This is a genomic window from Anaerosphaera aminiphila DSM 21120 (assembly GCF_900129925.1).
GTDB classification, from domain to species: domain Bacteria; phylum Bacillota; class Clostridia; order Tissierellales; family Peptoniphilaceae; genus Anaerosphaera; species Anaerosphaera aminiphila.
The window spans coordinates 1-57,671 of the sequence record NZ_FQXI01000008.1 but is presented as its reverse complement, the minus strand read 5'-3'; the positions used below and the strand labels follow the sequence as shown (position 1 = coordinate 57,671).

At 32.6% G+C, this 57,671-nt stretch carries 51 protein-coding genes, 1 tRNA gene and 1 rRNA gene (1 of these 53 running past the window's edge); 30 read left to right on the top strand and 23 right to left on the bottom strand.

Translation table 11 applies throughout. The annotated features are described in order from the left end of the window. Both BUB47_RS06305 and BUB47_RS06300 read right to left on the bottom strand, forming a co-directional pair. A protein-coding gene (locus BUB47_RS06305) for an ABC transporter ATP-binding protein (protein ID WP_073184809.1) crosses the window boundary here: on the bottom strand, positions 1–722 show its beginning. Its footprint begins 1,177 nt before the window's first position; only the first 722 of its 1,899 coding nucleotides appear in the window; the start codon lies at positions 720–722; the stop codon falls past the left edge of the window. Beyond that, positions 709–2,451, bottom strand: a complete 1,743-nt coding sequence (locus BUB47_RS06300; protein ID WP_073184807.1) for an ABC transporter ATP-binding protein — start codon at positions 2,449–2,451, stop codon at positions 709–711. Before BUB47_RS06300 ends, BUB47_RS06305 begins: the two co-directional genes overlap by 14 nt. A 222-nt stretch (positions 2,452–2,673) precedes the next feature. Here BUB47_RS06300 and BUB47_RS06295 point away from each other — a divergent pair, with 222 nt between their 5' ends. Further along, positions 2,674–3,201: a phosphatase PAP2 family protein gene (locus BUB47_RS06295; protein WP_073184805.1), complete on the top strand. Its 528-nt coding sequence runs from the start codon at positions 2,674–2,676 to the stop codon at positions 3,199–3,201. A 7-nt stretch (positions 3,202–3,208) separates the two neighbouring features. On the opposite strand, the gene BUB47_RS06290 is transcribed toward BUB47_RS06295, so the two are convergent. Further along, positions 3,209–3,661, bottom strand: a complete 453-nt coding sequence (locus BUB47_RS06290) for a nucleoside deaminase (RefSeq protein WP_073184804.1) — start codon at positions 3,659–3,661, stop codon at positions 3,209–3,211. Positions 3,662–4,589: 928 nt separating this feature from the next. Between BUB47_RS06290 and rpoN the strand changes: the two genes are divergently transcribed. The 12 genes from rpoN (at position 4,590) to BUB47_RS06230 (ending at position 16,110) form a co-directional block, all read left to right on the top strand. After that, complete coding sequence (gene rpoN, locus BUB47_RS06285; RefSeq protein WP_073184802.1) at positions 4,590–5,921, top strand: RNA polymerase factor sigma-54; 1,332 nt, start codon at positions 4,590–4,592, stop codon at positions 5,919–5,921. Continuing rightward, the gene (locus tag BUB47_RS06280) at positions 5,911–6,480 is read left to right on the top strand and encodes a glycoside hydrolase family 73 protein (RefSeq protein ID WP_073184800.1); all 570 of its coding nucleotides are present in this window, start codon (positions 5,911–5,913) and stop codon (positions 6,478–6,480) included. The genes rpoN and BUB47_RS06280 overlap by 11 nt, the downstream gene beginning before the upstream one ends. Before the next feature lie 135 nt (positions 6,481–6,615). Next, positions 6,616–6,936: a hypothetical protein gene (locus tag BUB47_RS06275; RefSeq protein ID WP_073184798.1), complete on the top strand. Its 321-nt coding sequence runs from the start codon at positions 6,616–6,618 to the stop codon at positions 6,934–6,936. Between the two features lies 1 nt (position 6,937). Next, on the top strand, positions 6,938–7,972 hold the full coding sequence (locus BUB47_RS06270) for a V-type ATPase subunit (RefSeq protein WP_234945643.1): 1,035 nt from the start codon (positions 6,938–6,940) through the stop codon (positions 7,970–7,972). Beyond that, positions 7,973–9,922, top strand: a complete 1,950-nt coding sequence (locus BUB47_RS06265) for a V-type ATP synthase subunit I (protein WP_073184795.1) — start codon at positions 7,973–7,975, stop codon at positions 9,920–9,922. Between the two features lies 1 nt (position 9,923). Then, entirely contained in the window at positions 9,924–10,346 is a 423-nt protein-coding gene (locus tag BUB47_RS06260) for an ATP synthase subunit C (RefSeq protein WP_073184793.1), read from the top strand. Further along, a complete protein-coding gene (locus BUB47_RS06255) occupies positions 10,346–10,654 on the top strand; it encodes a V-type ATP synthase subunit F (RefSeq protein ID WP_073184791.1) in 309 nt (102 codons plus the stop codon). Before BUB47_RS06260 ends, BUB47_RS06255 begins: the two co-directional genes overlap by 1 nt. A 12-nt stretch (positions 10,655–10,666) precedes the next feature. Then, positions 10,667–11,293 carry a V-type ATP synthase subunit E gene (locus BUB47_RS06250; RefSeq protein WP_073184789.1) on the top strand — a complete coding sequence of 209 codons (627 nt, stop codon included), beginning with the start codon at positions 10,667–10,669 and terminating at the stop codon, positions 11,291–11,293. Continuing rightward, positions 11,290–13,068, top strand: coding sequence for a V-type ATP synthase subunit A (locus tag BUB47_RS06245; RefSeq protein ID WP_073184787.1), 1,779 nt, complete (start codon positions 11,290–11,292; stop codon positions 13,066–13,068). Before BUB47_RS06250 ends, BUB47_RS06245 begins: the two co-directional genes overlap by 4 nt. Beyond that, positions 13,065–14,459, top strand: a complete 1,395-nt coding sequence (locus BUB47_RS06240; protein ID WP_073184785.1) for a V-type ATP synthase subunit B — start codon at positions 13,065–13,067, stop codon at positions 14,457–14,459. Before BUB47_RS06245 ends, BUB47_RS06240 begins: the two co-directional genes overlap by 4 nt. Then, on the top strand, positions 14,449–15,078 hold the full coding sequence (locus BUB47_RS06235) for a V-type ATP synthase subunit D (RefSeq protein ID WP_073184784.1): 630 nt from the start codon (positions 14,449–14,451) through the stop codon (positions 15,076–15,078). The genes BUB47_RS06240 and BUB47_RS06235 overlap by 11 nt, the downstream gene beginning before the upstream one ends. Before the next feature lie 87 nt (positions 15,079–15,165). Next, positions 15,166–16,110 (top strand): magnesium transporter CorA family protein, encoded by a 945-nt coding sequence (locus BUB47_RS06230; RefSeq protein ID WP_073184782.1) that lies wholly within the window; start codon positions 15,166–15,168, stop codon positions 16,108–16,110. 48 nt (positions 16,111–16,158) lie between these two features. Here the strand turns inward: BUB47_RS06230 and BUB47_RS06225 are convergent, their stop codons facing one another. After that, complete coding sequence (locus tag BUB47_RS06225) at positions 16,159–17,775, bottom strand: alkaline phosphatase (RefSeq protein ID WP_073184780.1); 1,617 nt, start codon at positions 17,773–17,775, stop codon at positions 16,159–16,161. A 153-nt stretch (positions 17,776–17,928) separates the two neighbouring features. Between BUB47_RS06225 and BUB47_RS06220 the strand changes: the two genes are divergently transcribed. From BUB47_RS06220 to nifJ, 9 genes are all read left to right on the top strand, one after another. Then, positions 17,929–18,261, top strand: a complete 333-nt coding sequence (locus BUB47_RS06220; protein ID WP_073184778.1) for a PadR family transcriptional regulator — start codon at positions 17,929–17,931, stop codon at positions 18,259–18,261. Next, the gene (locus BUB47_RS06215; protein WP_073184777.1) at positions 18,254–19,327 is read left to right on the top strand and encodes a permease prefix domain 1-containing protein; all 1,074 of its coding nucleotides are present in this window, start codon (positions 18,254–18,256) and stop codon (positions 19,325–19,327) included. The genes BUB47_RS06220 and BUB47_RS06215 overlap by 8 nt, the downstream gene beginning before the upstream one ends. A gap of 239 nt (positions 19,328–19,566) precedes the next feature. Beyond that, complete coding sequence (locus tag BUB47_RS06210; protein ID WP_073184775.1) at positions 19,567–19,884, top strand: hypothetical protein; 318 nt, start codon at positions 19,567–19,569, stop codon at positions 19,882–19,884. A 61-nt stretch (positions 19,885–19,945) separates the two neighbouring features. Then, positions 19,946–20,449: a dihydrofolate reductase gene (locus BUB47_RS06205; RefSeq protein ID WP_073184858.1), complete on the top strand. Its 504-nt coding sequence runs from the start codon at positions 19,946–19,948 to the stop codon at positions 20,447–20,449. A gap of 622 nt (positions 20,450–21,071) precedes the next feature. Next, positions 21,072–22,622: a sigma 54-interacting transcriptional regulator gene (locus BUB47_RS06200; protein ID WP_200779487.1), complete on the top strand. Its 1,551-nt coding sequence runs from the start codon at positions 21,072–21,074 to the stop codon at positions 22,620–22,622. A gap of 28 nt (positions 22,623–22,650) precedes the next feature. Continuing rightward, positions 22,651–24,021, top strand: a complete 1,371-nt coding sequence (locus tag BUB47_RS06195; protein WP_073184771.1) for a Na+/H+ antiporter NhaC family protein — start codon at positions 22,651–22,653, stop codon at positions 24,019–24,021. A 66-nt stretch (positions 24,022–24,087) separates the two neighbouring features. Continuing rightward, complete coding sequence (gene megL / locus BUB47_RS06190; protein ID WP_073184769.1) at positions 24,088–25,281, top strand: methionine gamma-lyase; 1,194 nt, start codon at positions 24,088–24,090, stop codon at positions 25,279–25,281. Positions 25,282–25,369: 88 nt separating this feature from the next. Next, positions 25,370–26,026, top strand: a complete 657-nt coding sequence (locus tag BUB47_RS06185; protein ID WP_073184767.1) for an aspartate/glutamate racemase family protein — start codon at positions 25,370–25,372, stop codon at positions 26,024–26,026. 24 nt (positions 26,027–26,050) lie between these two features. Then, on the top strand, positions 26,051–29,551 hold the full coding sequence (nifJ, locus tag BUB47_RS06180) for a pyruvate:ferredoxin (flavodoxin) oxidoreductase (RefSeq protein ID WP_073184765.1): 3,501 nt from the start codon (positions 26,051–26,053) through the stop codon (positions 29,549–29,551). A gap of 47 nt (positions 29,552–29,598) precedes the next feature. Here nifJ and BUB47_RS06175 read toward each other — a convergent pair whose 3' ends face one another. Then, positions 29,599–31,188 (bottom strand): hypothetical protein, encoded by a 1,590-nt coding sequence (locus BUB47_RS06175; protein ID WP_073184763.1) that lies wholly within the window; start codon positions 31,186–31,188, stop codon positions 29,599–29,601. 151 nt (positions 31,189–31,339) lie between these two features. On the opposite strand from BUB47_RS06175, the gene BUB47_RS06170 reads away from it, so the two are divergent. After that, positions 31,340–32,281: an NAD(P)-dependent oxidoreductase gene (locus tag BUB47_RS06170; protein ID WP_073184762.1), complete on the top strand. Its 942-nt coding sequence runs from the start codon at positions 31,340–31,342 to the stop codon at positions 32,279–32,281. Positions 32,282–32,406: 125 nt separating this feature from the next. Here the strand turns inward: BUB47_RS06170 and BUB47_RS06165 are convergent, their stop codons facing one another. Beyond that, on the bottom strand, positions 32,407–33,480 hold the full coding sequence (locus BUB47_RS06165) for a pyridoxal phosphate-dependent aminotransferase (RefSeq protein ID WP_073184760.1): 1,074 nt from the start codon (positions 33,478–33,480) through the stop codon (positions 32,407–32,409). Positions 33,481–33,637: 157 nt separating this feature from the next. On the opposite strand from BUB47_RS06165, the gene BUB47_RS06160 reads away from it, so the two are divergent. Next, positions 33,638–34,651, top strand: a complete 1,014-nt coding sequence (locus BUB47_RS06160; RefSeq protein WP_073184758.1) for a threonine aldolase family protein — start codon at positions 33,638–33,640, stop codon at positions 34,649–34,651. 49 nt (positions 34,652–34,700) lie between these two features. Here BUB47_RS06160 and BUB47_RS06155 read toward each other — a convergent pair whose 3' ends face one another. The 8 genes from BUB47_RS06155 to BUB47_RS06120 form a co-directional block, all read right to left on the bottom strand. After that, on the bottom strand, positions 34,701–35,591 hold the full coding sequence (locus BUB47_RS06155; RefSeq protein ID WP_073184757.1) for an alpha/beta fold hydrolase: 891 nt from the start codon (positions 35,589–35,591) through the stop codon (positions 34,701–34,703). Further along, the gene (locus BUB47_RS06150) at positions 35,588–35,890 is read right to left on the bottom strand and encodes a hypothetical protein (protein WP_073184755.1); all 303 of its coding nucleotides are present in this window, start codon (positions 35,888–35,890) and stop codon (positions 35,588–35,590) included. Before BUB47_RS06150 ends, BUB47_RS06155 begins: the two co-directional genes overlap by 4 nt. 12 nt (positions 35,891–35,902) lie before the next feature. Next, positions 35,903–36,646: a 5'/3'-nucleotidase SurE gene (gene surE / locus BUB47_RS06145; RefSeq protein WP_073184753.1), complete on the bottom strand. Its 744-nt coding sequence runs from the start codon at positions 36,644–36,646 to the stop codon at positions 35,903–35,905. Positions 36,647–36,654: 8 nt separating this feature from the next. Next, a complete protein-coding gene (locus BUB47_RS06140; protein ID WP_073184751.1) occupies positions 36,655–37,440 on the bottom strand; it encodes an MBL fold metallo-hydrolase in 786 nt (261 codons plus the stop codon). Between the two features lie 73 nt (positions 37,441–37,513). Continuing rightward, complete coding sequence (locus tag BUB47_RS06135; RefSeq protein ID WP_073184749.1) at positions 37,514–38,359, bottom strand: two-component system regulatory protein YycI; 846 nt, start codon at positions 38,357–38,359, stop codon at positions 37,514–37,516. 1 nt (position 38,360) lies between these two features. Then, a complete protein-coding gene (locus tag BUB47_RS06130) occupies positions 38,361–39,722 on the bottom strand; it encodes a hypothetical protein (protein ID WP_073184747.1) in 1,362 nt (453 codons plus the stop codon). Between the two features lie 8 nt (positions 39,723–39,730). Beyond that, on the bottom strand, positions 39,731–41,512 hold the full coding sequence (locus tag BUB47_RS10230; RefSeq protein ID WP_073184745.1) for an ATP-binding protein: 1,782 nt from the start codon (positions 41,510–41,512) through the stop codon (positions 39,731–39,733). Between the two features lie 2 nt (positions 41,513–41,514). Further along, on the bottom strand, positions 41,515–42,204 hold the full coding sequence (locus BUB47_RS06120; RefSeq protein ID WP_073184743.1) for a response regulator: 690 nt from the start codon (positions 42,202–42,204) through the stop codon (positions 41,515–41,517). 166 nt (positions 42,205–42,370) lie between these two features. On the opposite strand from BUB47_RS06120, the gene BUB47_RS06115 reads away from it, so the two are divergent. Beyond that, the gene (locus BUB47_RS06115; RefSeq protein ID WP_073184742.1) at positions 42,371–43,213 is read left to right on the top strand and encodes a deoxyribonuclease IV; all 843 of its coding nucleotides are present in this window, start codon (positions 42,371–42,373) and stop codon (positions 43,211–43,213) included. Position 43,214: 1 nt separating this feature from the next. Further along, positions 43,215–43,952 (top strand): heparan-alpha-glucosaminide N-acetyltransferase domain-containing protein, encoded by a 738-nt coding sequence (locus BUB47_RS06110; RefSeq protein WP_083529092.1) that lies wholly within the window; start codon positions 43,215–43,217, stop codon positions 43,950–43,952. Between the two features lie 159 nt (positions 43,953–44,111). On the opposite strand, the gene BUB47_RS06105 is transcribed toward BUB47_RS06110, so the two are convergent. The 4 genes from BUB47_RS06105 to sdaAB form a co-directional block, all read right to left on the bottom strand. Beyond that, entirely contained in the window at positions 44,112–44,513 is a 402-nt protein-coding gene (locus BUB47_RS06105; protein ID WP_073184740.1) for a pyridoxamine 5'-phosphate oxidase family protein, read from the bottom strand. 318 nt (positions 44,514–44,831) lie between these two features. Further along, entirely contained in the window at positions 44,832–46,055 is a 1,224-nt protein-coding gene (locus BUB47_RS06100) for a dicarboxylate/amino acid:cation symporter (protein ID WP_073184738.1), read from the bottom strand. 17 nt (positions 46,056–46,072) lie between these two features. Next, positions 46,073–46,948 (bottom strand): L-serine ammonia-lyase, iron-sulfur-dependent, subunit alpha, encoded by an 876-nt coding sequence (gene sdaAA / locus BUB47_RS06095; RefSeq protein ID WP_073184736.1) that lies wholly within the window; start codon positions 46,946–46,948, stop codon positions 46,073–46,075. 2 nt (positions 46,949–46,950) lie between these two features. Then, positions 46,951–47,619: an L-serine ammonia-lyase, iron-sulfur-dependent subunit beta gene (gene sdaAB / locus BUB47_RS06090; protein ID WP_073184735.1), complete on the bottom strand. Its 669-nt coding sequence runs from the start codon at positions 47,617–47,619 to the stop codon at positions 46,951–46,953. Between the two features lie 285 nt (positions 47,620–47,904). Here sdaAB and BUB47_RS06085 point away from each other — a divergent pair, with 285 nt between their 5' ends. After that, positions 47,905–49,449 (top strand): AbgT family transporter, encoded by a 1,545-nt coding sequence (locus tag BUB47_RS06085; protein WP_073184733.1) that lies wholly within the window; start codon positions 47,905–47,907, stop codon positions 49,447–49,449. Positions 49,450–49,590: 141 nt separating this feature from the next. On the opposite strand, the gene BUB47_RS06080 is transcribed toward BUB47_RS06085, so the two are convergent. The 5 genes from BUB47_RS06080 to hutI all read right to left on the bottom strand — a co-directional run bounded on the left by BUB47_RS06080 (position 49,591) and on the right by hutI (position 53,811). Beyond that, the gene (locus BUB47_RS06080; RefSeq protein ID WP_073184731.1) at positions 49,591–50,991 is read right to left on the bottom strand and encodes an aldehyde dehydrogenase family protein; all 1,401 of its coding nucleotides are present in this window, start codon (positions 50,989–50,991) and stop codon (positions 49,591–49,593) included. Between the two features lie 138 nt (positions 50,992–51,129). After that, entirely contained in the window at positions 51,130–51,834 is a 705-nt protein-coding gene (locus BUB47_RS06075; protein ID WP_073184730.1) for a pirin family protein, read from the bottom strand. Between the two features lie 199 nt (positions 51,835–52,033). Continuing rightward, positions 52,034–52,210: a Clp protease gene (locus BUB47_RS09915; protein ID WP_143270618.1), complete on the bottom strand. Its 177-nt coding sequence runs from the start codon at positions 52,208–52,210 to the stop codon at positions 52,034–52,036. 152 nt (positions 52,211–52,362) lie between these two features. Beyond that, a tRNA-Arg gene (locus BUB47_RS06070) sits at positions 52,363–52,439 on the bottom strand. 106 nt (positions 52,440–52,545) lie between these two features. Then, on the bottom strand, positions 52,546–53,811 hold the full coding sequence (gene hutI, locus BUB47_RS06065) for an imidazolonepropionase (RefSeq protein WP_073184728.1): 1,266 nt from the start codon (positions 53,809–53,811) through the stop codon (positions 52,546–52,548). A 272-nt stretch (positions 53,812–54,083) separates the two neighbouring features. Here hutI and BUB47_RS06060 point away from each other — a divergent pair, with 272 nt between their 5' ends. From BUB47_RS06060 to BUB47_RS06050, 3 genes are all read left to right on the top strand, one after another. Continuing rightward, positions 54,084–56,114: a urocanate hydratase gene (locus BUB47_RS06060; protein ID WP_073184726.1), complete on the top strand. Its 2,031-nt coding sequence runs from the start codon at positions 54,084–54,086 to the stop codon at positions 56,112–56,114. A gap of 153 nt (positions 56,115–56,267) precedes the next feature. Beyond that, positions 56,268–57,161, top strand: a complete 894-nt coding sequence (locus tag BUB47_RS06055; protein ID WP_073184724.1) for a DegV family protein — start codon at positions 56,268–56,270, stop codon at positions 57,159–57,161. A 308-nt stretch (positions 57,162–57,469) separates the two neighbouring features. Further along, positions 57,470–57,671 (top strand): 16S ribosomal RNA (locus tag BUB47_RS06050); the annotation flags it as partial.

The window sequence follows — 57,671 nt, the reverse complement described above, 5'->3', positions numbered from 1 at the left end:
ATATTATTTTCATGGTTAAATACTTTAATAACTTTTTGTCCGTCTATCATCTCTTCAATGTATCCATTTTCTTTACCTAGAGATTCCTGTTGTCTTAAGAAGTATTTAGAAGATCTTCCACCGATTTTATTCATTACTAATAAAACTAATAAAAATGAAAAGCCTGCAACTATACTTAAAACTACTGAAGAGTAAAGCATTGCAGAAATAACTGCAATAAATGTCAATACTGAAGAAAACACTTGTGGTATTGAACTGGTAACCATTTGTTCAAGTATTTGTACGTCATTTGTGAAATGACTCATAATATTTCCATGTGAGTGAGTGTCAAAATATCCAATAGGAAGTTTTTGTAAGTGTTCAAATAGTCCATCTCTAAAATCTCTAAGAACATCTTCAGATATATCTACCATTATTCTAGTATAGAAGAATGATGCTGCAACTCCCAGTGCATAAATCATTGCAAATGTAATGATTATACTCACTAAAGGTGCAAAGTCAGGAGTATCTTGAAGTAGCATTGGAGTTATATAGTCATCAATTAATATCTTTACAAAGAAAGAAGTAACTACACCTATACAGGAAGAAATAGCAACAAATATAGCAACGATAAGGAGCTTAACAGGATGTTTTTTAAATATAACTGCTAAAAGTCTCTTTATTGTAGATAAGTTTTCAGGAGATGTGATTTTATTTTCACTGCTTTTTTTATTCTGCTTCATCAAAATCCGCCTCCTTATCCTGACTTATAGCAATTTCTCTATAAATATCATTTGAATCTATAAGTTCCTCATGAGTTCCAATTCCGTTAATTTCACCTTTATCTAAGACTATTATATAGTCACAGTCGGAAATAGATTTAATTCTCTGAGAAATAGTTATTCTAGTTAAATCTGGAAGTTTTTCATTTAAGTTGTTTACTATTAGTCGCTCTGTAGTGTTATCAAGAGCAGATGTAGAGTCATCTAAAACTAATATCTTAGGTTTTTTTAGAAGAGCCCTTGCAATACAAAGTCTTTGCTTTTGACCACCTGAGAAGTTTGTTCCACCTCTCTCAACTCTTCTGTCATATCCTTCAGGAACTTGGGTAATAAAATCATCTGCTTGAGCAATTTTAGCTGCTTCAATCACTTCTTCAAGTGTTGCATTTTCATTGCCCCATCTTAAATTTTCTATTACAGTTCCCGAGAAAAGTTGATTTTTTTGTAATACTACAGCTACATCATCTCTAAGAGAAATTAAGTTGTAGTCTCTTACATCTCTGCCGCCAACTTCAACACTTCCGCTAAATACGTCGTAAAGTCTTGGAATTAAACTTACAAGTGTACTCTTGGATGACCCGGTTGAACCAATAATCCCCACATTGTCTCCTGGATTAATTTTTAAATTAATATTCTTCAGGGCCAGCTTATCTGCTTTTTTACTGTAAGAAAAACATACATCTTTAAATTCAATGCTGCCATCTCTTATATCAGTAACACCAGATAAGTTTTCATCAAGAGAAGTTTCTCTATTTAAAACTTCTACAATTCTCACACCACTGGTTCTAGCAACTGTCATTTGAATAATCAACATAGAAATCATCATAAGTGAGATTTGAATTTGATATGCATAAGTTACTAAGCTAAGTAGTTGTCCGGTTTTAAGGCTATGGTCTACTACGATATACTTTGCTCCAAACCAACCAAGTAGCAATACTACAAAGTAAATTGAAGCTTGCATTAATGGATCAGAAAGAGCGGTTAACTTACCCGCCTTAACATAATTTTTGTAAAGTGATGTTGAAACTGTTTTAAATTTTCTTGTCTCATGATCTTCTTTTACAAAACTCTTTACAACTCTTATTCCAAGTAGGTTTTCAGAAACAACTGTATTTAACCTGTCCATAGTTCTAAAAACTCTATTAAATATAGGAAAGACTTTTACAATTATAAACATTATTCCAATACCTAGTATGGGAAAGATTGTAAGAAATACAAGTGCAAGTTTCGGATGAAGACTAAAGCTCATAATAAAGGAAAAAATAAGCATTAAAGGAGACCTAAAGGCAAGTCTAATAGACATTTGAAAAGCTACTTGAATGTTTTGAACATCAGTTGTAAGTCTTGTAACTAGTGATCCTGTGGAGAAAGAATCAATGTCCTCAAAGGCAAAACTTTGAATTTTTTCAAACATCTCATGCCTGAGATTTTTAGCAAGTCCTGCAGAGGACTTCGTTGCAAAAGATCCGGATAAAATCCCTGTTACAAGTGCAATAAATACACATATAAACAAATAGATTCCCAAGTGAATGATATTTTCTTTTGAAGATGTGTAAATGCCAGTGTCTACTATTTGTCCCATTAAAAAAGGTATGGCAATATCCATTGCTACTTCCATCACTACAAAAATGGGAGATAGGAGTGCATATTTTTTGTATTCTTTTACATTTGATAAAATTTTTCGTATCATATTAACCCCCCAATTATACAAAATAAATACATACTATATATATTAACTCATTTAAAATTTTTTGGGAAGTGGTTGAGGTTGCTTTTACACATATTTTTATAAATGTTTTAAAAGTGGAATGATAGTATTTTACAAAAATGTAAGATATTATTTATCTATTTGTAAGATTAATATAGTATTATATAGACACTGGAATTTTAATTACTAGATTAGAGGTGTGAAATGAATTTGGAAATAGAAATTTTGAAGTATATAAGTGGGTTACATATGCCACTGTTAGATAAAATTATGATTTTTATTACAAGTCTTGGAAATAGTGGACTTGTATTTATAGCGATTGGAATAATTTTAATGCTTAGGAAAAAAAGTAGAAGAGAGGGAATCAATATTCTTTTGGCACTTGGAATTTGCTTTATCTTTGGAAATGTAATAATGAAACCTTTAATTGCAAGAGCAAGACCATTTACTATAAGTGAAGTTGAACTTTTAATAAAAGCTCCAACGGATTTTTCCTTTCCCTCAGGGCATACCTACTCTGCCTTTGCAGCTGCAATGAGTTCTTATTTTTACAATAAAAAAAGGAGTATAGCACTTTTTATCTTTGCAATTGTAATGGGTTTTTCGAGGTTATATTTATATGTACACTATCCTACAGATGTCTTTGTAGGTGCGCTTTTTGGAATTGGATGTGCTATTTTAGCAAAGTATATTTTAGATACATTTACTAAAAAGACAGGTATTGCAATTTAAAAGTAAATTACTTTTTTTCTCTAATACTTGAAAAGAATGAAGAGAGTATTTTAGAGCACTCTTCTTCTAAGATATTAAATTCAACTTCAGTTTTGTGGTTAAAGTCGTGAGATAGTAAATTTAAGTTACTTCCACAACATCCAAAGCGAGGATTTTTAGCGCCGATATAGACTTTTTTTAGTCTAAAGTTTATTATTGCCCCGGCACACATTGCACAGGGTTCTAATGTGACGAACATTTCACAGTCTTCAAGGTGGTAGGTTTCAAGGTGCTTGGCTGCATTTTTTAATGCCATAATTTCAGCGTGTTCAGAAGCATCTTTTAAAAGTTCTTTTCTATTATATCCACTTCCCACTATTTCATTATTTAAAACTACTACAGCACCAATGGGCACATCGTTATTTTTATAGGAAATTTCAGCAAGCTTTAAAGCTTCACTCATAAATTTTTCTCTATTCATAGTATCACCAAGTTAATTTTAACAAATAACTATAAAAAATCAAAATAATTTAAAAATTTTTGATTTTTTGTGTTTTAAATAGAAAGTGCAGGGTATATTAGTAATACCAAGTAATATACTTGGTGTGAAATTTGACAATTTCATCTAACTAAGAAGTAAGAGTGCCAATAGGGCGTTTATATAGATGTTAGTTTTAGTTTAGTAATAGATAAAAGAATTGCTAATTTAAGAATGACAGCTATGTTGGTAAGTTATATGACTTTGGAGTTCTCCAAACTTAGAGTTGAGTTTGGGAAAGAGAATGAAAGAGAAGTGAACTTACAAAAATAAGAAAAGTAAATCGTGGATTTAGAAGAATGTATGGATTGTGTATTAGAAGTACTATGAAACTAAAGAAACAAAGTACTAGAGAAACAAGTTAATAAAATTAAGTAAAAGATAACTTTATTAAAGAAACAAGAAACGAAGTAATAAGAATTAAGAAACAAATTAACAAATTAAATAAAATTAGGTCAAAGATAATTTTATTAAAGAAACAAGAATTAAGAAACAAAAATTAAGAAACAAAATTAATAAAAATTAAGAAACAAAATTAATAAAAATTAAGAAACAAAATTAATAAAGTTTAAGTAAAAAAATTTATTAAGGTAACAAAGAGTATTAAAAGCAACAAAAAAAGTATTGAAGAAACAAATCTAACGTAACAGATTAAATTTAAAAATTAATATTGTTAAAGTTAAAAAAACAGTAAAGGCAAAAGGTAGAATAGTGACAGAACCAAAAGATTTAAGTTGGATGAAATTGTCAATAAATTAAGAGAATGAATTAATTGTAATTTATTATATTCATTCTCTTTTTTGTTGTCTAAAACTTGAATTGTCTTAAAAATATAGAACCGGCGATGTGATATAATAGAGATGGTGATAATATGGATTTAAATTTAAAATTAAATCAGTCTCAACAGCTAAATCTTACAACAGAACTTATTCAAGCTATTGGAATAATGGAATTGAATTTAGTGGAATTGGAAGATTTTTTAATGAGAGAATCTGAAGAAAATATATATGTAGATTATAAGCCAAAATCGGAAGACGATAGGGTAGTAAAATTTTTAAAAGAAAACAGAAAAGATAGAGAAGACTTTTACGAAGCTCCTGTTGATGAAGAAAATTCCTATGAAAAGTACGTCTCATCAGAAGTTTTACTAGTTGATATTTTAATGGAACAGTTAAACACTTTAAAATTAACTGAAAGTGAGAGGATAATCGGAACATTTTTAGTTGAAAATATTGATGATGATGGTTATTTAAAACTCAACTTAAATGAAGCTGCAGATATGTTAAATGTAGATGTACACGATGTATTTTACATACTTAAAAAAATTTGGACCTTTGAACCCAGGGGGATTGGCGCCAGAAATTTAAAAGAGTGTTTAATTTTGCAAACTGAAGAAAACGGAAAAGTACTAAGGGCAATTATTGAAAATCACTTAGAGGACATATCTAAAAATAGAATAAATAAAATAGCAAAGAGTTTAAACATATCTATAGAGGATACTCTCTACTACATAGAAGAAGTTAAAAAGTTAAATCCGAAACCGGGTTCAGGCTACGTTACCTCTTCAGAGCCAACACCGTATATAAGACCTGAAATATTTGTAAATATAGTCGATGGTGAACTGGTTGTGGAAATTGAAGAGTCAAGTAGTTCAAATGTGACTATTAACAAATACTATTTAAATATGCTGGAAACAGACATAGATGAAGATACCAGGAATTATTTAAATACTAAGCTCTCCAGAACTATGTTTTTATTAAAATCCATTGAACAGAGAAGAGAGAATATTTCAAAAGTATCTAATGAACTTGTAAATAGACAAAAAGACTTTTTTTTAAAGGATTCATCTCTCAAGCCAATGACATTAAAAGACATAGCAGATACTCTAGGTATTTCAGAGTCTACAGTTTCAAGAGTTACAAAAAATAAGTACTTACAGTGTAAAAAGGGAGTGTTTCCCCTAAAGTATTTTTTCTCCACATCTATAGGAACAAAAGATGGAAAAGTTTCAAGAGATTACATAGAGAAGATAATAATAGACATAATAGATGAAGAGGATAAGTCAAAGCCCCTATCAGATCAAAGTATTACAGATATAGTAAATAAAAAGGGCATAAACATTAACAGAAGGACAGTTGCAAAGTATAGAAGTGAGTTAAATATTGCATCTGCAAGCTTTAGAAGGAGATTCGATGGTATCTAAGAAAAAGAAAAATAACACTGGATGTGGTTGCCTATTTTTTGGGGGTTTAATACTTTTAATTTTGCTCTTCATATTTGTTTCAATAGAAAATAGAGTGGACTATAGGACAGAATATATTGAAAATACAAAGTATTTGGCAACAGATATTTCAAAAAAATACAATTTATTTCCAAGTGTGGTACTTGCTCAATCAGCACTAGAGAGTAATTTTGGAACCTCGGGGCTGTCTTCTGAATATAAAAATTACTTTGGAATAAAGGCGGGTAAAAAAGATAATTCCGTAAATTTAGACACAGCTGAATTTATAGATGGAAAAGAAGTAACCATGAATGAGGGATTTAGAAAATACAACACAAAAGAAGAGAGTTTTAACGACTATGCAAGACTTATTACAGAGGCAAAGAGATATGAGAGAGTAAGAAGAGCCTCAAGTTATAGGGAGGCTGCCACTGCACTTTATGAGTGTGGCTATGCTACAGATCCAAATTATTCAGAAAAAATAATATCTATTATTGAAGACTATGGGCTGGAAGATTTGGACTTAGAAGTATTAAATTAATGTTCTTGTAAAAAACAATTTACAACTGTGGATTGTGGAAATAATTTTTTCAAAGGAGTATAATGTTTTATTATTGAGTTCTGAAAGAGATTTTTAAAATTAAGTAGTTTTCAGAAAGCTGAAAGAAGGGATAATTTGAAAAGTCAAATTAACAAAGTACTTGAAATTGATGAAAAGACTCAAAAATTAGTAAAAGACACAGAAAAAAAGATTGAAAAAGTAAGAGAAGAGTTTAGAAAAAGGGCAACAGATATGGAAAACTTTGCCTTAGAAGATGCTAAGAAGACAGCTCAAGAGGAGTTTGACAAAATTATTGAAGAAGCTAAGAGTATAGCAACTAAAAAAGAAGATGATGATAAGGAAAAACTTAAGGAAATAGATGAACTATACAACAAAAATGAAAAAAAATTAATAGATAGGGCTTTTAATAAGTTTATTTTAGGTGAGGATGATTGAAGTGGGTAAAACAGCAAGTTTATCTGCTGTAAATGCAAAAATAGGAAAATTAAATTCCAAATTCCTAAAAGATGAAGACTATATAAACTTATCTCACTATAAAACCACTAGGGATATTCTAAATTACTTAAAAGAAAACACAGATGTGGGTGGCGAGCTAAGTCTGTATGACACGACTTATGAGGCCGAGCTTAAAATGAGAAATTATAGAAGAGCTCAACTGGAAAAAATAAGTCATTACTTTTCGGGAGACTATAAGGAACTTTCAAATGCACTAATGTCAGAATTTGAGATTGAAGACATTAAAAAAATACTTAGAGTTTTACAAAGAAAAAATGACAGTCAAATTTTAAATTACAAAGATTTAAATATAGATATTGAAAGATTTAAAATTGACAGGAATTCTACAATACAAACTTTTATAGATAGTTTGAAAAATACTAAGTATTATAAAGTATTACGTGCTTACGAAAATGAAAGCGATGATGTAATACTTTTTTATATGGAGATGAATTTGGATAAAATTTATTACTCTTCACTTCTAGAGGCGACGAAAAAGTTTTCAAAGGCTGATTTGGAAGTAGTTTCAAAGTTGATAGGAAGTAAAATTGACCTTTTAAATGTAACTTGGATTTACAGAGGTTTAAAATATTACAGTCTGTTACCTGAAGAGTTAATTAATTTTTGTATTCTAGGCGGAAATAGATTAAATTACAATAAGTTAAAAGCTCTGTGCTATGAGGAAACTGTAGACAGTTTAGTTGAGACAATATTAAAAACGGAGTACAAGTTTTTATTTGACGCAGAAAAAAGAGATATATACATGGATAGAAGAGCCAGCAGATATCTATACTACACTGCAAAGAGAGAATCTATAAGAGGAGTTTCAAATATTGGAAAATATCTTGGATATACTTTTTTATTAGATTATGAAGTTAAAGATATAAGTGCCATTTTGGAAACTACAAGATTTGATATTGATTTTGAAGAAAAACTTAAGTTTCTAGTAAGAAGTTATAAAGGAAGTGAATTATAGATGGCTGTAGAAAAAATGAAGAAAATGAATATAGTTGGAGACTTGTCTGTAATGGACAATGTGATAATTGATATTCTCAAAACTAAAAAAGTCAATATAATCAATGCTCAACTAGAAATAGACAACAACGAATTTACATTTAATTTAGAAAAGCAAAAAGACTTGGAAAAAGTGCTGGAATTAAATAATATTGTTCCCTTTGAAAGGGATGAGTCTAAGGACGTTATTGTAAAAGAAGCAAGAGAGCTAATGGAGTTCTTTGGATTTGACTCCATTGAGAGCAAGTATATAGACAATGTAGATGGAGATATAGACTTTGAAAACTACTACGAAGAGCTAAAGCCAAAGGTAGATAGATTAAATGAAATAAACAGAATTTTAAAAAACAATGAGAGAATTGAAACGAACTACACTCTCTTTGAAAACGTTGATATTGATATTTCAAATTTGACTAACTTAGAGTATTTTAACGTCAGATTTGGAATATTAGATAGAGAAGCCAGATTAAAGCTAAAGAAGAACTACGGAAATATTATAGCGCTGATTTTTCACACAGGCACTATTGAAAAAAGTGAAGTATTCTTGGCAATTTATCCAAAGGAAGTAACTAATGAAATAGACAGAATTTTAAGGAGTTTAAATTGGCAAGACGTAGATATTGCAGGACAGTACAAGGGAACAGCTCAGGAGATTTTAAGTAAGTACTCCAAGGAGAGTGACTTGCTTTTAGAAGAAAAGAAAGAAATAGAATCTTATAGAGACAAATTAATATTAGACAGTGAAGACACTATAAAAAAAGTCTTGGCTAGAATGCTCTTAAGTGAAAAAATTGAAGAAGTAAAAAAACACATGGTGAGATCTAAAAAATATTTTTATCTCTCAGGTTGGATAGGCGTTACAGACTACGAAGAAATAAAAGATAAACTGTCTAAGTACAAAAATTTAACTTTTATATTTGAAGAGCCTGACGAAAAAAAAATAACTCCACCAACAAAGTTAAAAAACAACAGTTTTTTTAGACCCTTTGAAATGCTTTTAAAGATGTATGGAGTTCCAAACTATGGGGAAATTGACCCTACGACATTTTTGGGAATAACCTATATGATACTCTTTGGCTCAATGTTTGGAGATGTGGGACAGGGGGCAGTGTTTTTAATAGGTGGCATTATAATTTCTAAAAAAATTAACAAGGGCTTTGGGGCAATACTCACAAGGCTTGGGATTTCTTCAATGATATTTGGGGTTTTATATGGCTCGGTATTTGGTTCTGAAGAGTTAATACCGGCACTTTGGATGAGGCCTTTTGATAATATTAACCAAGTGCTCATAATATCTGTGGCATTTGGAATTGTACTATTGTCAATTTCCTACTTTTTAGGATTTATAAACAAATTTAAAGCGGGGAATATAGAAGAACTGTTATTTGGAAAAGATGGAATTTGCGGATTTATTATATTTTTGCTAATGACAAACTTAGGTGTAGGTTATATGGCCGGAATATCAATAGTTCCAACAAAAATTTCAGTGGGTGTGATACTAGTGGCGCTAGTGCTTATGATATTTAAGAGACCACTTGCCCAAAAGATAATGAAGCAAAAAGTAAGTTATGAAAACGGAGATGTGAGTGGATACTATATAGAAGGTTCATTCTCTCTAATAGAAGCATTGATTTCAATACTTAGTAATATAATTTCATTTATTAGGGTTGGAGCCTTTGCAATAAACCACGTTGGATTGTTCTTGGCATTTCAGACAATAGGAGAGATGACAGGAAGTGCAGTTGGTAATTTTATAGCTTTGCTATTTGGAAATATATTGATAATAGGTCTTGAGGGACTTATTGTGTTTATTCAAAGTCTAAGACTTGAATACTATGAAATGTTTAGTAAATACTACACAGGTGATGGGTATGAATTTGTACCTGCAAAAGTAGATTTGGAGGAAAAGTAAAATGGGAAAAGTTTTGGTTGTTGCTACAATTATTGTATTGAGCACTATAGGATTTGGAATTTATCACAATCGTTTAAAGACAAAGGGAAACAGTAAAAAGTTAAAGAAAGTAATGGGAATAAACTTACTTGCATTTGTACCGACTTTGGTAGTTGCTTTAATAGTAGTAATACCTCAAGCAGCAAGTGCCGCTCCGGCAGTATCCGGAACAGCAAGTGGCCTTGGATATTTGGGAGCTGCGCTATCTACAGGACTGGCTGCTCTTGGAACAGGAGTAGCTGTAGGAAATGTAGGTTCATCTGCAATAGGAGCAGTATCTGAAGATTCATCAATGTTCGGTAAAACTCTTATATTTATAGGATTGGCAGAGGGAATTGCAATTTACGGTCTTATAATTTCTATTCTAATACTAGGTAGATTATAATGAAATCACTTACAATTTCAAGAAGTAGAGATGTAATTATAAGTTTGAGGCTTGCAGGAATTGAAGGTGTTTATTGTAAAAATGAAAGTGAACTTAAAACAAAGTTTAAACAGTATAAAGAAGACGAAAATGTGGGAATTATTATATTAATTGAAGACGACTTTAAATTAATAGAAGAGGAAGTTATAGAAGTTAAACTTTCAAAGAAATTGCCTTTAGTTGTTACAATACCTGATAGAAATGGGTTAAAAGACAAAGATTTTATAATGAGATATATCAAAGAGTCTGTAGGCGTAAAGGTTAATTGATGAGGTATAAATATGATTTTACTTGAGAACAAATTAGATATATTTGAAAAAATAGTATTTTTAGATAAAGAAAAAGAATGTCTTGAAAAACTCGTTGAAGAAAAAAGTAAAGTGCAAAAAGACTTAGAAGATAAGGAAAAAGAGCTAGATGGAGTAAAGGCTGAAATAATTGAAAGAAGAGTAAATCTTGCAAATAGACAAAAATATGAAATGATTTCAGAAGTAAATGAAAATAGCAGAATACTTGAACTTCAAAAAGATGAAGAGCTGTTAAGTAAATTAATAGAAGAACTCTATAAAAAAGTGCTTTCCTTTGTAGAAACAGATGAGTATTTAAATTTTGTAGCAAATAAATTTAAAGGTGCTGTCTGCGATTTAAAACAGGGAAAATATATAGTGGGCATTCTAGACGAAGACAGAGAAAAACTATCTAAAAAACTTATAGAAATAGCAGAAGATAAAAATTTAGAATTGGAATATGAAAAACTACCAACACAGTACTTGGGAGGCTTTACAATATCAGATTATAATAAGACCTATACTATTGACGGTTCTTTTAAGACAATGATAGAAGAGAGTAGATATGACATCGGAAAATTGCTACATTCTACACTTAAAAAAGCAGGTGGGGAAATTTGAAAAAAGGCTATATAAAGACAATTAATGGGCCTGTAGTAACTGGAAGTGACATGGGCAGCTTTAAGCTTAGAGAAATGGTAGTAGTTGGAGAAAAAAAATTAATAGGAGAAGTTATTTCCATAGATGGAGATTTTGGAGTAGTTCAAGTCTATGAAGAGACAGAAGGACTTACAAGAGATGAGGAAATAATTTCAACAGGAGCTCCACTATCAGTAAAATTAGGGCCGGGGATGCTTTCAAATATGTTTGACGGCATTCAAAGACCACTGGATAAAATAAAAGAAAACTATGGAAACTTTATGCCTGAGGGAATTGGACTAATCTCCTTGGATGAAGAAAAACTTTGGGATGTAAAGCTAACAGTAAAAGTTGGAGACAGTGTTTCAGAGGGAGAAATTTTTGGAACAGTTCAAGAAACTCCAATTATAGAACACAGGCTTTTAATTCCAATAGGAGTAAAGGGCAAGATTACAAAATCTCTTGAAAGCGGAAAGTACAACATAGAAGAAGATTTAATGGAAGTAACAGATGAAAATGGCAGAGTTCACAAGATAAAAATGTATCAAAACTGGCCTGTTAGAGTTCAAAGACCAATGAAGGAAAGACTTCAAATAGGAAAGTTACTGGTTACAGGACAAAGGGTATTTGACGTGTTCTTCCCCATAGCAAAGGGCGGAACTACTGCAATCCCGGGAGGATTCGGAACAGGAAAGACCATGACTCAACACCAAATAGCTAAATACTGCGATGCAGATATTATTGTGTATATTGGCTGTGGTGAAAGAGGAAATGAAATGACAGAAGTATTGGAGGACTTTCCAAAACTAATAGACCCCTATACAGGAAACTCTCTAATGGACAGGACAGTGCTTATTGCAAATACTTCAAATATGCCCGTTGCAGCTCGTGAAGCCAGTATTTATACAGGAGTTACTATAGCTGAGTACTTTAGAGATCAAGGATATCACGTAGCACTAATGGCAGACTCCACATCACGTTGGGCTGAGGCATTAAGGGAGATTTCAGGACGACTTGAGGAAATGCCTGCGGAAGAGGGATATCCTGCTTATTTGCCATCCAGAATAGCTCAGTTCTATGAAAGAGCGGGCTATGTAAAGACGTTTTCAGAAAAAGAGGGCTCAGTAACCCTAATAGGAGCAGTTTCTCCCGCAGGAGGAGATTTTTCTGAACCAGTTACTGAAAATACAAAGAGATTTGTAAATGTATTTTTAGCACTGGATAAAGACCTTGCCTATGCAAGACACTATCCGGCAATAAATTGGAATAATTCCTATTCAGGATATATTGCACAACTGGAAGACTACTACGACATGAGATTAGATGGAGATTTATTAGAGCTTAGAAAGAAATTTTTAGACTTACTTCATCAGGAAACTAAGTTAAATGAAATAGTAATGTTAGTTGGAGAAGATGTGCTTCCCGACAACCAAAGGTTGATTTTGGAAATATGTAAAGTTATTAAAGTTGGATTTTTACAACAAAATGCCTTTAACCCAATAGATACTTTCGTTCCATTGGAAAAACAATATGAAATGTTAAATACAATAGATATTTTATATGAGTGCGGAAAGAGTGCAGTAGAAAAGTCCATTCCAATATCAAAAATAAAAGATGAAACTATATATTCAGAAGTAATAAATATGAAGTACAACATAGAAAACGACCAACTTCAAAAATTTGTAGCTTTAAATAACGAGATAAGAGATTTTTACGGCAGCTTGGAAGATAGATATGCAGAGCAGGTGATTAAATGAAAAAAGAGTATTTACTATTAGATAAAGTAGAAGGATCTCTTATAGAACTGTCTAATTTGCATAAAGTGTCCTATGGAGAAGTAGTTAGAATTAAATCTACAGATAAAAAAGAAATGATAGGGCAAGTTATAAAAATAGATGGAGATTCTGCATTAATTCAAGTATTTGGGGATAACTTGGGCGTTTCAACAGAAAATTCAAGAGTGCTATTTGAATCAAAGCCCTTTGAAATACCCCTTTCAAAAGATATACTAGGTCGTGTATTTGACGGCATTGGAAGAGCCATAGACAAGGGTGGAGACATCTACTCAGATAAATTTTACAATGTAAACGGAAGACCTATAAATCCAGTTGCCAGAGAGTATCCAAGAAACTTTATACAAACCGGAATTTCTTCTATAGATGCACTAATGACACTTATAAGAGGGCAAAAACTTCCAATATTTTCAGGTTCCGGACTTCCACACGATGAGCTTGCCGCACAAATAGTAAGACAGGCAAAAGTTTCAGAAGGTGGAGAGGACAACTTTGCAATAGTATTTGCGGCAATAGGTGTAAAACACGACGAGGCAAATTACTTTAGACAGGCTTTTAACAATGCGGGAGTTTCTGAAAAAGTAGTAATGTATATAAATTATGCAGACGATCCCATAATGGAAAGACTAATAGCGCCTAAGTGTGCACTTACTGCAGCAGAGTATTTGGCCTATGAAGAAAATAAACACGTTCTAGTAATAATGACAGATATAACTTCCTATGGGGAAGCGCTTAGAGAAGTGTCCTCCTCAAGAGAAGAAGTTCCATCTCGTAAGGGATATCCGGGACATCTCTACTCAGACCTTGCAATGTTATATGAAAGAGCGGGAATGATTAAGGGAATAAACGGTTCAGTAACTTTAATTCCGATTTTGACAATGCCAAATGACGACATTACCCATCCGATTCCGGACTTGACAGGATACATTACAGAGGGACAAATTGTACTTTCAAGAGACTTGGACCAATCGGGAGTTTACCCTCCGATAAACGTACTTCCATCACTTTCCCGTCTAATGAAAGACGGAATAGGAGAGGGATTTACCAGAGAAGACCATCCCGATCTTTCTTCACAACTATTTGCATCCTATTCAAAAGTACAAGACATTCGAGCACTGGCACAAATTATAGGTTCAGAGGACCTTTCAGATTCTGATAAGAAATTTTTGGAGTTTGGAGCAGAATTTGAAAATAAATTTTTAAGTCAAAGTTTTGATGAAAATAGAAGTATGAACGAAACACTGGACTTAGGTTGGAAACTTTTGAGAATTTTACCTGAAGAGAGTTTAGATAGAATTAGCCCTAAGCTAAAAGAAAAATATTTGCATAGTGAAGTGAAGAACGATGGCAAATAAAATAGTTCCAACTAAGGCCAATTTAATATCAACAAAGACTTCTTTAAACTTGGCAAAAAAAGGCTATGAACTCTTAGACAAAAAGAGGACAGTACTAATAAAGGAAATGATGGACTTAAACAAAGAAGCCCAAGAAATTCAAAAAAACATTGAGCGTGAATTTGCCGTTGCCTACAGTGCATTTGAAAATGCAGTTGTTACAATGGGCTCAGAAGAAATGTATAATATATCATACTCAGCAAGTGAAGAAGAACCCTATGAGATAATTTCTAAATCTGTAATGGGAGTGGAAATCCCCAGAATAAAATACAAGAGGGAGTCCTTAAAAACAGAGTATTCAATTCACAACACAACTACTGCCTTTGACGAAGCATCTGAAAATATGAGTAATATAAGGTATTTAATATATGACTTGGCGCAAATAGAGACAAGTGTATTTAGGCTTGCTCAGGAAATAAAAAAGACACAAAAAAGAGCAAATGCCTTGGATAAAATTCAAATTCCAAGATATATAGAAATAGTTAAAGAAATAGAAGACACACTTTCAGAAAAAGACAGAGAAGATTTCTTTAGATTGAAAAAAGTAAAAGACAGAAAAAATAAAAAAATAAAAAAGTGAAAACGAAAGTTTTCACTTTTTTGCTGTTTTATATTGGTATTTGTGAGAAAATAAGAAATGAATACATTAAAAATAAAGGGTGGTTTTATGAAGATATATGATCTGACAAATAAAAAAATAGAAGAAAATATTGAAGAATTTAAAATGGAAAATCAATATTTTATTATTTCAAATATAGAGGATTTTAAAGAAGTAGCTAAAAAAATTCCAAACTTTGAAAGATATTATAAAAAATATGCAGAAACTACAGAAGAAATCCACTTTGAATCCCTAATGGAATTTAGTATTTTAAACTTCGTATACTATGAAATACATAATAAAAAATTTACCTTTGAAAAAGTACATTTAATACTCTATAAAAATATTATAATAATTATTTCAAATAGGGAAAAGTACTTATATGAAAAGTTTATTAAGGGGATTATAAGTGAAATTATGATGCCGGAGTTTACTATAAATAGAATAAATACAATGGTATTTATATACTACCAATTTTTAAATAGAGTATTTTCTAAAATGTTTGAATCACTGTCAATTTTTGAATCTGACTTGGCAGAAATAGAAAATCAAATTTTAGCAGACCACAACAACTTTGAACTGGATAGCATTGTATCAATAAAAAACAAGAGTTTTTTAATTCAAAAGCTAAATCGACAATTGCTATATGTGGGAGATCAACTAATTTTAAATGATAATGAATTTTTTTCTAAGGAATATATGAGGTATTTGCACAACTTAGATGCCAGAATAAACAAATTATATGAGTACTCTGACGATGTCTATGAAATGTCTGAAAGTTTAATGGAGCTCTATGACAGTAGTGTCACATCTCATACAAATGACTTAATTAATAAACTTACAGTGTTTACAGTTATAGCCACACCACTTACTGTAATAACGGGACTTTATGGAATGAACTTTAAAAATATGCCGGAGTTGCAAAATGAACATGGCTATTATATAGCCCTTGGAATAATGGCTTTGAGCATAATTATTTCAATACTGATTTTAAAGAAAAAGAAAATATTATAAAAAAGTAAGGCTTGAGATAGCTCAAGCCTTACTTTTTTAGGAAGTTTATTAAGAAATTAAATCCAGTGCACTTTGAGGCACATAAACTTTTTCACCGTTGTGTATTACTAAGCCCCCTAGTTCTATTTTTTTGCCATCTTTTATTCCATAGTTTTTATACATTGGAAATTCAATGGTTATATTATCTTTTGTAACCTTTAGAACAGCATTTGATTTTTCGGAATTATCATATTCTACAGTTGCACCCTTTTCTTCAAATTTTTCTCTAGCAGGCAAGTACAATTTATCAGTTAGTTCTTTCAAGTTTAAATTAAATAAGTCTTCCATATATTTTCCAATGTCTGAATTGTGCACAGTTCCTGAAATTATTTCGGCGTTAGGGTCAGTAGAATAACAGTATAGCGCCACATCTCCTCCAACGTGACCACCAGTAGTCCAACCTATATTTGCTCTGGAACTTACAATTTTTCCAACTGCTTCTTGAACATCTTTAGCTGATTTAATACTTTCAATTTCTTTGTCAGTAATATCGTCAATATTGTAATTTTCAAGGAATAGTTCTCTTATGTTGGACTTGTCAGAATTAATTTTACTTTCAAAGCCCTGACCTGTTATTTTTGCATTTTTAATATACTTTGTAAAACTATCTAAGGGTTCTCTGTCATAGCCCTTAGCTATGTTGTTATTTCCAAAAGTCATTCCTCCTGTGCCGTGATCAGCTGCACAGACAATTACTGTATCTTTATTTTTGTCGGCAAAATCTCTTGCAACTTTTACCGCTTCGTCAAAGGCTATAATATCTGACTTAACTCCAACAGGGTCATTTGCATGAGCAGCCCAATCTATTTTAGAGCCTTCCACCATTAAGAAAAATCCATCTTTATTTTTGGAAAGTACATTTAAAGCTTTGTCAGTCATTTCGGCAAGAGAAGGTTCTTTTTTGGGGTCTCTGTCTATTTCGTAGCTGAGTTCAGATTCGCCAAACATTCCCCATAATTTATCTCCTGAAAAATTTTCAAGTTCACTGGGACTGGTTACATAGCCATATCCAAGAGACTTTATTTCTTTAACTAAATCTTCACCGTCAGCTCTGTTTTTACCTTCTAAATATTGAGAGCCTGCACCCAGTACAACGTCAATATTTTGGTACACTTGCTGTTCGCCAATTTCCTCATAGGCATTTCTGTCTAAATGGTGGGCTGAAAAGTCGGCAGGAGTTGCGTGTTGTATGTTGGAAGTAGATATAATGCCTGTGGACTTTCCAAGGCTTTTTGCACCCTCTAGCACATTTGCTATTGGCATATTAGAGCGATTTTCTTCAAAAGTTTCAGCACCGGGCATACCTGCACTTGATGGGTAAGTTCCTATATATGGAGACTCTGTTTTTATTCCCGTTGCCATAGAAGTTCCAGCAGGTGCAGAATCTGCAATAGGTGTATTTGCATTGTTAGTTCTCACAAGACCTGTTGCCATAGAGTCCAGAGTGAGTGTGTAATCATCAGTCATCCACCTTGCGGTAGTAAGAGATTCTACATTCATTCCATCAGGTATCATTATAATAATGTTTTTTGCACTTCCATAGTCTGCTTTTTCAGCAAATGCAATGCTGGGAAGTAAAGTAAATATTGCCAGTGCGGTAGTAAAAAGTTTTTTAATAAATTTCATGTATATCCTCCTTAATTTGTATCTAAGTAAAATATAGCATGTCAATGTAAAGAGAGTGTATTTTTAAAGTAAAGAACTTGTCAAAAATTACTTGACCTGTCGTAGTACTTTATATATAATTACTATGACAGGTGAAGTAAAAGGAGTGATAAAATGATTTCAAGTGATATTATGAGAGGTTATAACGATATAATTATCCTTTCAATATTAAATAGTGAAGATAATTATGGATATGCCATATCTCAAACAATAGAAAAAATATCAGATGGAAATTATACAATAAAAGAAACAACACTCTATTCAGCTCTAAACCGCTTGGAAAAAAAGGGATACATATTGTCCTATGATGGTACGAAGACCTTTGGAAGAGCGAGAACTTATTTTAAAATAACTGAACTTGGAAAAATTTATTTAAGAGAAAAAGTTGAAGAGTGGAAATTGACTAGAGAAGTAATAAATAACTTTATGGAGGAGTACAATGGATAAAATTATAGTTTTTATAGATAATATGTTTTTAAGCCTTCCCAAGACAGAGGAGATGGCAAAATTAAAGTCCAGATTAATTGAAAATTTAACAGATAAATATGAGGATTTAATAAAAAGTGGACTAAGTGAAGATGAGGCCTTTGGAAGAATAGTAAGTGAATTTGGAAGTATTGAAGAAATAAAAAAAGAATATGGAATAGTAGACAGTGAAAGTAATTATAGCGGCAGTGAAAGTGAATCATCAAATAAAGAAAATAAAAAGAGAAGAGAAAATTTTAAGGAAAACTATATAAATGCCTCTGATGAATTTAAAAACTATCAAAGAGAATTAGATGAATATAAACCGAAATTTGGAATTTTAATAGCAGTGGGCGTGGCTCTTTGCATTATTGGAGTAGTAATAATGAACTATATTGAGTCAAGAAACTTAAGCGAAACACTATCACTTGCAGGACTGTTTATTCCAGTTGCAATAGGAGTTGCCATATTTATAACCTCAGGTTTAAAATTTAGTTTTTTAGAAGAAAAAGTAAAAAAACTGGGAGAAATTGAGGGGATTTTTGAAAGTCGTGGAGGAGAAAATTCTAAGATAAATTATATAAACGCCTCAGGTGAATTTAAAGAATCGCTAAAAAATTTAGATGAATACAAACCAAAATTTGGAATTTTAATAGCAACAGGTGTAGCTCTATGTATGGCAGGGGTTGTAGCGACAAATTATATGGAGTCCAAAAATTTAGGTGAAACAGCAGAGATGATAGCCTTATTTATTCCGGTGGCAATAGGAGTTGCTATATTTATAACATCAGGCTTAAGACTTGGATTTTTAGAAGAAAAAGTTGAAAAATTAGCAGAAATTGAAGGAATATTTGAATATTCAAAAGGTAATAAAGATATAGAAGAAAAAGAAAGCCCATTTACAGGAATAATATTTATGTTGGCAACGGCAATTTTCTTGGGAGTTGGATTTTTCTTTGGCTCATGGTACATTGCTCCCGTAATTTATATATTAGCCTTTGCAATAGATCAAATGGTGAAAATTATAGTATTAAAAGAGAATAGATAATTTGAAGTGTAAAATAAAACTGACCTTAAAATTGGAATTAAATCCAAGAATTAAAGGTCGGTTTTTTATTACATACAATTATAATATTATGTTTAAAAAGAAGCGAGTTTATTTAGTATATACTATAAATAATTTAAAACAAATATTTAAATCTAATAAGTTATTTTTTTAAATTATTTATGAATTTATTAGTTGTGATATAATTTAACCAGAGTTTATATTTTTTTAGGGGGAAAAAGATGGACAGTACATCAATAATAGCTATTATATTCATAGTTTTGGGAGTTATATTTTTTTATGGAGGAAGATTAATAGGAAAGAACCACAAAATTGAACTGTTAAGACCTTTTTTATATAAAAATGTAAAGAAAAAAGAGCGAGATAAATATTGTGAAGAGTTTTCTTTTGTAATATATTTTATAGGTTTTGGAATGGCAGCCTTAGGAGTAAGTTATTTTTTGAAAATTGAAAAAATGGGAAATCTAATATTTATACTTTCCATAGCCGCTGCAATTATAAATTTAATTATAGTTCAAAAAAAATATTCAAAAAAATAGACTGTTTAAATATATGAGGTAAAATTTTAGAGAGGAGTGTTAAAAAATGGAGCACAAGAGCATGAGTTTATTATTTACTGCAGATGAAAATTGGGCAATAGGTGTTGATGGCCATATGTTAGTTAGAATAAAAGACGATTTAAAGAGATTTAAAGAGATGACCTATGGCAATATAATAGTGATGGGTAGAAGAACGCTTGAGGCTTTACCTAACGGAGAACCTTTAGAAGGAAGAATAAATATAGTATTTACCAGGGGAGAAAGAGAAATTAAAGAGGGAAACTACATTGTTCGAAGTGTAGAGGAATTGGATTTACTCTTAGATAAAATAAATGGAGATAATAAAAAGACGATTTTTGTAATTGGTGGTGGTCAATTAGTTAAGTTATTATATGATAGGTGCGACAAGGCATACATAACAAAAATATTTAAGAGCTTTGAAAGAAGTGACACTTCAATGATCAACTTAGATGAAGACAGCGATTGGGAAGTTGTGCAGGAGTCTGAAGTGAAAGTTGAAAATGGGCTAAAATTTCAATATGTAGATTATAAAAGAAAAAACTAACATAAATGTTAGTTTTAGACTGTTGATAAAGTATAAATAAACATAATGTTATCTATGTTTTTCATTTAATTTCAAATTAATTTTTAAAATTTTTGGGAGGGCGAAGGAGATTGCGATTTCTCCTCATGCCCTCCCAAACCCTCCCATTTAACAATCTATAGAAATCCGCGATTTCGCAATAGATTTTATGCAAGAATTCTCCACGAGCATTAGCGAGAGGATAGAATTTACTGCTACACCTCTGAAACGCTTTTGGGTGGATTAATAAGTTTAGTTGTTTTTTAATTTTAAAGTTTATTAAAGTTCCAAAGTTAATTATTTTTATAGGAAAGATGCAATAAAAATAATTTGCAGTATTTGTCTTCACTCTGAAAACTAACTTAGATGTTAGTTTTATTTTTTTGTATAGAGTTTTAAAGGATAGGATTTATCAATTAACAGTGCTGTGATAAATTATTAAATTATTTTACAAAAAGAGTGGAAATTTATAGTGGTCATGGTGTATAATCACTTATACAGGAATGAATTCAAACCAAAGTCTAAATTAAATGGCATTTGTGGTTTAAAATCATTCCGAAATTACAAGATTTTAGCAAATTTCTGTTAAAATTTCAAAATTAAGGTGGTTCATTTGGAAATTAGAAGAATAAAAATAATCTTTCATATAAATAGACCACATCTTACCTTTGACATATTGAGCATTTTAAAAAAGTATGATGTCTATATTGTATCAATGGAAGTTTATAGCAACGTGATTTATTTAAAACTACCTTATATTTCTGATAATACTCTACAAAAAATTGAAGAAGAATGGAAGGACGTATATGGATTTGACCACATGGAAAATGTAGACGTCATGGCCTTTGAAGAAAAGGACATTGAACTTCGCGGAGTATTAAATTTGATGAGAGAAGGAGTAGTGATATTAAGCGTAAAGGGCATTGTAGAGTACTTTAATAATAAAGTTCCAGTTGCATTAAGAGACATTAAAGTTGGAAGCAGTATTTTTGACTTTATTGAAAATGAAAATTTAAAAAATTTTATTGAAATGAGCGGTGAAGTATCAAATTTTGGGACAATGAGAAATGTAGAAATTGAACTTGACTCAAAGAACTACTTGTTAAATGTAGACAGCTTGTATTCTGAAGATAGGATTTTTTCCGGATTTTTACTGACATTAAAAGAAATTACACTGGATTATTCTTTTGACAATTACATAACATTTGAAGACCTTGTAGGTGAAGATGAAAAGTTTAAGGAGAGTATTGAAAAGGCTAAAAACGCATCTAAAGTAGAGAGTCCTGTACTCCTAGTTGGAGGCAGTGGCACGGGAAAAGAAATGTTTGCCAGAGCAATACATTCCAACAGTGATAGAAGCACTAAGGCATTTGTGGGAATTAACTGTGCAGCTATGCCTGAAGAACTTTTAGAATCGGAACTCTTTGGATATGAGTCAGGTAGCTTTATTGGAGCAAATGGAAATGGCAAGAGGGGTATACTTGAAATTGCCGATGGTGGAACAGTTTTCTTAGATGAAATTGGGGAGATGAATTACCATATTCAATCCAGACTCCTTAAAATTATTGAAGAGATGGAAGCAGTTCCAAGGAATTCAAGTGAAGAAGTGCCACTGGACATTAGAATTATCGCAGCTACCAGCAAAGACTTAGAAAAGCTAATTGAGGAGAAAAAATTTAGAGTAGATTTATTTTACAAGTTAAATATACTAAAAATAGAAATTCCAACAATTAGAGAGAGACCTAAGGATATAGAAGTACTAATCGAATATTTTTTAAAGGTATTGTCAAAGAGGTACGGAGATAAAAAAATAGAAATTTCTCAAGGGGCAATTGACAAGATGAAGAGTTATTGTTGGCCGGGAAATATTAGAGAAATGCAGAATGTTCTTGAAAAGGCCTTGGTCTTATCAGATGGAGGAGTAATTGAATCCGAGAACATCACATTTGACACCAGTGAAGTTTATAATAGAGAAATGACAGAAGGAGCTGATTTAAACTCTGCAGTAAGTTATTTTGAACGCAACTTTATTTTAAAGGCACTTAGAAATAATAGCTCAATAAGAGCTGCTGCAAAAGAATTAAATGTCACTCATACGCTGTTATTAAACAGAATTAAGAAATATGAAATAAGGGATGAAGATTGGAAAAAATAAGAATGAAAACTAAATAGGGGGAGTGAACGTGGAAAACAAAAATAAAAAGGGTAATTTTTTAGCACTTGTTCCGTTTATAGTATTTATAGCTACATACCTTGGAATAGGAATTATGCTTGTTCGTGGCGGAGATCCAATGGGATTTTATGGATTTAAGGCACCAATTGCAGTAATCGTAGGAATTATAGTTGCATTTTTCTTAATTAAGGGAAGTATAGATGACAAGTTTGACATATTTGTAAAGGGCTGTGGCGATGAAAATATAATTATAATGTGTATAATTTACTTACTTGCAGGAGCGTTTTCAACTGTTGCAGGAGCTATGGGTGGAGTTGAATCTACAGTAAATTTAGGACTTTCAATAATTCCACCGGGACTTATAACAGTGGGAATATTTATAATAGCAAGTTTCTTGGCTTTGGCAACAGGAACCAGTGTTGGAACTATAACAGCTCTTGGACCTATAGCAATTGGATTTGCGTCAAAGACAACTATATCTATGCCGCTTATAATAGCAACTCTTATTGGAGGAGCTATGTTTGGAGATAACTTATCTATAATTTCTGACACTACAATAGCTGCAACTAGAACTCAAGGTGTTGAAATGAGAGATAAGTTTAGGACAAATATTGCAATGGCAGTTCCGGCAGTTATAGTAACAATTATACTGCTATTAATATTCGGAAGACCGGAAGTTGCTCCGGCAGCTCAGGTTTATGAGTACAATTTTATAAAAGTTGTTCCTTACTTATTTGTATTAATAGCTGCAATTGCCGGAATGAACGTATTTATGGTACTTACGCTTGGGACAATCCTCGCTGGTGGAATAGGTATATTCTATGGGGAGTTTGCAATTATAGAGTATACAAATATTATATTTGAAGGATTTAATGGAATGTTTGAAATATTCCTACTTTCTCTTTTAACTGGAGGACTGGCAGCGCTAGTTACTCATGGTGGAGGACTTGATTGGCTTCTCAATAAAATAAAGGGCTTTATAAAAGGTTCTAAATCAGCAGAGATTGGAATTGCATTAATTACAATGTTAACAGATGCTGCAACAGCAAATAACACTGTTGCAATAATTATAGATGGGCCAATAGTTAGAAATATCTGTGAAGAGTACAAGGTAGACCCTAGAAGGTCGGCTTCACTACTGGATACTTTTGGAGCTGTAATGCAGGGATTTATTCCCTATGGGGCACAATTGCTAATGGCGGTTCAATTTACAAATGGACAAGTGAGTCCCTTTGACGTAATGCCATTACTATGGTATCAATTTGCACTTGCATTTTTTGCAATACTTTCAATATTTATTCCATTTGCCAATGGATATATTAACAAACATCCATGGGATTTTGAAAAATGGCAATTAAAATCTGAAAGTAGTGCGAAGTAAATATAGACAGAAGTAGGATAGAAGGAAAATAAAAAACAATTAATAAAATTTTAGGGGGATTTAAAAATGGAAAACATGGAAAACAAAGGATTCGCAACAAAACAAATACACGCAGGCGTAAAACCAAATCAATATGGAGCACTTTCAACTCCAATATACCAATCATCTACATTTATATTTGATTCAGCAGAACAAGGTGGAAGAAGATTTGCAGGAGAAGAAGAGGGATATATTTATTCTAGACTTGGAAATCCAACTAACTCAGTTGTAGAAGAAAAACTTGCAGTACTTGAAGGTGGAGAAGCAGCAATGTCAACATCATCAGGAATGGGAGCTATCTCATCTGTAATGTGGACTATGCTTAAAGCCGGAGATCACGTAGTAGCATCAAAGACACTTTATGGCTGTACATTTGCACTATTAAGTCATGGACTTACTAAATTTGGCGTAGAAGTAACATTTGTAGACCCAAGAGATCCACAAAACTTTAAAGATGCAATGAAGGAAAATACAAGAGTAGTATATGTAGAAACTCCTGCTAACCCAAATATGTATATAACAGATATAGAAGAAGTTGCAAAAATAGCTCACTCAAACAATTACGGTGTACTTGTAGTTGACAATACTTACAACACTCCATATATTCAAAAACCGTTAGAGCTTGGAGCAGATATAGTAGTTCACTCTGCAACAAAATACTTAAATGGACATGGAGATGTTATTGCAGGATTTGCCGTTGGAAGTAATGAGTTAATAAATGAAATAAAATTATTTGGACTTAAAGACTGTACAGGTGCTGTGCTAGGAGCTTTTGAAGCATTCTTAATTCAAAGGGGAATGAAGACACTTTCAATTAGAATGGAAAAACACTCTGCCAATGCTATGAAGGTTGCTGAATTCTTAGAATCACATCCTGCTGTAGAATCTATAGCATATCCTGGACTTAAGTCATTCCCACAATATGAACTAGCTAAAAAACAAATGGCTCTTCCTGGCGGAATGATTTCATTTGAAGTTAAGGGTGGAAGAGAAGCTGGAATAAAATTAATGGACGCTGTTCAACTTTGTTCAATAGCAGTAAGTCTTGGAGATACAGAAACACTTATTCAACATCCAGCAAGCATGACACATTCACCATACACTCCAGAAGAGAGAAAAGAATCAGGAATTGCAGAAGGACTTGTTAGAATTTCTGTAGGTCTAGAAGATGCAGAAGATATAATTGCAGATTTAAAACAAGCTTTAGATAGTATAATGTAAGTTATAGTAAAAAATTAGAATAGTAATAGATTTATAATATAGGTAATTTTTTAATTACCTATATTATAAATTTTATAGGATGTGTATAATGAAGATTGCAGTGGTAGCTGGAACAAGAGTTGACACTAAAATGGGTGTGAACTTATTAAAAAATGTTGGCATTGGAACTATATCAATAGCAATGGCAGACAATTGTACAGACCAGACAGATATGCAATATTATTCATCAGAAGAACTTGAACAGAGGGTAAAACTTGAAATAGAAGGTGCCAAGGCAAAGGGTGCTGAAAAAGTATTTATCTATTGTAATTCACTAAGTGCAGCAATAGACTATGAAAAAATATCTAAAGAGACAAAAATTGAAATAATAACTCCTTTAGAGACTTATAAAAATTTACCTAAAGAGAGTAAAAACATAGTAGTTATTGCAGCTAATGGACTTTCAGCTTATAAGATAGATAAAATTATTAAGGACTCAGACAAGAGTAAAAATATTATATCTGTTGGAAATATGAGTATAGTTGAATTAATTGAAGAGGGACTAAATCCAAGTGAAATTGTAGAAAGACTAAATCTTGGAGGTATGTTAAAATATATAGAGGGAATAAGTGATGAAAAGTTTAAAGTGGACAGCATTTTACTTGGATGTACTCATTTTCCGTATATAAAGAGTGAACTTAAAAATCTTACAGACCTAAAAATAATAGATCCGGCGGAAGATATGATTGAGAAAATTTTTAAGTGATTTTATTAGGGGGGTTTTAAATTAATGAAAAAGATGGTAACTATGAATGGAAATACGGCAGCTGCAACTGTAGCTTATGCTTTTACAGAAGTGGCACCGATTTTCCCTATAACTCCATCATCAGATATGTCAGAACATGTTGATGAGTGGGCAGCAAATGGTAAGAAAAATATATTTGGAGAAGAAGTTCAAGTAACAGAACTTCAATCAGAAGGTGGAGCAGCAGGTGCAATGCACGGTGCGCTTTCTGCAGGGGCTCTTTCAACAAGTTTTACATCATCTCAAGGATTGCTACTTATGATTCCAAATATGTACAAAATGAGTGGAGAGCTACTACCAGGAGTGCTTCACGTAGCAGCAAGAGCACTTTCAACTCAGGCACTTTCAATATTTGGAGATCATCAAGACGTAATGGCTTGTAGACAGACTGGATTTGCAATGTTGGCATCTAGCTCTGTACAAGAAATACTAGATTTAGGAGCAGTAGCTCATTTGGCAGCCATTAAAACGAGAATACCTTTCTTACACTTCTTTGATGGATTTAGAACATCTCATGAATTTCAAAAAGTTGAATCTGTAGACTATGAAGACTATGCAAAGCTTTTAGATAGAGATGCGCTTCAAGAATTCAGAATGAGAAGCATGAACCCTGAAAGACCATATACAAAGGGAACTGCTCAAAATCCTGACGTGTACTTCCAAGCAATGGAAGCATCTAATCCAATGTATGAAGAAGTAGTTCCAGTAGTTGAAGACTACATGAAAAAAATGGGAGATATTACAGGAAGATATTATAAGCCTTTTGACTACTATGGAGCAGAAGACGCCGACAGAATAATAATGGCTATGGGTTCTGTAAATGAAACTATAGAAGAAACTATTGACTACTTAGTAAAACAAGGCGAAAAAGTTGGAATGATAAAGGTAAGACTTTACAGACCATTCTCTAAAGACGCTCTTTTAAGAGAAATTCCAAAGACAGTTAAATGTATTTCTGTTTTAGATAGAACTAAAGAAAAGGGAAGTCCTTTTGAACCACTACACTTAGACGTTATTGGTGCATATGCTGACGAAGAATATAAACCTGTAATAGTTGGTGGAAGATACGGTCTTGCATCTAAAGATACAACACCTAGTCAAATTAAAGCAGTATTTGACAACATGAAAGAAGAAAAACCAAAAGATAGATTTACTATAGGTATAGTTGATGACGTAACACATACAAATCTTGAAATTAAAGAAGAAATATCAACTGAACCGGAAGACACTATAAAGTGTAAATTCTGGGGATTTGGATCAGATGGTACAGTAGGAGCTAATAAGAGTGCAATAGCCATTATCGGTGATGGTACTGATATGTATGCACAGGCATATTTCTCCTATGACTCTAAAAAATCAGGTGGTGTTACAATATCTCACTTGAGATTTGGAAACGAACCTATTAAATCCACATATCTAATTACAAAGCCTGACTTTGTAAGTTGTTCAAAGCAATCATATGTATATAACTATGATTTATTAGAGGGTTTAAAAGAAGGTGGAACATTCCTATTAAATACAATTTGGAATGAAGAAGAACTATCTACACACCTTCCAGCAAAATTAAAAAGAGAATTATATGATAAAAAAGTTAAATTCTATACAGTAGACGCTACAGAAATTGCAGAGGAAATCGGACTTGGAAATCGTACAAATATGATTATGCAAGCAGCTTTCTTTAAACTTTCAAAAGTGTTACCATTAGATGACGCTGAAAAGAGACTTAAGGATTCTATAAAGGAAACTTATGGCAGAAAAGGCGATAAAATAGTTAACATGAACTACGAAGCAGTTGACAAGGGATTTGAAGAAATTGTAGAAATTAAAATACCTGAAGACTGGAAAGATGCAAAAGATGAAGTAGTTACAGAAGACTATCCTAAATATGTAAAAGATATTTTATTCCCACTTAATGCACAACAGGGAGATAAAACTCCGGTATCAGCATTTAAGGGAGTAGAAGAGGGAATAATGCCAACTGGAACAGCTCGATATGAAAAAAGAGCAATAGCAGTTACTGTTCCTAAGTGGGATTCATCAAAGTGTATTCAATGTAACCAATGTTCATTTGTATGTCCTCATGCAGTAATAAGACCATTTTTACTAAATGAAGAAGAAAGTGCAAATAAACCTGAAAGCTTTACAACTATACCTGCAAAAGGTAAGGGATTAGAGGGAATGGAATACAGAATTCAACCATCTATACTTGACTGTACAGGTTGTGGAAACTGTGCTGACGTATGTCCTTCAAAGGAAAAAGCTCTTACAATGGTACCTTTAGAAGAAGAAATGTACCAAAAAGAAAATTGGGAATTTGCTATGACAGTAAGACCAAAAGAAGATTTAATTCCTGACAACACTATTAAGGGCAGTCAATTTAAACAACCACTACTAGAATTCCATGGAGCTTGTGCAGGATGTGGAGAAACACCATATGCAACACTTGTTACAAGATTATTTGGAGATAGAATGCTAATAGCTAACGCATCAGGTTGTTCTTCAATTTGGGGCGGATCATATCCGTCATCAGGATATTGCAAAAATCAATATGGAAGAGGACCGGCTTGGGCTAGTTCACTTTTTGAAGACAATGCTGAATATGGATACGGCATGGCATTGGCAGTTAAAAAACTTAGAAATACTATAAAACTTCACATGGAAGAGTATATTAAAGAAAATCCAGGAAGTGAAGCTGAAGGTATATTTAAAGAGTGGATTGAAAACATGAAAGATCCAGACAAGACTAAAGCTCTTAAAAAACCAATTGAAGACTTTGTAAAAGACTCAAAAGATAAGAACTTGCATGAAATTGACAAGTTAAAAGACTACTTGATGAAACAAAGTATTTGGAGTTTTGGAGGAGATGGCTGGGCTTATGATATAGGTTACGGTGGACTTGACCATGTAATGGCATCAGGAGAAGACTTTAATATATTAGTATTTGATACAGAAGTATATTCAAATACAGGTGGACAATCATCTAAATCTACTCCAAGAGCAGCTGTTGCTAAATTTGCAGCAGGTGGTAAGAAAGTTAGAAAGAAAGACCTTGGCGCAATGCTGATGACTTATGGATACGTATATGTAGCTCAAGTAGCAATGGGCTCAAATATGAATCAACTTATAAAAGCACTAAAAGAAGCTGAGAGTTATGATGGTCCTTCAATAGTTATTTGCTATTCACCATGTATTAACCACGGACTTGTAAATGGAATGGGCAAGACAGTTGCACAGGAAAAATTTGCAGTAGAAACTGGATACTGGCACCTATACAGATACAATCCAATGTTGGAATCAGAGGGAAAAAATCCTTTTGTACTGGACTCTAAAGAGCCTACAAAACCTTTCCAAAGTTTCTTAGACTCAGAAGTAAGATATACTTCTCTAAAGAAAACTTTCCCTGAAATAGCTCAAGAGCTATACAACATGGCAGAAGAAGATGCAAAAGTTAGATACAACAGATATAAAAAAATGGCAGAAGTTTAATATAGAAAAGAGACTGTTTAGAAATAAACAGTCTCTTTTTTTATTTTTTATTGAACCATAGTAGTATTTGAAATCCAACCACTATATGAAATTCCCGTTTCAGCATCAACAGCTTCAACTTTACACCAAATTCTATCAATTCCCTCAATTTTAGTTTCTTGAATATACAAGTCTGAATCAGTAGGAAGTATAGTAACTATTTCAGCATCAGTTGAAGGGTTAACTCGCAGATTGGCCTTTTCAGCAACAACTTTTTGATAAGTGTTTAAAAGGGCATCTGCTTTTTTACTCATTTCAGCTCTTGTCTTATCTAATTCCACGTCTTCTTCATTTATTAAAGATCCTGAGTCAGGCTCTTCAATTTCCTTAGCGTTATTTTGAAGTATTAAATCCTTTAAATTTAAAGCATTTGCAGATTCAGGTACAATTTTTAAATAGTTGTCTATTATACTCACTGCTCCTGGGGTATTTCCATCTTCAAATGTCTTCTTGGCATCTTCAAGAATTATATTTTCCAATTCTGTTATTTTATCTTGTGATTTTGAGTAGTTTAAAGCGTCTTCAGGAGATACTTTTTTAAAAGATTTTACAGCTTCAAAGTAGTCATCTTTTAAAATTAAACGATTACCCTCTTCAAAGAAATTTTGAGATTCAAGTAGTTTTTTTGTCTTTTCAATTTCAGTGTTGACTTCATCTTCTAAGTCCACATCTTTTATTTTTTTAAGCACTTTTAACGCATCTTCATACTGACCTTGTGTAATTAGCGTCTTTGCACTATTCATATTTCGGTCAGCTCTTATATTTTCAGTAAACTTAAATACAAAAATTACAACGATAGCTAACAGCAGTATTATTATTAATCTGGATACTATTTTTATTAGCACATTAAAAATACTTTTTGTTTCAATATCTTCGTTTTCATTGTTAATTCTTGTTTCGTTTAATGAAGTAGTTGTAGGAGCAACTTTTGTCAAGTGAGTTTGAGTCAAGTGACTTGCAAGGTTCTCCAAATTTTCACTTTCATCTGTATCAGTTTCAGAAAGCACATTTAAAAGCTTCATATTAATTAACGGTTCAGTTAAGTTATTTAGTACAAAGTTTTTATTTCTACCACAGAAAGCACATTCTTCGTTGTCCTTTGAATTGAAGGCACCGCAAACGCATCGCCATCCATCCATTAGGTTTTCGCCATATCCTATTATTTCAGGGCCAAGGGCAGATTTCATCTTTTCCTTTTTGCTTTCCGAAATTAAGGGAAGAGTATATTGTCTTTCTTCTTTTTGGTTAAAAATCATTATGTCACTGTCAGAAAAAGAAATTTCCTTTATTCTAATGTCAATTCCACGTGCGTCTTTAAATCTTTCATCTATTGGGAAAGGATCTAAGAAATAATTTTTTTTAGGCATTATTTCGAGATTCTTAATATCATAGTACACCTCTGTAGCATTAAAGAGATAGTTGTTAAATTCATCTTTGTAGACTACAGTAAAACAGACTCTGCTAATAGGTTTACTACTAATGCTTAAAAAGTCTATTGCGAGATTTAAATCGCTGGTAATTTCAGCCTTTATAATTTGTAGAGGCTGATCTGGAACTAAGGATACATTAGTAGGAAGGGTCTGAAAGTTGGAATCCATTAACATTCCCCCTTATATATTATTTTTACATTATATTACATATGTAAAGTATTTTCAAATTTTCCTAAGATGTACACTAATGTGGTTTGCCATGGCTGGATAATTGGGTATAAACTATCTATTAAAATATAAGAGTGTTTGAGGTGTAAATATGAAAGTTGCAATGGTAGGAAGAGTAAATGAAGAGCAAGTAAGAGAAATTAGTAAGTTGGGTTTTGAAATGGAACACATTACTCCGGCAGATGTGGACTCGGGAAACTATAAGACAGATGCAGTTGTAATCTGTGGCTCAATGTTATTAGCTAAGATGGACTTGTCAAAGTTTAAAAACTTGAAGTATATATTTTTATATTCAATGGGAATTGACTATTTGCCAGTAGATTATATAAGAGAAAACAACATAGTTGTGACAAATAATCATGGAGCCTACTCAGAGCCAATAGGAGAGTGGACTGTATTTAATTTACTTGAAATGACAAAGATGGCAAAAGTTGATATTAGAAATCAAGATAAAAAGCTTTGGAAGTATAGATTAAAGTCGGGAAATTTATATGGCAAAAAAATATTATTTTTAGGTACAGGTTCTCTAGCTCAGGAGGGGGCTAAGAGATTACAGGGCTTTGACATGGAAATTGTGGGATATAATACTTCGGGAAGAGATGTTAAATATTTTGACTACTGTGTTAAAGACGACAATTTAGACAGCGAACTTTCAAGTGCAGATTTTATAGTTATGGTACTTCCGGCAACAGAGTCAACTGATGGATTTTTAAATGAAGAGAGATTTAAAAAGTTAAAAGATGGTGTATCTATAGTTAATATTTCTAGAGGTGCTGTAATAGATGAAAGAGCACTTGTGAAAAATTTAAAAAGTGGAAAAGTTAGAGCTGCTGCCTTAGATGTATTTGAAGTAGAGCCTCTTTCAGTGGACAGTCCTCTTTGGGATATGGATAATGTATATATTTCTCCGCATATTTCCTCCAGCTCAGAAGATGCTGAAGAGAGATTTTTACGAGGAGTAGTAGCTAATTTAAAGAATTTGAAAGAGGGAAGAGACGTAGTAAATATTGTAAATTTTAATAGAGGGTATTAAAAAATAAAATATGTTTAGCTTATAAATATATAGTTTAACAAGAGGCAGTAAAAATAAAAATTTGTTGATTAAATATAACTTGTAAAAACAGCTCTACAGTTAGATAAACTAATAGAGCTGTTTTTTTATTTTAAAAATTCTGCAATTTCAGAAACCAGTTTTTTGTTATCTTCTTCTTTTAAAATACAAAATCTAAAGTGATTTTTAGTAAGTCCAACGAAGTTAGAGCAGTCTCTTATTACAATTGCCTTTTTAAGCAGATGTTCTCTAAGTTCGTGGGCGGTTATATCATTTAATATTTTACATAGTATAAAATTTCCTTGGGAGCTATAAACTTTTAAATTTTGCAGTTTTGAAAGTTCGTCAGTCATATAAGTTCTCTCAGCTTTTATAAAGTTAAAAACAGTGTTTAGATATTCGCTGTCGGAGAACATAACTTGTCCCATTAGTTCTGCAAATATATTTATACTCCACAACATTGAGTTGCTGTTAAAGTGAATCTTCGTATTTTCATCAGAAGTTATTGCATACCCCAATCTTATTCCAGGGGCTGCAAAAAATTTACTCACACCTCTTGTAACAAATAACTTGCTGTATTTTTTTGTAAGTGGAATTGAAGAAAATTCATCTGTATTTGTAAATTCCACATAAGTTTCGTCAATTAGTAAAAAGGTATCTGTATTATTTAAAATATTTTCTATTTCACTTCTACTTAAAATTGTTCCTGTTGGATTATTTGGATTTGCAAAGATTAACAAGTTTATTTTATTAAGGTTAATTTCACTTATTAAGTCTTCTACATTTATTTTAAATTCCAAATCTTCATTTAGTGCATAGTGAAATATATTTGAATTTATTTTTTTTAGTTCGCTTTCATATTCGCTGTAACAAGGTGATAAAATCATTGCATTTTTCGGGTTTATATACTGTATATATTCTTTTAAAAGTTCTGTAGTTCCACTTCCCAGAAATATATCTTCCATATTTGAATTTGTGTAATTGGAAATAGCGCTTTTTAAATCAAAGTATTCAGGGTCGGGATAGGTGCTTATTAATTCCAAGTTGTTTTTTAAGTGCTCCATAGCTTTTTTAGAAGCTCCCAAAGGATTTATATTAGATGAGAAGTCTAGTATATCTTCGATTTCAAATCCGTATTTTCTTGAGAGTTCAAATATATTAGCTCCATGTTTATTTTTCATATTTTCTCCTCTATTAAAATTTATTATTAACTTAATTATATCACAGTATTTAGCTTAAATTAGGTAAGTTTAAGTGAATAGGCACTTATAATTGTTAATATTTTAAAGTAGAAACAGGGTCTATATGTTATAATTATTGTAATTTGGAGGTGTAAATATGAATGTTTTTTTAAATGATTATAATGACCTATGTCATGAGGAAGTTTATAAAAAATTGGCAAGTGTAAGAGAAAAGGCGAATATTGGATATGGAAATGACGAGTACACCAATAGGGCTAAAGAATTAATAAAGAGAGATTTAAAAAGAGATGACATTGAAATTGAATTTTTAGCCGGGGGAACTATTGCAAATATTATAGGAATTTCTGCAAATTTAATGCACTATGAGGGAATTATTGCAGTGGAGTCCGGACACATTGTAGGGCACGAGGCAGGCTCAATAGAGGCGACAGGACACAAGGTGGAGCTAATACACTCAGAAGATGGAAAGTTAAGCGCAGATGCTCTAGAAGAAAGATTAGAGGATTTCACAGAGGAGTACCATATAGTTCCAAAAGTCGTATACATATCTCAAACAACTGAGCTTGGAACAGTATATAGCTATGAAGAAATAAAAAGTATCTATGACGTATGTTTAGAGCATGGACTGTACTTATATATAGATGGAGCTAGAATGGCAGTGGGCCTTGCTGCATCGGGAATGGACGTGGCTGACTTATGCGAAGTGTGCGATATTTTTACACTGGGTGGAACAAAAAATGGAGCACTTTACGGTGAGGCACTGGTAGTGGTGGAAGATGAGTTAAAGCAAAATTTGAGAAACTTTATGAAGCAAAGAGGAGCTGTAATGGCAAAGGGATTCGTAATGGGAGCTCAATTTGAAGCGCTCTTTGAAAATGGACTTTACTATGAACTTGGAAAGAAAGCCTATAATAGCAGTTTGAAGTTAGCAAAGGCAATTGAGGAGACTAAAATAGAGTTTTATCAAACGCCTAAGAGCAATCAAATATTTATCATATATCCCACTTCAAAAATAGAAAAATTAAGAGAGCAAAACTTATTTGAAGTAAGCCCTTATGATAAAGAAAACAAAGCACTTAGATTTGTTACAACTTATAAGACAACTGATGAAGAAATAGAAAGTTTAAAAAACTGTCTACTAGAAATTTAATATAGTATTAAAAATAAAAACTCCTTACAACATTACCTTGTAAGGAGTCTTAATTTTCTAAAAAGTTTAAAATATCACTGTATACAATTTCTCTATTATCTTCATTTAAAATTTCGTGGCGCATATTTTTATAAAATATTAATTTTATATTTTTAAATCCCTTTTTTTTGTACTTGTTGTAGATTTTTAAAACGCCTTTTTTAAAATTTCCCACTGGGTCATCTTCTCCTGAGACAAAGAGAATTTTAGTTTCTCTGCTGGTTCTATCTATAGTTAAGTGAGTATTTATTTTAAGTAAGTACTTCCCAAGAGTTCTATATCCGTTGACTGTGAAAGAGTAATTACACAGTGGGTCATTTGCAAATTTTTCTACATTTTCTCTGTTGTAACTTATCCAGTCATAGGTATCACCTCTTACTTTCTTAGCGTAAGCTCCCGTGGAGAGTTTTACTAAGAGTTTACTTATGTATTTGTCGCCTTTGACTTTAGAGATAAAAATTGAAAGTAAATCCAACACAGTTGCAGAGAAGTCGTCAATATATCCCGTACCCATGAGAATGCACTTTTCTGCACTGTACTTTGATATAAAGTATCTCATTATAAAGGAACCCATGCTGTGTCCCAAGTAGTATATGGGAAGGTCATATCGCTCTTTTAATATAAGGCTTAGTTTTTCAATGTCATCTACGGCGTGGTTTAAGTTGTCACCTTCTCCAAAGTATCCGAGAGTTTCTGCACTTCTGCCATGTCCAAGGTGATCATTTCCCGCAACTACAATGTTGTGTTTATTTAAGTAGTTGGCAAAATCCTCATATCTGGTAATATATTCGCACATTCCATGGGCAATTTGTAAAACACACTTGGGATTTTCGCAATTATAAATTTCGGCATAAATATTATTTATGCCGTTACTTGATTTATAATATAAAATTTCTTTCATGGTGTTAGCCTAAACCAAAATGTGTAGAGTAAAAAAGCTGCCATAGCTACATCTACAGAAATTGAAAGTAGAGGTTTTAAATTTGTCTCTTTGTTTTGAAGTAAGTTCATGGCTTTAAATATTATAAAGACAATGAAACTTGCATTTAGAAATCCAAGAGATATATAGCTTAAAAATCCTTCAATAGATTTTTTATCGCCTATAAAGAAAGATAAAAAGAGAGAAAAAACTAATGTTGCAAGAAGAATTTTATAAGCAAACTGTTCTCTTTGGCTCCATAAGTTTACTTTTTTATTCATTATATGCACTCCTTATATGTGCTCTTTCAAGCTTTTAATAAGTTGATCATTTGTCAGGTCATATAGAAGAGGTGTAACTGTAGCATATCCTTCATCTAAGAAATAGCGGTCAGTTTCACTTGCATGTTCGCAGTGATTTCTGCCATGCAGCTCTAAAGTATATCCATTAGCTGTCTTGTAACTTGTGTACTTGTCCATTACAGAACCGCCTATTCTACAAACTTCTATACCCTTAACGTCTTTATAATCAACATTTGGAACATTTACATTTAAGACTTGAACTTTTTCAACTTTGTCACTGAGTTTGTTAAATACATCAACTGCAATTTTAGAGGCAGTCCTATAGTTTGGTCCGGTTCTACTAAATTCAGTTGATACTGCAATTGAATTTATTCCAAATACATTTGCTTCAATGGCAGCTGAAACTGTCCCGGAATATAAAATGTCCATTCCAGCATTATACCCCAAGTTACATCCTGAGAAACAGTAGTCAAAATTATTTCCAAGTATTTCCAAAGCTGCTCTAACGCAGTCTGCAGGTGTTCCAGAAACGCTATATGCCAAGCAGTCTAAGTCTTCTATATCTACTAAACTAAATCTTAGTTTTTTCATTAGTGTAATGGCGTGACTCTTGCCTGAATTTTCTTCTTCAGGGGCAACTATTGTAACGTGGTGACCCTCTTTTAAAAGTCGTCTTCCAAGTTCCTTTATGCCCGGTGCAAATACGCCGTCGTCATTGGTGAGTAATATATTCATAATACCTCCTAAAGTTCATGAACTATTGAAGCCTCTTCTCTGGGAGAAACTTCAAGTATATAATCAGTACCCTCTAAAATATTCTTGTTTGAAAGAAAATCTCTTACAGTTCTCGTTGCAAGTCTGGGCAAGTTATTGTCGTTTGAAAGGTGAGAAAGCATTACAATTTCCTTTTTCTTATTAATTAATTTCTGAAGAGCTTCAGCGGCATTTACATTAGATAAATGACCTCTGTTTGAGATAATGCGCTGTTTCAAACTCCAAGGGTAACTGCCATTTATAAGCATGTCATAGTCGTGGTTTGCCTCAATATAGTAGAGACTTGAATTTTCCATTTTTTCCAACAGTTCAGTGTTAATCCAACCTGTGTCAGTTACAACTGAAACTTTTTTGTCTCCGGTTACACTAAAACAAGTTCCGTTTTCGCAGTCGTGAAAGGAATTAATAGGATCTATATATAAATCTTTAAAGTAAAAGGGTTTTGAGTTTTCAAATAAAAAAGAATTTTCAGTTTTTATATCTTTTATAGTAGGCAACATGTTGTGAAAAGTTTCGCTTGTGGCAAATACTTTTAAGTCATGCCTTCTAGATAAAACTCCAACGCCCTTTATGTGATCTAAGTGCTCATGTGTTACAAAAATAGCATCTATCTCACTAATATCTACATCTATGGATTTTAATAAGCCTTCAATTTTTTTCCCGGAAAGTCCGGCATCTATTAATATTTTAGTATTTTTATATTCAATGTATTCACAATTTCCATTTGAACCACTTGATAAAGAACAAAATTTCATAAAAACCTCCAGTATTTTATTTTACCATATAAACTAAATTAATTGTGAATACTTTTAATAAAAAGAGATGGACTTAATAGTTGTCCACCTCTACATTTTCTCCGTCTGAAAACTGAATTCTCCATGCGGGAATTGCACGTCCCTGTATTGCTTCAAGGTATCCTTGAGCTTCAGGGTCAAAATAATAGCATTCGTCAATTTCAACTATTGTCTTTCCGTAGTTTGAACTATCATCAAGTAAAGTGAGTAGTGCTCTAGGTGCAGAGCTAAGAGATATGTCAGTTTGAGATTTATCTATTACATTTAACCAAAGTCTGTCCATGGAGACTACACCTATTTTTTTATCAATTACAAATTTAGTGTAGGATCTTTCAATGACTACATCGTCAAAGGTTTTAGAGTATATTAATTGATATTTTCCATCTTCTTCACTTCTAAAGGTACACTTCATATTGGAGATATCAAAATCCTTTTCAATTAAAAATTTTTCAGCTAAGTCCTCAGCCTGTACCATGTCAGAGATATTTAGGGAGCCGCTTTTAGTTGAGTTTTCATATCTTATAGTTCTGGAGTTTATAATTCCCACTAGTTCATTATCGGAGTTGATTTTAGTGTAGCCGGAGTTTGGCTCTTCAACATATCCAGTAGAATTAAAAAATCTTTTGTTAATATCAGATGCAGAGTAGGATTCAAATTCAACTCGTAGAGATGGAAGTTTATTTTTGTTTTTTGGAATATAGGCATCTTCATGAATTTTAATGTCCTTTTCAGCAAGTAACTGAGAAACTTCTTTAACAAATGCAGAAGTTGTAGTTTCATCTCTATTTTGATAGTAGTTAAAAGACAGGTATCCAAACAGCACTATATTTGTAATGAGCAGGGCTATAATTAATATTTTTTTAGATTTATACCAATCCATATTATCTCTCCATTATAAATTTGCCTGATTCTGTAGAAAAAAACAGCTCTCTATTGTCGTAGTTTATTTTAACTGCAATGCTAAGTTTTTGAAATTCCTCTTTTGGAAAGTCATAGAGATAAACTAAGTCAATGTCTTGAATTTTCGCTAAGATATCTTGAACTGTGAGCTCACTTAGTTCATCTACAAATAAAATTCTATTTTTGTCTACAATACTTTCAAGAGGAAGTACTCTGGTGTTGGTGTATTTAATTTCAGGGTCGTTTTCAATTTGTCTATAGGCCTGTTGATAGGACCTTATGTGATCGGAAAAAACTTGCAGTTCAATATAGTTTTTATATTTTTCTCCGTTTATAACTACGGGAACAGAATCTTCTGAAATGTTAAAAGAAAATTTATAGCCTAAGTTTTTGCCTAATTCAATGGGCTCTATTTTAGACAGAGATAGACTTTCAACAGTTCCGACTTTATTTGCAATAAAGTTTATAGAACTATTTAAAGAGGTGTATAAGTTTCTGTCTTTAGATTCTATATTTGATGAATCCTCATAGTATATAGCGCCATTGTTATTTAAAGTTAAAAATTTATCTTCATATACAAATGTAGTTCCATTGTCTTGAGTGATTTCTTGAATGTAGTCTATACTTTGACTTAACAACTTTTCAGCAAGGTTATTTTTTGTCTGTTGCTCCACTTGAAGTAAGTCACTGGAGTAGTAAACATCTCTAACTGAAATAGAGGTTTTTTGAGGAAATAGTAAGTTCTTTTTAATTCCATATAGTTCAAAGAAGTTGTTGTAATTTTCGTAGCCCTGATTTTCTATAGTAGATAAGGTAGTGGCTATGCTCTTATTTATAGAGATATTGGACTTAAAGTATCCGTTGGCATTTCCTATTATTACATCTGAATCTGAAATATATATATTTGAAATGGGTATATTGTCATTTTTTTTGTTGCTCTTATTTGAAAAGCCCAGTAAATTTCTAAATATATTTCCCGTTATAACTCTATTAAATTCAAAGACTATAGATCTCTTTTGCTGAAAGTCCAAATATTCTTCAACAGTAATTGGAACTAAACTGTCTTCTTCAGTTTCATTAAAGATTGTAAAAATTGTATCTAAATACTCCTTGTAGGTATCGTCAAATTTATTTAGTATGGTATGTCTTTGTTCTCCAAAGTTTACAATTAATTTTTGAGGTTTTAATATTTCAATAAAGAGCTCTTCAGGGTTGTAGGACTCTGTAGCTTGGTTTGACGTTTCTCTTTTAGGAAGATCAATCCACAAAAAACTGGACTGGATTATTGTCAGAGCTACAAGAACTATTAAAATTATATTTAAAATAATATTTTTTTTATTCACATTATCACCTATGCAGTTTCAAAAGTTAGAGTTACTTTAGTTCCCTCGTTTAGTTTAGATTCCAACTTAATGTCTCCATTCATTGAGAGGATAAGTTCCCTAGCTATTGAAAGGCCCAGTCCTGTTCCGCCTTGAGCTCTGCTTCTGCTCTTTTCCACTCTGTAAAATCTTTCAAAAATTCTATCTATGTCTTCCTCTGGAATTCCTATGCCATGATCTTCAACTACTATCTTTACGTTAAAGTAATTTGAAGTGGCTGAAATTTTAATTGTGCTGGAGTCGTCACTATACTTAATTGCATTTGAAATTATGTTCATAAGAACTTGTTCAAGTGCGTGTCTGTCAGCGAATATGTCTTTTATATCCATTGGGATGTCCAGTTCAATATTTTGATGTTTTTCTTCAATTAGCACAGACAGCACTTCAAGTATTTCGTTTATTGCAAAGTAAGTGTCAATTTCCTCATAGTTCCAGTTGGAGCTGTTATAGTCTAAGTTGGAAAGTTGAAGTAAATCTGAAACCAATCTTCCCATTCTGTTGTTTTCTCTATTTATAATACTTACAAAGTGATGTACATCATCTTTATCTAAAGGTGACTCCAATATTGTCTCGCTATAGGATTTTATTGTAGTGATTGGAGTTTTAAGCTCGTGGGAGACATTTGCCACAAACTCTTTTCTCATTAAGTCTAATTTATGTTCCTTGGTTATATCTTGAAGCACAACAATAAGACCGGAGTTTTTCCCGTCTTCTTTTTTATAAGGTGCATATTTTATTTTGTAAAAACTGTCTTTTATATCTACTTTAGTTTCGCCCTCCAGCGTGGAGTCGTCATAGTAGTTTATGTCAAAGATGTTTAATTTAGTTAAATCCTGTTTTTTATAGAAGTACTCCTCATCAAGAGATAGAATATTTCTGGCTATTGGATTTGCATGTAGTAAGAATCCTTCTCTATCAACGGCAATAACGCCTTCTGCCATGTAGTTAAAAATTGTGTTCAACTTACTTTTTTCAAGGTTAACTTGATTTATAGTAGAGTCTAATTCTTCAGTTAAGTAGTTAAACATGGAGCCCAATTTTCCGATTTCATCATCACTTTTAACTTCAAACTTTTGATTAAAGTCGCCTTCTGCCATTTTACTTGCCTTTTTTGTAAGATCTCTAATGGGAACTGTAATAGAGCTGGCAAGTATATATCCAAGAACTATAGTTATACCAAGAGCCAGTGCTGTAGCGGCAGATAATACTATCTTTGCATAGTCAATCACCTTGTATACAGATGACAGGTCTGCCGTCATATACAAGACTCCATTTACATCTCCGTCAGAAGATAAAACAGGCTTGGCAACGTGTTTTTCTTTTTGATTTGTATTTTTATTTGTGGTTATTTTGTCGCCTTCTTCTCCTGAAAGAGCCTTTAATACCAAGTCGGGTTCAATTGATTTAGATGAGAGGGCGCTTTTATCGCCGGCTGAAGCCCCGCTAGTAGAAGATGCTAAAATTAAAGGATAGTCAGTTGAGTCCACAATTGCATAGATTGCCTCTCCCTGAGAGAGGGGCCAGTCATCAAGAGTATTTTCAAATTGAAATTTTTGACTCTTCCAATTAGAGTTGTACATATATGCTGAGGCGCCTGACATATTATTTAAATTGTTGTTAATATTATCTGAGATATTTTGAATTTGTTGAGATTCAAGTCTGTTGATAATAAGAGATCCAACAATGGAAATACATATGAGCATTAACAAAAAGTATATAGTTATAAATTTAGACTTTATACTGTTAAACATTATTATCCTCCAAAGTAGTATCCCACACCGCGCTTAGTCATTATATACTTGTAGTCTTTGTCCTTGTCCTCTATTTTTTCTCTAAGTCTTCTAACAGTCACGTCTACTGTTCTAATATCCCCGTAGTAGCCGTATTCCCACACTTCATTTAAAAGTAACTCTCTGGAAAAAACTTGGCCGGGGTGAGAAGCTAAGTACTTTAAAAGTTCATATTCTCTAAGGGTGAGTTCTATTACCTTTCCCTTTTTTCTAATTTCATATTTTGTCAAATCTATAATTAAATCTTGGGCTTCTATTATTTGAGGTTCTTCAATATTGGAAACTTCAAAGTCGCGGCGTCTTAAAATCGCCTTAATGCGAGCAGTTAGCTCTCTCATGGAAAAAGGTTTGACAACATAGTCGTCAGCCCCAAGTTCAAGTCCTAAGATTTTATCAACTTCTTCTTCCTTTGCAGTGAGCATAATAACAGGTGTACGATAGTTTTTTCTAAGTTCTTTTAAAACTGTGAATCCGTCGATTTTAGGCATCATGACATCCAGTATTATCAGATCAAAACTTTCCTTGTCTAACATGTCAAGGCCTTCTCTTCCGTCAAATGCTGTAGAGACACTGTATCCCTCACGTTTTAAATTATATTCAATTATTTCAGCTATTGCCACTTCATCGTCAACAACAAGAATTTTTTCGTTCATAAAATCCCTCCTTTTCTTATTATATCAAAAAGACACTATACTTTCGAATATATACAATTGTAGCAGATTAATTAAAAAATTAATAATAAACTTTAGTAAAGCTTTAAGTTAATATGTAAAGAATGATAGAATAGAAGTTGAAAATATAATTGTAAAAGAGGAAGATATGAAAGATAAATTTATAATTGGAGCACATCAGTCTATGGACGAGGGATTTGAAGGTCTATTTAACTATTCAGTGGAAGCAGATTCAAATACTTTTCAATTTTTTATGAGAAATCCAAGAGGTTCAAAGGCAAAAGAATTTGACTACAAAGATGCAGATAAGCTAAAAGAGCTTTTATCAGAAAATAATTTTGGAAAAATACTTTGTCACGCTCCCTACACCTTAAACCCATGTTCAGATAAAGAGTATGTTAGAGAATTTGCATTTGAAGTTATGGAAGATGATTTAAAGAGAATGGAGTACTTTGCCGGAAACCTATATAATTTTCACCCGGGAAGTCATCTCAAGCAGGGAATAGACTATGCAGTGGAGGAAATTTCAAAATTATTAAACAATATACTATTTGAAGATATGAACACAACGGTACTACTTGAAACTATGAGTGGAAAGGGAACAGAAGTTGGTAGCAAGTTTGAAGAGCTAAAAATGATAATTGACAGAGTAAACTTAAAAGACAAGTTGGGAGTTTGCTTGGATACTTGCCATGTTTACGATGCAGGATACAATATTGTAGATGATTTAGATGGAGTATTGAAGGAGTTTGACAGAATTGTAGGATTGGATAAATTAAAGGCCATTCACTTAAACGACTCTAAAAATCCAATGGGCTCACACAAGGACAGACATGAGGAAATTGGCAAGGGAAGTATTGGAATAGATGCTTTTAAAAATATAATTAATCATCCAAAATTAAGAAATTTGCCATTTTATTTAGAAACGCCTTTAGATAATTTAGGACATAGAGAAGAAATTGAACTCTTAAAATCTCTAAGAGGTGAGTAGCTTGAAAAAAGGTAGAAATTATTATGTGGATATGGTTAGAGGGCTTATGATTATAAGTATGGTAATCTACCACATACTCTATGATTTAGTTTATTTTTTTAATTATAAAATTGAATTTCTACATGGAAGAGTTGCAGAAGTGTGGCAAGTTTCCACAGTTATAATATTTTTAATTGTATCGGGAATAAGCCTTAGGTTTTATAAAAGCTACAAAAAAAGAGGTGCATATATTTTTGCGCTGGGCTTTGTAATAACTATTGCAACTTATCTATTTGACTCCGATGACTATGTACTATTTGGAATTTTAAGTTTAATAGGTGCTTCTATTTTTATAATAGGGCTAATTGAAAAAGGCCTGTTAAAAATAAATAAGTACTTGGGAATTTTAATGTTTTTACTGTTGTTTGTGGTGTTTTATAACTTGCCAAGTGGATATTTAAATTTGGGATTTACAAAAATAAATGTACCTGAATTTTTATATAGTTTAAAGTACACTTTTATAGTTGGACTTCCTCACGCGGGATTTTCGTCAGTGGATTATTTTCCAATAGTGCCATGGTTTTTTATCTTTGTAGTTGGATTTTATATGGGAATAGTGGTAGAGGAAAAGGGATACTTATCTCCTATGGGAAAGCCAAATATACTCTCATATATTGGAGAAAGAAGCCTTATAATATATTTGCTGCATCAAGTTGTAATATACGCCGTGTTATTTATAATAAGTAAATTTATAACATAGTGAAAGATTACTATATAACTTTGTTTAGGCTTTTTAGATTATGAAAAGCCCAAGATTAGACAAGTTATAAAACAATTTAATCACTTCAAAAGCGGGGTAAGAGAGGTTAGAGAAAATTTTGGTTTTCTCTAACCTCTCTTAATTATTAAAAATATTTTACTAAAATTCAATGATTTTAGTTTCTGTGTCCATTGATGCATTATAAAAAGCTTTTTTTATTTTTATTTTAAAATAAGTAAAAGGTAACCTTGAATTTACCACATAAGAAGAAAATTCAGGTGTTCTCTCTAAAAATATTTTAGTATAGGTATCTTTTTCAGATTCTGTAGGTTCACAAACTTCGCCATCAATAGTTGAAAATTGTGGAAGTGAAGAAATTGAGAGACTGATGTTTTTATTTTCAGATAAGTTTTTAGCCTTTATAGAATCCGGGTAAGTTGCGAATAAAATTGAATCATCAACAATTATGTATTCTACAATTGATGCTCGAGGGGAGTGACTAGAAGATGTAGCTAAGGTACAGATTTTGTTTTGATTTAATAATTCATAAAATTCTTTCATAGTTGTAAAATCTCCTTTTCTATTATAAGACAATGGTATTAAAGTATGACTAATTAATCAAGTAGGCACTTTTATGTTAGTTGGTTTTATTGAGGTAACCATTCTAAGATGTTAAAGTGGATTCTTTTAAAAATTCACAGTTTTATATTGAAATATTAATATAGAAAAGATGTTTAGCTTCTAATTTAATTCAGTGTCTTTTATGTATTGAAGAAAAGAGATTGAGAATTTACTGTGTTAAGTGGTAAATTATTTTATTTACAATATAAGTTTTAATAAAAAATACGCCTTCTAAGCTGGAAGGCGTATTTTTTATTATTACATTTCTTCTTTTGGTATAGGTCTTTTAACAATGTATTTATAGTATATTTTTTCTACCATTATTGAAACGGCGTTGTCGCCAGTTACGTTGGCAGCAGTTCCAAAGCTATCTTGAGTTATATATAGAGTTATCAAGATTGAAGCCAGCGGACTGTCTGATGCAATTCCTACTACTGGTAGGAAAGGAAGAGCACTCATTACAGCTCCACCAGGTGCACCAGGTGCTGCAACCATTGCAATACCTAAAATAGCTATAAACTTAATTATAAGTGCATAGTTATGTGGCATTTGATACATTTCAAGAAGTGTATACACACAGGCAGTAAGTGTAATCATTGAGCCAGGTAAGTGAACTGTGGCACAAAGTGGAATTACAAACTCCCTTATTTGCTTAGAAACTCCCATCTTCTTGTTACACTCCACGTTAACCGGAATTGTAGCAGCTGAAGATTGAGTTCCAATTGCTGTTAAGTATGCAGGTAGTGCTTCTTTAATAGACTTAAATGGATTTTTACCGGTATATGCACATGCAACTATGAACATTGCACTTATGTACAATATGTGAAGAGCTATTATACATACAAAAATCTTTAAGAATATTTGAAGTATTGCAAATACAGAACCTGAGTAGGCCATATTTGTAAAGTTACCAAAGATAAACAGTGGAAGTAGTGGAATTATTGCTTTTTCAAGTACCATATTTATGATTTCATTAAATTCGTTGATAAGCTTATAAAATCCATCTCCAGAGCCTTTTTGTCTAAGAATAGACACACATAGTCCCAATAAAAATGCAAGAACTAAGGCTGCAGTAACATCAATAATAGGATTAAGTGGTATTTCAAAGAAAGCGGCTAAGTTTTTATCAGTAGCAGTTTGAATTTGCTCTACCATTTGTGGTTCTAAAAAACTTGGGAAAATTGTTCTTGCCATAGTGTAAGAAAGCGTACCAGCTATAAGTGTTGATAAGTAAGCTATTAACACAGTTACAAGAAGTAGTTTTCCGGCACCTTCTGATAAGTCGGCAATCCCTTTAGTTACAAATGCTATAATCATCAGCGGTATGATAAAGTTTAAAAATTTACCAAAGTTTGCTGAAATTGTAACTGCAATTTGAGTGATAACTGGTGGGAAATATGAACCAACCAATATACCAAGGATAATTGCAATTAAAAGTTTTGGGATAAGCCCTAACTTAAATTTCTTTTTTGTTTCAGTCATTTTTTGCATCTCCTATTCTATTTTGTTCCTAAAAATTCTCTCCTTATCCTCTGACCGGTTTTAGTGCCTGCAAGTCCGCCTATACCAGTTTCTCTTAGGGACTCAGGCATTGCACGTCCGACTTCTCCCATTGCTTGAGCTACCTCGTCAAAGGGAACTATGGAAGTTACGCCAGCTAGCGCCATATCAGCTGAAATAAATGCATTTATAACGCCGGACGCATTTCTAAAAGTACAAGGATATTGTACTAGGCCGGCTATAGGATCGCATACAAGTCCCAGTACGTTTACTAGGGTTATACTTGCTGCGTGAAGAGCTTGTTCAGGTGTTCCACCAAGCATTGTTACCAGTGCACTTGCAGACATTGCTGAAGCTGAACCGCACTCTGCTTGACATCCGCCCCCAGCACCAGCAAAGGTGGCGTATTTAGCTATTATCTGCCCAATAGCAATAGAAGTCAACATACCATTTTGAATAGTTTCATTGTCAAGGTCGTATTTTTCCTTTGCAGCTACAATAGTAGCAGGCATAATACCTGAAGATCCAGCAGTAGGCGCAGCTACAACTTTGCCCATTGCATCATTTACTTCACTAGTGGAGAATGCCATTGCCATAGTTTTCATTAAGAACTTTCCAATGATAGGTTCTTTGTTTTCCTGGTATTCATTGCACATTTGTGCGAAACCGTCAGTCATTTGAAATCTAGTAGTATTTTTTTTATTTAAATTTTCAAGAGAAGAGTTGACCATGACTTCAATTATTTCATCAAGGTGAGCTCTTATGTCATTGTCACTTTTTTTTGCTCTCTTCATTTCTTCTGCGAGAACTAAGTCATAGATGTGACAGTTTTTTTCCTTGCAGACATCTAAAATTTCCTTTGCAGTATTATACATTATTATACCTCCACATATTTTGTTGATAAAAATCTATCTACATCTAAAATTGCAGCCTTCAAGTTTTCTGTTAGAGGTTTATTTATCTCTATAGTAAGCGTTACAACGTCAGTAAGCTTATCTTTTTCAGTGTTAATAGATTCTATATTGTAATCATTTCCCGACAATAGTGAAGACACATAGGAGATAACTCCCTTTTGTTCTTTGTATTGAAGTAGAATTGTAGGGAATTCTCCCCTAAATTCGATAGGAACCCCATTAATGTTTACAATAGTTATTGCTCCGCCTCCAATAGACGTACCAATAATATATTCGTCAGGTCTATCTTCAAAGCGAAATACAATTTTTACTGTATTTGGATGATAGATTTCACCAAGATCAGTAGTTTTAATTTCATAGTTTATTCCCTTTTCTTTTGCTATTTCAAATGACGTTTTAATTCTATCGTCATCGGGCTCATATCCCATAATACCACCAACAAGAGCCTTGTCAGTTCCGTGACCTTTATATGTGAGAGCAAAGGAACCGTGTAGTAAAAATTCAACAGAAAGAAAATCGTTTCCACAAATTTTCATTGCTGTATTGGCAATTCTACAAGCACCTGCAGTGTGTGAGCTAGAGGGACCAACCATTATTGGACCCAGAACATCAAAAGCACTATATTCAGCCATATAAAAAACCTCCCCATTTAATTTATTCTATAATTATAATACAGCAAATGAGTAAATATAACAATATATATATAGGAAGAGAAATAAGATTATTAAAAAGTTATAGATTGATAAAAATGAGTCAATTAGCGAAATAATCTTATAAAAAAGTTTGTAAAACAAAATGTAAATTTACTTTTACAAAGTACAGGAGTAAATGAATGTATAAAATAAATATTAAAAAAACAAACGATTGCAGAAAGCTCAACACATATAGTATAATTTAGTTTATAAGGAGGTATAAGTATGAAAAATGAAAAACAAAAAAACAGTCAAGAAATTGGTGGTTTTTTAAAAGGCGTTGAACGAATTGGTAATAAACTACCGCACCCTGCAATATTATTTGTTATTTTATCAGTTATAGTAATTATTGCATCAGAAATAGTTTCAAGGGTCGGACATCCTGTAACTTATTATGATGCAAAAGCGGCAGAAGAAGTTACTGTAAGTGCGTTTTCACTTTTAAACAAAGAGGGGTTAAGTTACATATTTAACTCAGCTACGACTAATTTTACAGGATTTGCTCCATTGGGAACAGTTCTTGTTGCAATGCTTGGAGTAGGTGTTGCTGAATGGACTGGACTTTTTGACGCAACTCTTAAAAAATTACTTTTAAATGCAAATGCGAGAATTTTGACACCAATAGTTGTATTTGCCGGAATTATGTCAAATATTGCATCTGACGCAGGATATATTGTAGTTGTTCCTATTGGAGCTATGATATTTGGAATGGCTGGACGTCATCCGCTAGCAGGTCTTGCAGCAGCATTTGCAGGAGTATCTGGAGGATTCTCAGCAAACCTTTTGCTTGGAACTACAGACCCACTACTTACAGGTATTACAAATGAAGCGTTAAAGGCTTCAGGAATTGATATGGTGTTAGCACCTACTTGTAACTGGTACTTTTTAATTGTGTCAACATTTGTACTTACAATAGTTGGTACAATTATAACAGACAAAGTAGTAGAAAAGAACTTAGGAAAGTACACTGGAGACTATGTACCAGACAACACACCTGTTTCAGATTTAGAGAACAAAGGGCTTAGAAATGCTCTTATAGGTCTTTTAATTTATGTTGTTATCATGGCACTTTTAATGTTCCCAGAAAACGCAGTATTTAGAGCACTTGATGAAGCAAGTGGAGAAATGAAGTTAAATAACTTCTTAAATAACGGGTTAATACCTGGAATACTATTGTTGTTCTTAATACCGGGTCTTATTTATGGTAAGACAATTGGTAAAATTAAAACTACACATGACTTAGTTTCAGCAATGACATCAGCAATGGAGTCAATGGGAGCATACATGGTACTTGCATTCTTTGCTTCTCAATTTGTTGCATACTTCAGTGAGTCAAAACTTGGAGTAATAGTATCAGTAACAGGGGCAGAGTTTTTACAAAGTATAGGACTAACAGGTCTTCCACTGGTAATACTATTTATATTTATTGCTGCATTCCTAAACTTATTTATGGGTTCAGCATCAGCGAAGTGGGCTATTATGGCTCCAATATTCGTACCTATGATGTACAGACTTGGACTTCACCCAGCACTTACTCAAGTTGCATATCGTATAGGAGATTCATCTACAAATATTATAACTCCACTTATGAGTTACTTTGCAGTAATAGTAGTATTTATGCAAAAATACGATAAGGATTCAGGACTTGGAACACTAATTTCAATGATGCTTCCATATTCAATGGCATTTTTAGCATCTTGGACAGTGTTGATGATAATTTGGATGCTTTTAGGACTTCCAATAGGACCTGGAGCTCCACTATATGTTTAAAAAATAAAAATAATAATAAAAATAACCTGAGGATTTTATACCTTAGGTTATTTTTTGTTTGAAGTATTTTGAAATAAATATTGTGTAGCTTAACTGGATTTTAAAAATTTAAAACTGTAGTTTAGATATTAAAAATATACACTACATAAATATAGCTTTAATTTCTAAAAATTCTTCAAATCCATAAATGCTACCCTCTCTGCCAAGTCCAGACTGTTTATATCCACCGAAAGGTGCGTTTTGACTAAAGACTCCATCATTAACTTGAATTTGACCTGTGCGAATTTGTCTTGCTACTTTAAGTGCATCTTCACCAGGGCCAAATACCATTCCAGATAATCCGTAAATACTGTCATTGGCAATTTCAACAGCTTCTTCAACAGTATCGTAGTATATGACACAGAGCACTGGACCGAAAATCTCCTCCTGGGCAATTCTTGCCTTTGGAGAAACTTCTGTAAAAATAACAGGGCCGATGTAGTATCCATTGCCCTTTGGAACTTCGCCTTCATAGAGAAGTGTAGCTTCTTCTTTTCCAATTTCTATATATTTGCTCACTTTTTCAAGTTGTGCTTTAGATTGTAGTGAGCCAACGTCAACTTCATCTTCTAATGGATTTCCAAATTTATAAGTTTTTGTAAGTTCAATTAAAGTTTCTTCTACTTCTTTTTTTAAACTTCTTGGTGCAATTAATCTGCTTTTTGCAGAACAAGTTTGACCTACATTTAAATAGACTGTGTCGAGGACTTTTTTAAGAGAGTCTTTTAAATCTGCCCCAGGTAATACTACGGCAGCTGACTTTCCGCCTAGTTCCAACGCCAATTTTTTGACACTGTCTAGCGCTAGTTTTCCGACTTCTTTTCCACCGGAAGTAGAGCCTGTAAAAGTTACCATGTCTACATCAGGGTGCTTTGCAAGTACATTTCCAACTTCGCCACCTCTTCCAGGAAGAAGTTGAAATACTCCTGAAGGAAGATTTGCATATTCAGCTGCAGCTGCAAAGTAGTAAGCAGTAAGGGGAGTTCTCTTGCTAGGTTTTAACAGTATGGTATTTCCTGCTAATAGTCCCGGAATTACTTTTTTTACAATTTGTCCAAAGGGGTAGTTCCAAGGTGTAATACAAGCTACAACGCCAACGGGCTCCTTATAAATAGTATAGTCTACATTAGTTTCTACATAGGAGTAACCTGTTGCAATTTCAAGGTAGTTTTCAATATTTAAGAGATAGGGTTCAACGTGACGAACTTTTGCAAAATCAAGAGGACATCCAAGTTCAAGAGAAAGAGTCTTGGAAATTTCATCTTTATTTTGAACGAAGTAGTCGTACATTTTATTAACGTAGTTTAAGCGCTTTAAAGGTGCAGTTTCACTCCATTTGGAGAAACTTTCTTTGGAACCTTTTATTGCCATTAGAACGTCGCTTTCTGATGCAGCCGGAACTTTTGCAATAATTTCTCTTGTAGCGGGATTTTCAACTTCAATAAAATCTTTTTCTTTAGATACAGTCCACTTTCCATTAATGTATAAATCATAGTTTTTCAAAATATGACCTCCATTCTTTTTTGAATATATACCCATATGTGCAAAAAGACTTCGAAAACCATGCTATTTAAGATAAAACATGTAAAAATAAAAGACCAATCACCAGCTTTATATAAAGCCTATGATTGGTCTTAATATTTATTTTTCTTTTGCCATTTCTATAATTAAAACATGTGAAGAATTGCCTGCATATATATTTATATCCTCTTCAACTATTTCAAGAGCATCTCTTTCTTCCAGTAAAATACTGTTAATTTCCATTTCACCTTCAACAGCTACAAGGTATGCCTGTCTGTCTTTTCCAACTTTAAAATCTATTGAATCACCAGGTGTTAAATAAGTTGCATATACGTTGACGTCTGCATGAACTTGAATCGGAAAAGTTGAATCTCCACTTCCTGAAGCTATGGGCATCCACTTATTTACTCTGTCTTCAAAATCAAAGAGTACGTCACCGTAATTAGGAATATATCCCTCTTTATCCGGGAATATCCATATTTGTAAAAATCTTAAAATATTATGACCGTAGTTGTGTTCACTGTGAGTTACACCTGTTCCTGCACTCATATATTGAACTTGTCCTCTTTTTAAAACTCTCTTGTTGTCCATGCTGTCAGCATGTGTAAGTTCACCGTCAACAACATAGGATATTATTTCCATGTCCTTGTGTGGGTGAGTGTTAAAACCTGTAGTAGGAGCAACCATGTCATCATTTAAAACACGAAGCACCCCAAAGTTTATGTTGTCGGGATTGTAATATGATGAAAATGAAAAGTGGTGGAAGCTATCTAACCAGTGTTCATTGCTGTGACCTAGACTATCTCTTTTAATTAAATTTATCATAATTAACTCCTTATAAGTTTATTTTGTTCAAATCCATAATACCCAGAGGATATATATTTTAATCACATAGGTGTATCCTTGGAATAAAGCCGATAAAATAAGGGTGTTTTTCAGAGAGTTAATTTTATAAAATTTAAAAAAGTTAGGAAGTAAGTTTAATTCTTAGTAAGGCATAAATTGAACTAAATATTATTTTTATTTAATCTACATCCTTTAATTCTTCTAAGTCGTCTTCATCTATAAAAAAAGTAACTTCACCAGTTTCCGTATTAACTTTAGCTTTTACTTCCGGACCGGAATAGAAAATTGAATTACTTGTTTTTATCCTAAGAGGACTATTTGGTCCATAAGCAGTTGTTTTAAATATTTTTTCCATAGTTATCATCTCCAATTTAAAAATTATGTTATACAGCCTTAATTGTCTACTTGCTCTGTGTTAAAAAATAAAAATAAGGCGAGAAAACACAAATGACTAAAATAAAAAGTGTATTTCTAAGCAACGTAAATTGCTAAAAATACACTTTAGTTTGGTGCACACAAGAGGAATCGAACCCCCGGCCTACGCTTTAGGAGAGCGTCGCTCTATCCTACTGAGCTATGTGTGCCTAATATATTAATTTTAGTATAATAAAAAATGTATGTCAATAGAAGAAAAGTGACTCGATGAATTTAGAGAGCCACTTTTTAAATATTTTTTAAATTTAATTGTTATTATTTAACCATTTGACGGTCTTTAACTATTAATTCACCTTTTTTGTAAACTTCGCTACATAAGTTTGTTGCAAAGAAATATAAAGTGTAGTCAAGGTCAGGTGCTTCAAATATAGTTATATCTGCGTCTTTTCCAGCATCAAAACTTCCTATTTTATCTTCTCTGGCAACAGAGTAGGCAGCGTTTATAGTAACTGAATTATAAACTTCTATAGGTGTAAGTTTCATTGCAAAACATCCAAGTTGCATAATAAATTGTAGGTTTGCCATTGGACAAGATCCTGGATTGGAATCTGTAGTTAATGTAATAGCCATTCCTGCGTCTAACATTTTTCTAGCTGGAGCATACTGTTCAGCCATAAGTGAAAATGTTGTTCCAGGAAGCAGGTTTCCTATTACTCCGGCATCAGCTAGTTTTTTAATGTCTTCATCAGTGATTACCATTAAGTGTTCTGCACTTGTAGTTTTAAGTTCTGCTGCAACTGAACTTCCGCCAATTGAATCAATTTCATCTGCGTGGATTCTGGTTTTAAAGCCTTGTTCTTGAGCTGCTTTTAACAATTTATATGATTGTTCAGCTGTAAATACTCCTGTTTCACAGAAAATGTCTACGAATTCTGCAAGGTTATCTTCTTTTACTTTTGGAAGCATTCCTATAACTTCGTCTATAAAGGCATCTGGATTGTCAGCGTATTTTTTTGGAATTGCATGTGCGCCCATAAATGTTGATACTAAGTCAATAGGCATATCTTCGTCTAATTTTTTAGCTACTTCAAGTTGTTTTTTTTCATTTTCCCAGTCTAAGCCGTATCCTGATTTTGCTTCAACTGTTGTAACTCCGTGGAACATCATATGTTCAAGTAGTTTTTTAGACTTTAAATATAAATTTTCAAATGAAGCTTTTTGAGTAGCTGTTTGAGTTGCAAGAATTCCGCCACCTTCTTTTAATATGTCTATATAGCTAACTCCATTGAGCTTTTTTGCAAACTCATTTTCTCTACTTCCGCCATAGATTAAGTGAGTGTGACAGTCTATTAAACCTGGTGATGCAACGTGTCCTGAAAGATCAGTCATTTCAGTTGTTTCGTCTATAAGTGTCTTAGGAACATTTCCTTCTCCTACTTCTAGGATTTTTCCGCTTTTTATTGCAATATATCCATTTTTTAAGATTTTAGCTTCGTTCATTTCTGAGCCCTTTAATGGATGACCAGGGTCTATTGGACAAAAAATTTCGTTTAAATTATACAGTATTTTATCAGCTGTCATTATGTTAACCTCCTATTTAATTAACTTTTAATATCAATAACTTATAATTATTATATCATTAAATATTACTAATAATTGTTACTAATGATATTAATTAATTAAAATCTAATTAGTGTCAAATAATTTATTGTTAAATTGAGCATTACTTATCTATTAAAAAAGTAACATTTTTTTTAAAATGTTTTGAATGGACACTTTAAAGACGATGTCAATATAACATGGTATCAAAAGTCTAGTTAAAAGATGATTAATAAATAAGAGGAGGAAAATAAATGATTAACAATAATGATATTGAAAGTTCAATGAAAATTAAACTTGAATTTGACGAACTACCAGAAATGCCTAAATTCCAAGAGGGAATTCGTAGAGCACCAGATAGGGGATTTCGTTTAACACAAGCTCAAACAGAAGTAGCTCTTAAAAATGCGTTGAGATATATTCCTGAGAGATTTCACGAAGAATTAGTTCCGGAATTCTTAGAAGAGCTTACAACTACAGGAAGAATTTATGGTTATAGATTTAGACCAGAAGGAAGACTTTACGGAAAGCCAATTGAAGAATATAAGGGAAAATGTTTAGAAGGTAAAGCTTTCCAAGTTATGATTGAAAACAACCTTGACTTTGAAATTGCTCTTTATCCATATGAATTAGTTACTTATGGTGAAACAGGACAAGTTTGCCAAAACTGGATGCAATATAATTTAATTAAAAGATACCTTGAAGAATTGACACAAGATCAAACTCTAGTAGTTGAATCAGGTCATCCTCTAGGATTATTTAAATCAAAACCAACAGCTCCAAGAGTAATAATTACTAACGGACTATTAATTGGTGAATATGACAATCTTGAAGATTGGGAAGTTGCAGAAGAAATGGGCGTTACAAACTACGGTCAAATGACTGCTGGTGGTTGGATGTACATTGGACCTCAAGGAATTGTTCACGGAACATTTAACACAATTCTAAATGCAGGTAGATTAAAACTTGGAATTCCAGCTGAAGGAGATCTAAGAGGTAAATTATTCGTAACATCAGGACTTGGTGGAATGAGTGGTGCTCAAGGTAAAGCTGGAGAAATAGCTCACTCTGTAACTATAGTTGCTGAAGTTGACATTTCAAGAATTGAAACAAGACTTGAACAAGGATGGATTTCAAAACTTGCTGAAACTCCAGAAGAAACTTGTAAAATGGCTAGAGAGTATCTTGACAAAGAAGAAGCAATGTCAATTGCATATCATGGAAACATAGTAGATTTACTTGAATACATGAATGAAAATAACTTCCATATTGACCTTCTTTCAGATCAAACTTCTTGCCACAACGTATACGGTGGTGGATACTGTCCATCAGGAATTACTTTTGAAGAGAGAACTAGACTTCTAGGAGAAGATCACAATAAATTTGTTAAATTAGTAGATGAAACTCTTAAAAAGCACTTTAACGTAATTAAAGCCTTAGTAGCTAAGGGAACTTACTTCTTTGACTATGGCAACTCATTTATGAAAGCTGTTTATGATGCTGGAGTTACAGAAATTTCTAAAAATGGAATAGACGATAAAGATGGATTTATTTGGCCTTCATATGTTGAAGACATTATGGGACCTCTTCTATTTGACTATGGATATGGACCATTTAGATGGGTTTGCTTAAGTGGAAAACACGAAGACTTAGTTACTACTGACCATGCGGCAATGAATGCAATAGATCCTACAAGAAGATATCAAGATAGAGATAACTACAATTGGATTAGAGATGCAGAAAAGAATCAACTAGTAGTAGGAACTCAAGCTAGAATTTTATACCAAGATGAAGAGGGAAGAGTAAACATTGCCCTTGCATTTAATAAATTAGTAAGAGAAGGAAAAGTTGGTCCTGTTATGATAGGTCGTGACCACCATGACGTATCAGGAACAGACTCACCATTTAGAGAAACTTCAAACATTAAAGACGGTTCAAATGTAACAGCAGATATGGCAGTACAATGTTATGCTGGTAATGCTGCTAGAGGAATGAGTTTAATAGCTCTTCACAATGGTGGTGGAGTTGGAATCGGTAAATCAATTAACGGTGGATTTGGTTTAGTGCTTGATGGTTCTGAGAGAGTTGATGAAATCATTAAATCAGCAATGAGTTGGGACGTAATCGGTGGAGTTGCTAGACGTAACTGGGCTAGAAATGACCATGCAATGGAAGTTTCTATTGAGTTTAACAAGAAACATGAAGATGAAGCTCATATTACAATTCCATATTTAACTGACGAAAACTTAGTTAAAGATTCTGTTTCAAAAATATTTAACAAATAATAATAGAAGAAAATATAAATAAAAATAGGGAAGGCTTAGAGCTTTCCCTATTTTTATGACTAACTTATAATTTAAAATACAACTAATTACATAAAATTATGGAAAAAATCAACCTAGTAGTATAAAATTAAAATTATAAAGCGAGGTTATAGAATGAAATTAAAAATAATTGCAGACTCGGGATGCGACTTAAATAGAGAAATAATTGATGAACTTAACATAGATATTCTAAATATAATAGTTACCAGTGATGGGGTAGAGTATAGGGATGGCATTGATATAAAAAGTGATGAGTTGTTTAAAAAACAAAGAGAGGGATCAGACTTTAAAACAGCTCAAATTCCTCTCTATGATTACTTGGAAAAATTTGATGCTCTAGCATCAGAAGGAAAAGACTTCATATATATTTCTCTTTCTTCAGGTATAACAGGTGGATATAACAATTCACTTTTAGCTCTTGAAGAGATGAGAAAGAAATATCCAAATGTAAAGATGGCCTCAGTAGATTCTTGTTCAGCATCTGTTGGATTTGGTCTTGTAACTTATTATGCAGCACTTGCTGTAAAAAATGGTGCCAACTTTGAAGAAACTGTAGAATTTCTAGACTTTTTAGTAGAAAATGTAAGACATATATTTACAGTATTTGACATGGAGTACTTATATAGAGGAGGAAGAGTTTCCAGAACAGCTCGTTCGGTTGGAAAAATACTCAATATTAGACCGCTCATTAACGTCAAGGAAAAAGAATTGCAGGTTCGAGAACTTTGTAGAGGAAACCACAAGTCTTATAAGAGAATGTTGGAAATAATAAAGTCTTCCATAGATCACGAAAGAAGTTTTGATGTGATATATCCAATATACGGAGAAGATGAGGAGACGATAATGCCCTTTCTAGAACTATTAGAAAGTGACTTAAGTGCAGAGTTAGTGCCACAGTCTTTGGGATGTGCAATAGGAGCTCATACTGGGCCAGATATAATAGGGGCGGGATACTTAGAAAACGAGATACCATCAAAGTTTCACAAGTATTTAAAAAAAGAAATATAGGACCAGGTAAAAAAACCTGGTTTTTTTAATGAAAAGGTATTGACAAAGTAGTTGAAAATGAATATACTTATAAAGCTGTCAAAGAGACGGCAAAACTTTTTAAAGAGAAGTTTAAGAGAAATAAAAAAACTTTAAATAAAAAGTAAAAAAGATGTTGACATTAAAGCGTAGACATAATATAATAAATAAGCTGTTTTAAAGCAGCGAACAACCTTGATAATTAAATAGTGTAAGAGAAAGAATAAGCAAACAAGCAAAAATGCTTAGCGGAAATAAAGTCAGTGAGAATTGACTGAGCAAATCAAATTTTAATTGAGAGTTTGATCCTGGCTCAGGACGAACGCTGGCGGCGCGCCTAACACATGCAAGTCGAGCGATGAAAATTCGACAGATTCCTTCGGGATGAAGATGAATTGGATTAGCGGCGGACGGGTGAGTAACACGTGAGTAACCTACCTTTGACATGGGGATAGCCTCGGGAAACTGGGATTAATACCCAATGAAATTAAT

Excerpts from the sequence above, each read along its gene's own strand:
- BUB47_RS06300 (WP_073184807.1), bottom strand. The coding sequence starts at position 2,451 with ATGATACGAAAAATTTTATCAAATGTAAAAGAATACAAAAAATATGCA.
- BUB47_RS06295 (WP_073184805.1), top strand. The coding sequence starts at position 2,674 with ATGAATTTGGAAATAGAAATTTTGAAGTATATAAGTGGGTTACATATG.
- BUB47_RS06290 (WP_073184804.1), bottom strand. The coding sequence starts at position 3,661 with ATGAATAGAGAAAAATTTATGAGTGAAGCTTTAAAGCTTGCTGAAATT.
- rpoN (WP_073184802.1), top strand. The coding sequence starts at position 4,590 with ATGGATTTAAATTTAAAATTAAATCAGTCTCAACAGCTAAATCTTACA.
- BUB47_RS06280 (WP_073184800.1), top strand. The coding sequence starts at position 5,911 with ATGGTATCTAAGAAAAAGAAAAATAACACTGGATGTGGTTGCCTATTT.
- BUB47_RS06265 (WP_073184795.1), top strand. The coding sequence starts at position 7,973 with ATGGCTGTAGAAAAAATGAAGAAAATGAATATAGTTGGAGACTTGTCT.
- BUB47_RS06260 (WP_073184793.1), top strand. The coding sequence starts at position 9,924 with ATGGGAAAAGTTTTGGTTGTTGCTACAATTATTGTATTGAGCACTATA.
- BUB47_RS06255 (WP_073184791.1), top strand. The coding sequence starts at position 10,346 with ATGAAATCACTTACAATTTCAAGAAGTAGAGATGTAATTATAAGTTTG.
- BUB47_RS06250 (WP_073184789.1), top strand. The coding sequence starts at position 10,667 with ATGATTTTACTTGAGAACAAATTAGATATATTTGAAAAAATAGTATTT.
- BUB47_RS06240 (WP_073184785.1), top strand. The coding sequence starts at position 13,065 with ATGAAAAAAGAGTATTTACTATTAGATAAAGTAGAAGGATCTCTTATA.
- BUB47_RS06235 (WP_073184784.1), top strand. The coding sequence starts at position 14,449 with ATGGCAAATAAAATAGTTCCAACTAAGGCCAATTTAATATCAACAAAG.
- BUB47_RS06230 (WP_073184782.1), top strand. The coding sequence starts at position 15,166 with ATGAAGATATATGATCTGACAAATAAAAAAATAGAAGAAAATATTGAA.
- BUB47_RS06225 (WP_073184780.1), bottom strand. The coding sequence starts at position 17,775 with ATGAAATTTATTAAAAAACTTTTTACTACCGCACTGGCAATATTTACT.
- BUB47_RS06220 (WP_073184778.1), top strand. The coding sequence starts at position 17,929 with ATGATTTCAAGTGATATTATGAGAGGTTATAACGATATAATTATCCTT.
- BUB47_RS06215 (WP_073184777.1), top strand. The coding sequence starts at position 18,254 with ATGGATAAAATTATAGTTTTTATAGATAATATGTTTTTAAGCCTTCCC.
- BUB47_RS06210 (WP_073184775.1), top strand. The coding sequence starts at position 19,567 with ATGGACAGTACATCAATAATAGCTATTATATTCATAGTTTTGGGAGTT.
- BUB47_RS06205 (WP_073184858.1), top strand. The coding sequence starts at position 19,946 with ATGAGTTTATTATTTACTGCAGATGAAAATTGGGCAATAGGTGTTGAT.
- megL (WP_073184769.1), top strand. The coding sequence starts at position 24,088 with ATGGAAAACATGGAAAACAAAGGATTCGCAACAAAACAAATACACGCA.
- BUB47_RS06185 (WP_073184767.1), top strand. The coding sequence starts at position 25,370 with ATGAAGATTGCAGTGGTAGCTGGAACAAGAGTTGACACTAAAATGGGT.
- nifJ (WP_073184765.1), top strand. The coding sequence starts at position 26,051 with ATGAAAAAGATGGTAACTATGAATGGAAATACGGCAGCTGCAACTGTA.
- BUB47_RS06175 (WP_073184763.1), bottom strand. The coding sequence starts at position 31,188 with ATGGATTCCAACTTTCAGACCCTTCCTACTAATGTATCCTTAGTTCCA.
- BUB47_RS06170 (WP_073184762.1), top strand. The coding sequence starts at position 31,340 with ATGAAAGTTGCAATGGTAGGAAGAGTAAATGAAGAGCAAGTAAGAGAA.
- BUB47_RS06165 (WP_073184760.1), bottom strand. The coding sequence starts at position 33,480 with ATGAAAAATAAACATGGAGCTAATATATTTGAACTCTCAAGAAAATAC.
- BUB47_RS06160 (WP_073184758.1), top strand. The coding sequence starts at position 33,638 with ATGAATGTTTTTTTAAATGATTATAATGACCTATGTCATGAGGAAGTT.
- BUB47_RS06155 (WP_073184757.1), bottom strand. The coding sequence starts at position 35,591 with ATGAAAGAAATTTTATATTATAAATCAAGTAACGGCATAAATAATATT.
- BUB47_RS06150 (WP_073184755.1), bottom strand. The coding sequence starts at position 35,890 with ATGAATAAAAAAGTAAACTTATGGAGCCAAAGAGAACAGTTTGCTTAT.
- surE (WP_073184753.1), bottom strand. The coding sequence starts at position 36,646 with ATGAATATATTACTCACCAATGACGACGGCGTATTTGCACCGGGCATA.
- BUB47_RS06140 (WP_073184751.1), bottom strand. The coding sequence starts at position 37,440 with ATGAAATTTTGTTCTTTATCAAGTGGTTCAAATGGAAATTGTGAATAC.
- BUB47_RS06135 (WP_073184749.1), bottom strand. The coding sequence starts at position 38,359 with ATGGATTGGTATAAATCTAAAAAAATATTAATTATAGCCCTGCTCATT.
- BUB47_RS10230 (WP_073184745.1), bottom strand. The coding sequence starts at position 41,512 with ATGTTTAACAGTATAAAGTCTAAATTTATAACTATATACTTTTTGTTA.
- BUB47_RS06120 (WP_073184743.1), bottom strand. The coding sequence starts at position 42,204 with ATGAACGAAAAAATTCTTGTTGTTGACGATGAAGTGGCAATAGCTGAA.
- BUB47_RS06115 (WP_073184742.1), top strand. The coding sequence starts at position 42,371 with ATGAAAGATAAATTTATAATTGGAGCACATCAGTCTATGGACGAGGGA.
- BUB47_RS06105 (WP_073184740.1), bottom strand. The coding sequence starts at position 44,513 with ATGAAAGAATTTTATGAATTATTAAATCAAAACAAAATCTGTACCTTA.
- BUB47_RS06100 (WP_073184738.1), bottom strand. The coding sequence starts at position 46,055 with ATGACTGAAACAAAAAAGAAATTTAAGTTAGGGCTTATCCCAAAACTT.
- sdaAA (WP_073184736.1), bottom strand. The coding sequence starts at position 46,948 with ATGTATAATACTGCAAAGGAAATTTTAGATGTCTGCAAGGAAAAAAAC.
- sdaAB (WP_073184735.1), bottom strand. The coding sequence starts at position 47,619 with ATGGCTGAATATAGTGCTTTTGATGTTCTGGGTCCAATAATGGTTGGT.
- BUB47_RS06085 (WP_073184733.1), top strand. The coding sequence starts at position 47,905 with ATGAAAAATGAAAAACAAAAAAACAGTCAAGAAATTGGTGGTTTTTTA.
- BUB47_RS06075 (WP_073184730.1), bottom strand. The coding sequence starts at position 51,834 with ATGATAAATTTAATTAAAAGAGATAGTCTAGGTCACAGCAATGAACAC.
- BUB47_RS09915 (WP_143270618.1), bottom strand. The coding sequence starts at position 52,210 with ATGGAAAAAATATTTAAAACAACTGCTTATGGACCAAATAGTCCTCTT.
- hutI (WP_073184728.1), bottom strand. The coding sequence starts at position 53,811 with ATGACAGCTGATAAAATACTGTATAATTTAAACGAAATTTTTTGTCCA.
- BUB47_RS06060 (WP_073184726.1), top strand. The coding sequence starts at position 54,084 with ATGATTAACAATAATGATATTGAAAGTTCAATGAAAATTAAACTTGAA.
- BUB47_RS06055 (WP_073184724.1), top strand. The coding sequence starts at position 56,268 with ATGAAATTAAAAATAATTGCAGACTCGGGATGCGACTTAAATAGAGAA.